The organism is Amycolatopsis bullii, assembly GCF_014654205.1.
GTDB classification, from domain to species: Bacteria; Actinomycetota; Actinomycetes; order Mycobacteriales; family Pseudonocardiaceae; genus Amycolatopsis; species Amycolatopsis plumensis.
Map to the genome: position 1 here is coordinate 1 of NZ_BNAW01000017.1, position 53,607 is coordinate 53,607.

59 protein-coding genes and 1 pseudogene (1 of these 60 only partly in view) are annotated in these 53,607 nt (G+C 71.6%); 28 read left to right on the top strand and 32 right to left on the bottom strand.

Annotated elements, in window-relative coordinates; genetic code table 11:
- The 3 genes from IE317_RS20150 to IE317_RS20160 all read left to right on the top strand — a co-directional run.
- Positions 1 to 265 (top strand): HEAT repeat domain-containing protein (locus tag IE317_RS20150; RefSeq protein ID WP_191312303.1); only part of this gene is annotated, 265 nt, incomplete at its 5' end.
- Between the two features lie 10 nt (positions 266 to 275).
- Complete coding sequence (locus IE317_RS20155; RefSeq protein WP_191312305.1) at positions 276 to 746, top strand: MarR family transcriptional regulator; 471 nt, start codon at positions 276 to 278, stop codon at positions 744 to 746.
- 29 nt (positions 747 to 775) lie between these two features.
- Positions 776 to 1,555 (top strand): class I SAM-dependent methyltransferase, encoded by a 780-nt coding sequence (locus IE317_RS20160; protein WP_191312308.1) that lies wholly within the window; start codon positions 776 to 778, stop codon positions 1,553 to 1,555.
- A gap of 1 nt (position 1,556) precedes the next feature.
- Here the strand turns inward: IE317_RS20160 and IE317_RS20165 are convergent, their stop codons facing one another.
- On the bottom strand, positions 1,557 to 2,477 hold the full coding sequence (locus IE317_RS20165; protein WP_191312309.1) for an ABC transporter substrate-binding protein: 921 nt from the start codon (positions 2,475 to 2,477) through the stop codon (positions 1,557 to 1,559).
- Between the two features lie 138 nt (positions 2,478 to 2,615).
- Between IE317_RS20165 and IE317_RS20170 the strand changes: the two genes are divergently transcribed.
- Positions 2,616 to 3,305, top strand: coding sequence for an ABC transporter permease (locus tag IE317_RS20170; protein WP_191312311.1), 690 nt, complete (start codon positions 2,616 to 2,618; stop codon positions 3,303 to 3,305).
- On the top strand, positions 3,302 to 4,012 hold the full coding sequence (locus tag IE317_RS20175; RefSeq protein WP_191312313.1) for an ABC transporter permease: 711 nt from the start codon (positions 3,302 to 3,304) through the stop codon (positions 4,010 to 4,012). Before IE317_RS20170 ends, IE317_RS20175 begins: the two co-directional genes overlap by 4 nt.
- 82 nt (positions 4,013 to 4,094) lie before the next feature.
- Here the strand turns inward: IE317_RS20175 and IE317_RS20180 are convergent, their stop codons facing one another.
- Together IE317_RS20180 and IE317_RS20185 are read right to left on the bottom strand one after the other, a co-directional pair.
- A complete protein-coding gene (locus IE317_RS20180; RefSeq protein WP_191312315.1) occupies positions 4,095 to 4,784 on the bottom strand; it encodes a M15 family metallopeptidase in 690 nt (229 codons plus the stop codon).
- Positions 4,785 to 5,152: 368 nt separating this feature from the next.
- Positions 5,153 to 5,716, bottom strand: coding sequence for a cadmium resistance transporter (locus tag IE317_RS20185; RefSeq protein ID WP_191312317.1), 564 nt, complete (start codon positions 5,714 to 5,716; stop codon positions 5,153 to 5,155).
- 60 nt (positions 5,717 to 5,776) lie between these two features.
- Here IE317_RS20185 and IE317_RS20190 point away from each other — a divergent pair, with 60 nt between their 5' ends.
- Complete coding sequence (locus IE317_RS20190) at positions 5,777 to 6,715, top strand: GNAT family N-acetyltransferase (protein ID WP_191312319.1); 939 nt, start codon at positions 5,777 to 5,779, stop codon at positions 6,713 to 6,715.
- A 220-nt stretch (positions 6,716 to 6,935) separates the two neighbouring features.
- Here the strand turns inward: IE317_RS20190 and IE317_RS20195 are convergent, their stop codons facing one another.
- From IE317_RS20195 to IE317_RS20220, 6 genes are all read right to left on the bottom strand, one after another.
- A complete protein-coding gene (locus IE317_RS20195; protein ID WP_191312322.1) occupies positions 6,936 to 8,384 on the bottom strand; it encodes an aromatic amino acid lyase in 1,449 nt (482 codons plus the stop codon).
- A complete protein-coding gene (locus IE317_RS20200; protein ID WP_191312323.1) occupies positions 8,381 to 9,388 on the bottom strand; it encodes an ornithine cyclodeaminase family protein in 1,008 nt (335 codons plus the stop codon). Before IE317_RS20200 ends, IE317_RS20195 begins: the two co-directional genes overlap by 4 nt.
- The gene (locus IE317_RS20205) at positions 9,385 to 9,927 is read right to left on the bottom strand and encodes a YbaK/EbsC family protein (protein WP_191312325.1); all 543 of its coding nucleotides are present in this window, start codon (positions 9,925 to 9,927) and stop codon (positions 9,385 to 9,387) included. The genes IE317_RS20200 and IE317_RS20205 overlap by 4 nt, the downstream gene beginning before the upstream one ends.
- Before the next feature lie 13 nt (positions 9,928 to 9,940).
- Positions 9,941 to 10,234 carry a DUF2516 family protein gene (locus IE317_RS20210; protein ID WP_013222364.1) on the bottom strand — a complete coding sequence of 98 codons (294 nt, stop codon included), beginning with the start codon at positions 10,232 to 10,234 and terminating at the stop codon, positions 9,941 to 9,943.
- 84 nt (positions 10,235 to 10,318) lie between these two features.
- Positions 10,319 to 11,008 carry a hypothetical protein gene (locus IE317_RS20215; protein WP_191312327.1) on the bottom strand — a complete coding sequence of 230 codons (690 nt, stop codon included), beginning with the start codon at positions 11,006 to 11,008 and terminating at the stop codon, positions 10,319 to 10,321.
- Positions 11,005 to 11,415 carry a helix-turn-helix domain-containing protein gene (locus tag IE317_RS20220; protein ID WP_191312562.1) on the bottom strand — a complete coding sequence of 137 codons (411 nt, stop codon included), beginning with the start codon at positions 11,413 to 11,415 and terminating at the stop codon, positions 11,005 to 11,007. The genes IE317_RS20215 and IE317_RS20220 overlap by 4 nt, the downstream gene beginning before the upstream one ends.
- A gap of 144 nt (positions 11,416 to 11,559) precedes the next feature.
- Here IE317_RS20220 and IE317_RS20225 point away from each other — a divergent pair, with 144 nt between their 5' ends.
- Positions 11,560 to 12,705, top strand: a complete 1,146-nt coding sequence (locus IE317_RS20225) for a methyltransferase domain-containing protein (protein WP_191312329.1) — start codon at positions 11,560 to 11,562, stop codon at positions 12,703 to 12,705.
- Here IE317_RS20225 and IE317_RS20230 read toward each other — a convergent pair.
- The 3 genes from IE317_RS20230 to IE317_RS20240 are packed head-to-tail and all read right to left on the bottom strand — an operon-like array spanning position 12,702 to position 14,077.
- On the bottom strand, positions 12,702 to 13,313 hold the full coding sequence (locus IE317_RS20230; RefSeq protein WP_191312331.1) for a nucleoside kinase: 612 nt from the start codon (positions 13,311 to 13,313) through the stop codon (positions 12,702 to 12,704). The two genes, IE317_RS20225 and IE317_RS20230, sit on opposite strands and share 4 nt — an antisense overlap.
- A 1-nt stretch (position 13,314) precedes the next feature.
- Positions 13,315 to 13,701, bottom strand: coding sequence for a TFIIB-type zinc ribbon-containing protein (locus IE317_RS20235; protein ID WP_191312332.1), 387 nt, complete (start codon positions 13,699 to 13,701; stop codon positions 13,315 to 13,317).
- A gap of 7 nt (positions 13,702 to 13,708) precedes the next feature.
- The gene (locus IE317_RS20240; protein ID WP_191312334.1) at positions 13,709 to 14,077 is read right to left on the bottom strand and encodes a VOC family protein; all 369 of its coding nucleotides are present in this window, start codon (positions 14,075 to 14,077) and stop codon (positions 13,709 to 13,711) included.
- Between the two features lie 83 nt (positions 14,078 to 14,160).
- On the opposite strand from IE317_RS20240, the gene IE317_RS20245 reads away from it, so the two are divergent.
- The gene (locus IE317_RS20245; protein ID WP_191312336.1) at positions 14,161 to 14,631 is read left to right on the top strand and encodes a CGNR zinc finger domain-containing protein; all 471 of its coding nucleotides are present in this window, start codon (positions 14,161 to 14,163) and stop codon (positions 14,629 to 14,631) included.
- A gap of 212 nt (positions 14,632 to 14,843) precedes the next feature.
- On the opposite strand, the gene IE317_RS20250 is transcribed toward IE317_RS20245, so the two are convergent.
- Positions 14,844 to 16,142, bottom strand: a complete 1,299-nt coding sequence (locus IE317_RS20250; RefSeq protein WP_191312338.1) for a DUF445 domain-containing protein — start codon at positions 16,140 to 16,142, stop codon at positions 14,844 to 14,846.
- Positions 16,143 to 16,171: 29 nt separating this feature from the next.
- Between IE317_RS20250 and IE317_RS20255 the strand changes: the two genes are divergently transcribed.
- Together IE317_RS20255 and IE317_RS20260 are read left to right on the top strand one after the other, a co-directional pair.
- Positions 16,172 to 17,338: a pyridoxal phosphate-dependent aminotransferase gene (locus IE317_RS20255; protein ID WP_191312340.1), complete on the top strand. Its 1,167-nt coding sequence runs from the start codon at positions 16,172 to 16,174 to the stop codon at positions 17,336 to 17,338.
- Positions 17,339 to 18,077: 739 nt separating this feature from the next.
- A complete protein-coding gene (locus IE317_RS20260; protein ID WP_229902808.1) occupies positions 18,078 to 19,442 on the top strand; it encodes a hypothetical protein in 1,365 nt (454 codons plus the stop codon).
- Positions 19,443 to 19,935: 493 nt separating this feature from the next.
- On the opposite strand, the gene yczR is transcribed toward IE317_RS20260, so the two are convergent.
- On the bottom strand, positions 19,936 to 21,384 hold the full coding sequence (gene yczR / locus IE317_RS20265) for a MocR-like transcription factor YczR (RefSeq protein WP_191312344.1): 1,449 nt from the start codon (positions 21,382 to 21,384) through the stop codon (positions 19,936 to 19,938).
- Positions 21,385 to 21,445: 61 nt separating this feature from the next.
- On the opposite strand from yczR, the gene yczE reads away from it, so the two are divergent.
- Positions 21,446 to 22,072: a membrane protein YczE gene (gene yczE, locus IE317_RS20270; RefSeq protein WP_191312347.1), complete on the top strand. Its 627-nt coding sequence runs from the start codon at positions 21,446 to 21,448 to the stop codon at positions 22,070 to 22,072.
- Here the strand turns inward: yczE and IE317_RS20275 are convergent.
- Both IE317_RS20275 and IE317_RS20280 read right to left on the bottom strand, forming a co-directional pair.
- Positions 22,069 to 22,596 (bottom strand): Clp protease N-terminal domain-containing protein, encoded by a 528-nt coding sequence (locus IE317_RS20275; RefSeq protein ID WP_191312349.1) that lies wholly within the window; start codon positions 22,594 to 22,596, stop codon positions 22,069 to 22,071. The two genes, yczE and IE317_RS20275, sit on opposite strands and share 4 nt — an antisense overlap.
- Positions 22,596 to 22,805 carry a sigma factor-like helix-turn-helix DNA-binding protein gene (locus tag IE317_RS20280; RefSeq protein ID WP_014154112.1) on the bottom strand — a complete coding sequence of 70 codons (210 nt, stop codon included), beginning with the start codon at positions 22,803 to 22,805 and terminating at the stop codon, positions 22,596 to 22,598. Before IE317_RS20280 ends, IE317_RS20275 begins: the two co-directional genes overlap by 1 nt.
- A 221-nt stretch (positions 22,806 to 23,026) precedes the next feature.
- Here IE317_RS20280 and IE317_RS20285 point away from each other — a divergent pair, with 221 nt between their 5' ends.
- Both IE317_RS20285 and IE317_RS20290 read left to right on the top strand, forming a co-directional pair.
- Positions 23,027 to 23,812 carry a protein phosphatase 2C domain-containing protein gene (locus tag IE317_RS20285; protein ID WP_191312351.1) on the top strand — a complete coding sequence of 262 codons (786 nt, stop codon included), beginning with the start codon at positions 23,027 to 23,029 and terminating at the stop codon, positions 23,810 to 23,812.
- 34 nt (positions 23,813 to 23,846) lie between these two features.
- Positions 23,847 to 24,413: pseudogene (locus IE317_RS20290) on the top strand (DUF998 domain-containing protein); the annotation flags it as partial.
- Positions 24,414 to 24,491: 78 nt separating this feature from the next.
- Here the strand turns inward: IE317_RS20290 and IE317_RS20295 are convergent.
- Both IE317_RS20295 and IE317_RS20300 read right to left on the bottom strand, forming a co-directional pair.
- Positions 24,492 to 25,520 carry a D-cysteine desulfhydrase family protein gene (locus IE317_RS20295; RefSeq protein ID WP_191312352.1) on the bottom strand — a complete coding sequence of 343 codons (1,029 nt, stop codon included), beginning with the start codon at positions 25,518 to 25,520 and terminating at the stop codon, positions 24,492 to 24,494.
- A 28-nt stretch (positions 25,521 to 25,548) separates the two neighbouring features.
- Complete coding sequence (locus IE317_RS20300) at positions 25,549 to 26,106, bottom strand: dihydrofolate reductase family protein (RefSeq protein ID WP_191312354.1); 558 nt, start codon at positions 26,104 to 26,106, stop codon at positions 25,549 to 25,551.
- 126 nt (positions 26,107 to 26,232) lie between these two features.
- Between IE317_RS20300 and IE317_RS20305 the strand changes: the two genes are divergently transcribed.
- From IE317_RS20305 to IE317_RS20315, 3 genes are read left to right on the top strand one after another with little or no spacing between them, the layout of a single operon-like run.
- On the top strand, positions 26,233 to 27,609 hold the full coding sequence (locus IE317_RS20305) for an amidase (protein ID WP_191312356.1): 1,377 nt from the start codon (positions 26,233 to 26,235) through the stop codon (positions 27,607 to 27,609).
- Complete coding sequence (locus IE317_RS20310; protein ID WP_191312358.1) at positions 27,576 to 28,151, top strand: TetR/AcrR family transcriptional regulator; 576 nt, start codon at positions 27,576 to 27,578, stop codon at positions 28,149 to 28,151. The genes IE317_RS20305 and IE317_RS20310 overlap by 34 nt, the downstream gene beginning before the upstream one ends.
- Complete coding sequence (locus tag IE317_RS20315) at positions 28,151 to 29,038, top strand: oxygenase MpaB family protein (RefSeq protein WP_191312360.1); 888 nt, start codon at positions 28,151 to 28,153, stop codon at positions 29,036 to 29,038. Before IE317_RS20310 ends, IE317_RS20315 begins: the two co-directional genes overlap by 1 nt.
- Before the next feature lie 153 nt (positions 29,039 to 29,191).
- Here IE317_RS20315 and IE317_RS20320 read toward each other — a convergent pair whose 3' ends face one another.
- Positions 29,192 to 29,743: a CGNR zinc finger domain-containing protein gene (locus IE317_RS20320; protein ID WP_191312362.1), complete on the bottom strand. Its 552-nt coding sequence runs from the start codon at positions 29,741 to 29,743 to the stop codon at positions 29,192 to 29,194.
- 72 nt (positions 29,744 to 29,815) lie between these two features.
- Between IE317_RS20320 and IE317_RS20325 the strand changes: the two genes are divergently transcribed.
- The 5 genes from IE317_RS20325 to IE317_RS20345 all read left to right on the top strand — a co-directional run bounded on the left by IE317_RS20325 (position 29,816) and on the right by IE317_RS20345 (position 34,225).
- Positions 29,816 to 30,652 carry an alpha/beta fold hydrolase gene (locus tag IE317_RS20325; RefSeq protein ID WP_373309084.1) on the top strand — a complete coding sequence of 279 codons (837 nt, stop codon included), beginning with the start codon at positions 29,816 to 29,818 and terminating at the stop codon, positions 30,650 to 30,652.
- A gap of 95 nt (positions 30,653 to 30,747) precedes the next feature.
- Positions 30,748 to 32,145: a hypothetical protein gene (locus IE317_RS20330; RefSeq protein WP_191312366.1), complete on the top strand. Its 1,398-nt coding sequence runs from the start codon at positions 30,748 to 30,750 to the stop codon at positions 32,143 to 32,145.
- Positions 32,142 to 32,534 carry a FixH family protein gene (locus IE317_RS20335; RefSeq protein WP_191312368.1) on the top strand — a complete coding sequence of 131 codons (393 nt, stop codon included), beginning with the start codon at positions 32,142 to 32,144 and terminating at the stop codon, positions 32,532 to 32,534. Before IE317_RS20330 ends, IE317_RS20335 begins: the two co-directional genes overlap by 4 nt.
- A 10-nt stretch (positions 32,535 to 32,544) precedes the next feature.
- Entirely contained in the window at positions 32,545 to 33,687 is a 1,143-nt protein-coding gene (locus tag IE317_RS20340; RefSeq protein WP_191312371.1) for a hypothetical protein, read from the top strand.
- Positions 33,680 to 34,225: a hypothetical protein gene (locus tag IE317_RS20345; RefSeq protein ID WP_191312372.1), complete on the top strand. Its 546-nt coding sequence runs from the start codon at positions 33,680 to 33,682 to the stop codon at positions 34,223 to 34,225. The genes IE317_RS20340 and IE317_RS20345 overlap by 8 nt, the downstream gene beginning before the upstream one ends.
- A gap of 143 nt (positions 34,226 to 34,368) precedes the next feature.
- On the opposite strand, the gene IE317_RS20350 is transcribed toward IE317_RS20345, so the two are convergent.
- Positions 34,369 to 34,623, bottom strand: a complete 255-nt coding sequence (locus tag IE317_RS20350) for a DUF397 domain-containing protein (RefSeq protein ID WP_043788437.1) — start codon at positions 34,621 to 34,623, stop codon at positions 34,369 to 34,371.
- Between the two features lie 421 nt (positions 34,624 to 35,044).
- Between IE317_RS20350 and IE317_RS20355 the strand changes: the two genes are divergently transcribed.
- Positions 35,045 to 35,299, top strand: a complete 255-nt coding sequence (locus IE317_RS20355) for a hypothetical protein (protein WP_191312374.1) — start codon at positions 35,045 to 35,047, stop codon at positions 35,297 to 35,299.
- 63 nt (positions 35,300 to 35,362) lie between these two features.
- Here the strand turns inward: IE317_RS20355 and IE317_RS20360 are convergent, their stop codons facing one another.
- The 4 genes from IE317_RS20360 to IE317_RS20375 all read right to left on the bottom strand — a co-directional run bounded on the left by IE317_RS20360 (position 35,363) and on the right by IE317_RS20375 (position 38,591).
- Positions 35,363 to 35,971, bottom strand: coding sequence for a class I SAM-dependent methyltransferase (locus tag IE317_RS20360; RefSeq protein WP_191312376.1), 609 nt, complete (start codon positions 35,969 to 35,971; stop codon positions 35,363 to 35,365).
- Positions 35,968 to 36,816 carry an SAM-dependent methyltransferase gene (locus IE317_RS20365; RefSeq protein WP_191312378.1) on the bottom strand — a complete coding sequence of 283 codons (849 nt, stop codon included), beginning with the start codon at positions 36,814 to 36,816 and terminating at the stop codon, positions 35,968 to 35,970. The genes IE317_RS20360 and IE317_RS20365 overlap by 4 nt, the downstream gene beginning before the upstream one ends.
- Positions 36,788 to 37,639 carry an SAM-dependent methyltransferase gene (locus tag IE317_RS20370; RefSeq protein WP_191312564.1) on the bottom strand — a complete coding sequence of 284 codons (852 nt, stop codon included), beginning with the start codon at positions 37,637 to 37,639 and terminating at the stop codon, positions 36,788 to 36,790. Before IE317_RS20370 ends, IE317_RS20365 begins: the two co-directional genes overlap by 29 nt.
- 88 nt (positions 37,640 to 37,727) lie before the next feature.
- Positions 37,728 to 38,591 carry a helix-turn-helix domain-containing protein gene (locus IE317_RS20375; protein WP_013222333.1) on the bottom strand — a complete coding sequence of 288 codons (864 nt, stop codon included), beginning with the start codon at positions 38,589 to 38,591 and terminating at the stop codon, positions 37,728 to 37,730.
- Positions 38,592 to 38,826: 235 nt separating this feature from the next.
- Between IE317_RS20375 and IE317_RS20380 the strand changes: the two genes are divergently transcribed.
- Together IE317_RS20380 and gndA are read left to right on the top strand one after the other, a co-directional pair.
- Positions 38,827 to 39,747, top strand: coding sequence for an MBL fold metallo-hydrolase (locus tag IE317_RS20380; RefSeq protein ID WP_191312380.1), 921 nt, complete (start codon positions 38,827 to 38,829; stop codon positions 39,745 to 39,747).
- A gap of 86 nt (positions 39,748 to 39,833) precedes the next feature.
- Positions 39,834 to 41,273, top strand: coding sequence for an NADP-dependent phosphogluconate dehydrogenase (gene gndA, locus IE317_RS20385; RefSeq protein ID WP_191312382.1), 1,440 nt, complete (start codon positions 39,834 to 39,836; stop codon positions 41,271 to 41,273).
- A gap of 96 nt (positions 41,274 to 41,369) precedes the next feature.
- On the opposite strand, the gene IE317_RS20390 is transcribed toward gndA, so the two are convergent.
- The 6 genes from IE317_RS20390 to IE317_RS20415 all read right to left on the bottom strand — a co-directional run bounded on the left by IE317_RS20390 (position 41,370) and on the right by IE317_RS20415 (position 46,976).
- Positions 41,370 to 42,107 (bottom strand): Clp protease N-terminal domain-containing protein, encoded by a 738-nt coding sequence (locus tag IE317_RS20390; RefSeq protein WP_191312384.1) that lies wholly within the window; start codon positions 42,105 to 42,107, stop codon positions 41,370 to 41,372.
- 53 nt (positions 42,108 to 42,160) lie between these two features.
- Positions 42,161 to 43,330, bottom strand: a complete 1,170-nt coding sequence (locus IE317_RS20395) for a 4-hydroxybenzoate 3-monooxygenase (RefSeq protein ID WP_373309081.1) — start codon at positions 43,328 to 43,330, stop codon at positions 42,161 to 42,163.
- Positions 43,330 to 44,544 (bottom strand): NAD(P)/FAD-dependent oxidoreductase, encoded by a 1,215-nt coding sequence (locus IE317_RS20400; protein ID WP_191312388.1) that lies wholly within the window; start codon positions 44,542 to 44,544, stop codon positions 43,330 to 43,332. The genes IE317_RS20395 and IE317_RS20400 overlap by 1 nt, the downstream gene beginning before the upstream one ends.
- A gap of 81 nt (positions 44,545 to 44,625) precedes the next feature.
- Positions 44,626 to 45,399 (bottom strand): IclR family transcriptional regulator, encoded by a 774-nt coding sequence (locus IE317_RS20405; RefSeq protein WP_191312390.1) that lies wholly within the window; start codon positions 45,397 to 45,399, stop codon positions 44,626 to 44,628.
- A 123-nt stretch (positions 45,400 to 45,522) separates the two neighbouring features.
- Positions 45,523 to 45,840: an NIPSNAP family protein gene (locus IE317_RS20410; RefSeq protein WP_191312392.1), complete on the bottom strand. Its 318-nt coding sequence runs from the start codon at positions 45,838 to 45,840 to the stop codon at positions 45,523 to 45,525.
- Positions 45,837 to 46,976, bottom strand: coding sequence for a 5-methyltetrahydropteroyltriglutamate--homocysteine S-methyltransferase (locus IE317_RS20415; protein WP_229902809.1), 1,140 nt, complete (start codon positions 46,974 to 46,976; stop codon positions 45,837 to 45,839). Before IE317_RS20415 ends, IE317_RS20410 begins: the two co-directional genes overlap by 4 nt.
- 131 nt (positions 46,977 to 47,107) lie before the next feature.
- Here IE317_RS20415 and IE317_RS20420 point away from each other — a divergent pair, with 131 nt between their 5' ends.
- Together IE317_RS20420 and IE317_RS20425 are read left to right on the top strand one after the other, a co-directional pair.
- On the top strand, positions 47,108 to 48,439 hold the full coding sequence (locus tag IE317_RS20420) for a nucleobase:cation symporter-2 family protein (RefSeq protein ID WP_191312394.1): 1,332 nt from the start codon (positions 47,108 to 47,110) through the stop codon (positions 48,437 to 48,439).
- 100 nt (positions 48,440 to 48,539) lie between these two features.
- Positions 48,540 to 49,745 carry an alkaline phosphatase gene (locus IE317_RS20425; protein WP_191312397.1) on the top strand — a complete coding sequence of 402 codons (1,206 nt, stop codon included), beginning with the start codon at positions 48,540 to 48,542 and terminating at the stop codon, positions 49,743 to 49,745.
- A gap of 21 nt (positions 49,746 to 49,766) precedes the next feature.
- On the opposite strand, the gene IE317_RS20430 is transcribed toward IE317_RS20425, so the two are convergent.
- A complete protein-coding gene (locus tag IE317_RS20430) occupies positions 49,767 to 50,312 on the bottom strand; it encodes a hypothetical protein (protein ID WP_191312399.1) in 546 nt (181 codons plus the stop codon).
- A 168-nt stretch (positions 50,313 to 50,480) separates the two neighbouring features.
- On the opposite strand from IE317_RS20430, the gene IE317_RS20435 reads away from it, so the two are divergent.
- Positions 50,481 to 51,209 (top strand): rhomboid-like protein, encoded by a 729-nt coding sequence (locus IE317_RS20435; protein WP_229902810.1) that lies wholly within the window; start codon positions 50,481 to 50,483, stop codon positions 51,207 to 51,209.
- 65 nt (positions 51,210 to 51,274) lie between these two features.
- Positions 51,275 to 53,596: a sensor domain-containing protein gene (locus IE317_RS20440; RefSeq protein WP_191312401.1), complete on the top strand. Its 2,322-nt coding sequence runs from the start codon at positions 51,275 to 51,277 to the stop codon at positions 53,594 to 53,596.
- On the opposite strand, the gene IE317_RS20445 is transcribed toward IE317_RS20440, so the two are convergent.
- On the bottom strand, positions 53,590 to 53,607 hold the 3' end of the coding sequence (locus IE317_RS20445; RefSeq protein WP_191312403.1) for an arylamine N-acetyltransferase family protein. Its footprint extends 774 nt past the window's final position; 18 of the gene's 792 nt are visible here — the last part of the coding sequence; its start codon lies off the right edge, out of view — the gene reads right to left on this strand; the stop codon is at positions 53,590 to 53,592. The genes IE317_RS20440 and IE317_RS20445 overlap by 7 nt on opposite strands.

Below are 53,607 nucleotides of genomic sequence, written 5' to 3' on the forward strand. Positions count from 1 at the left end.
CCTGGCGCGGCTGGCCTTCGCGTCGCTGGCGGACCCGGCCTGGCAGGTCCGCCGCGGGGCCGCGACGGCGCTGGGCGCGCTGGCCGAGCCGTCCGAGCCGCTGCTCGGAGCGCTGGAGGACGAGCACCCGAACGTCCGCCGGGCGGCGGTGCAGGCGCTGGGCAAGTGGGCTGCTCAGCCGTCGGTGGCGGCGCGGCTGCGAGCGCGGCGCGGTGACTCCGACGCCGACGTCCGCGCGTACACGAGGATGGCCCTCGGCGGTTAGGCTCGCCGGCATGAGTTCGGGAGCGCACCGCCGGTCGACCGTGGCGGTGAAGGACGCGCTGCGGGAGCTGCGCAACCAGCTCGCGCTGCTGAACCACCAGGTCAGCGCCCAGCTGGCGCTCAAGGACGTCGACCTGGAGTGCCTGGAGCTGATCGCCCGGCACGGCCCGCTCAGCCCGAGCGCGGTCGCCCGCCGGGCCGGGCTGCACCCGGCGACGATGACCGGCATCCTCGACCGGCTGCAGAAGGGCGGCTGGATCGTCCGCGAACGCGATCCCGAGGCAGCGGACCGGCGCTCGGTCGCCGTGCGGGCGGTCCGGGGCCGCAACGGGGAGCTGTTCCGGCTCTACGCCGGGATGAACACGGCGATGGACGAGCTCTGCGCGGGCTACAGCGAGGACGAGCTGGCGCTGATCGCCGGGTTCCTGCGCCGCGCGACGTCGGCGGGACAGGACGCCACCGGGGCGCTGGCAGGCGACTGAGCAGGGGTTCCTGTGCTGTACTCGGGCGCATGTGGCAGTCAGGCGACGCTTACGAGGCCTACATCGGACGGTGGAGCCGGCGGATCGCGGCGACGTTCGTCCGGCAGCTCGACGTGCCGGCGAGCCGGCGCTGGCTCGACGTCGGCTGCGGCACGGGCGCGCTGACCTCGGCGGTGCTGACCGCGGCCGACCCCGCGGAAGTCGTCGGCGTCGACCCGTCCGAGGGATTCTTGGAGACGGCTCGCGCGAGCGTCACCGATCCGCGGGTGACGTTCACCCTCGCCGACGCGCGCTCGCTGCCCTTCCCCGATGACCGCTTCGACGTGGTCGTGTCGGGCCTGGTGCTGAACTTCGTTCCCGAGCCGGCCCGCGCGGCGGCGGAGATCGCCCGGGTGACCGCGCCGGGCGGCCTGGCCGCGGCCTACTTCTGGGACCTCGCGGAGGGCATGGAGCTGATCCGCCGGTTCTGGGACGCGGCCGCGGAGTTCGACCCCGCGACCGTCGCCGAGCTGGACGAGGGCCGCAAGTTCCCGCTGTGCCGCCCGGAGCCACTGGGCCGGTTGTGGACGGACGCGGGCTTCACCTCGGTGTCCGTCGGCGAGATCAAGATCCCGACGGTGTTCGCGGACTTCGACGACTACTGGCAGCCGTTCCTCGGCGCGCAGGGCCCGGCGCCGACGTACCTGGCCACGCTGCCGGAGGCGCACCGCGACCGGATCCGCGACCTGCTGCGCAGCCGCCTGCCGGCGAACCCGGACGGCTCGATCCCGCTGACGGCCCGGGCGTGGGTCGTCAGCGGGACCGCGTAGTTCAGAGGCCGGCCTGGCCCAGCCAGTCCTTCGCGACGTCTTCGGCGCGTTCGCCGTCGGAGTCGACGCGCTTGTTGAGGTCACGCATGACGTCGGTCGTCAGCTTCGCGCTGACGGCGTTGACGGCGTTGGCGAAGTCGGCACCGCGCTCGTCGAGGACCTTCTTGTTCACCGCGGGCACGACGTTCTCGGTCGGCACGATGTTGAGGTCGTCCTTGAGCACCGTGTAGGCCGGGTCACCGGTCAGCGGGCTGACCGAGTCGACCGGGATGACCGTGACGGCCCCGGACTTGAGCTGCTGGACGCGCGGGCCGGCTTCCTGGATGGTCTGGAAGCTGATGTTGGTCAGCTTGTAGACGTCGGTGAAGCCCTTGAAGCACGGAAGGCGCTTCTCGCACTCGGGCGGACCGGCCATGACGACCTTGTCGAGCTTCTTCAGGTCGCTGATCGACGCGACGCCCTTTTCCTTGGCCAGGTCGGACTTGATGATGTAGGTGTTCTTGTCCTCGGCGGCCGCGAAGTTCAGCAGCCCGACACCGCTGGGCTCGAACAGCTTCGCCAGCTGCTCGTGCTCTTCCTGCGCGGTCTTGCCCGCATCCTTGCCGAAGCCCGTGGTGATCGCCGCACCCTGGTACTCCGGGATGAACTGCAGCTCACCGGACTTCAGCGACGGGTAGATCAGCTCCCGCGACCCGAGGTTCAGCTTCCGCGTCACCGGGTAGCCCTTGGCCTCCAGCGCCTGAGCATAGATCTCGGCGAGGATCTGGCTGTCGGTGAAGTTGAAGGACGCGACGACGATCGGCGCGCCACCCTTGCCCTGCGCAGCGGGTTTGTCACCGCTGTCGCTGCCGCCACAGGCGGCCAAACCGAGCGTCGCCGCGACGGCCACCGCCACCACCGACGCGTTCCGGAACCAGCGCACGAATCCCCACTCCCTCGTCACTCGAACAGACGCAAGGACCCTAGCCCCGGGCTCCGACAAGAATCCACATCGTGGGAGAAAGCACCCAGAATTCCCACTCCGCGGAATATTTGGGCCCGATCGGGGTAGGGTCGGCCCGTGCACGTGACGCCCCTGGCCGCCGACAGCGGGCCCCCGATCTTCCAGTGGAAGTGGGTCGACCGCAACGCCGACGCCATCGTCCAGCGGCTCGTCGAGCACATCTCGCTGACCGGCGCCGCGCTCGGCATCGGCCTGGTCGTGTCGATCGGGCTCGCCGTGCTTTCCCTGCGTTTCCGCTGGTCGTACCCGGTGATCCTCGGTACGGCGGGCGCGTTGTACGTGATCCCCAGCCTGGGCGCGTTCGCGGTCCTGGTGCCGTTCTTCGGGCTGACGTTCGTCTCGGCGATGATCCCGCTGGCGACGTACACGCTGCTCATCCTGATCCGCAACATCGTCACCGGCGTCGACCAGGTGCCGAACGAGGTCCGCGAGGCCGCGGTCGGCATGGGGTACACGCGCGGCAGGCTGCTCTGGCAGATCGAGCTGCCGCTGGCCCTGCCGGTGGTGATCGCCGGCCTGCGGGTCGCGGCGGTGACGACGATCGGCCTGGTCACTGTGACGTCGATGCTCGGCCTCGGCGGCCTGGGCTACTTCATCCGCGCGGGCATCCAGACGGCGACCCCCAACCCGACGATGATCATCGTCGGTGTGGTCCTGTCGGTGGCGTTGGCGGTGGCGGTCGATCTGGTCCTCTGGCTCAGCGAGCGCGTGCTGGCACCCTGGTCGCGGAAGGTGCGGACGCGATGAGCTTCCTCGACCAGCTGAACGCGTGGCTCGCCGACCCGAACCGCTGGAGCTGGACCGACAAGGCCGGCGTCCCGTACCGCACGCTGGAGCACCTCAGGTTTTCCCTGCTGGCGCTGGCGATCGCGGCGGTGCTGACCATCCCGGCGGCCCTGTGGCTGGCCCACTACCGCCGCGGCGCGTTCCTCGCGAGCAGCGCGGTGAACATCGGCCGCGCGATCCCGAGTTTCGGGTTGATCATCCTGTTCTGGTTCCTGGCCAGCCGCTGGGAGCTGGACACGACGTTCTGGCCGTTGCTCCTGGCCTTGGTCGCGCTGGCGATGCCCCCGTTGTTCACGAACACGTACGCGGGCGTGGTGACGTTGGAGCAGGAGACGATCGACGCGGCCCGCGGAACGGGCTACCGCGAGTGGCAGATCATGCTGCGCCTCGAGCTCCCGCTGGCGTCCCCGGTGATCCTGGCGGGCGCGCGGGTGGCGTTCCTCCAGCTGATCGCCACGGTGGCCATCGGAGCCATCGTCAACGACGGCGGCGGCCTGGGCCGGTACATAGTGGACGGCTTCGCGCTCGGAGCCCAGGGCTACGGAGCAATTTTCGCGGGCGGCCTGGCAGCGGTGGTACTGGCCCTGGCGTGCGACGGCGCCTTCGCGTTGATCACCCGCGTGGCGACACCGCGCGGCCTCGCGCTGCAGAACGCCCGCCGAGACTGAGACGTCCAGGACCGTCGCTGGATGACGGTCCTGGACGAGAGGCTCATCCCCAGGTTGGTTCGTGCACTCGGTCGGGCTTCGGTCAGGGCTTCTCGAAGTGCTGGTAGTCGATCGGGGTGTCCCAGGAGCCACCCCAGGTCCAGCCGCGCGAGGTGAACGCCCGCTCGGCGACGTCACCGGCGTGGATCATGCCGGGCAGGTGCTGGGTGCGGTCGGCGTAGGGCGCGCCGTTGGGCGGGTAGACCGCACCGCTGCCGGAGATGTAGGGGTTCTGCACGGTGTTGACGTCGATGGCCCGCCCGTAGGAGTGGTTGGACCAGGCGGTGCCGCCGGTGATCGCCCGGCAGTTGAACGCCGAGGTGTTGTTCGCCGCCATCGAAGCGTCGTCGTCGGAGTTGTACTTCTCCACGGTCTCCATCCGTTCGATGGGGAACCGCCCGAAGTAGAGATCGGCGAAAGTACGGGCGACCTCGATCGCCCGATCGGCGTTGACGACCAGTTCGCCCCGGTGCACGGCGCCGTCGAAGCCGAGGAAGGACAGGGTGACCAGCCGCAGCTGGTCAGGCCCGACCGGGCACCCCTCGTGCCAGCTGTTCCCGAGCCGCTCAGCGGAGACGGGCCTGATGACGGCGAGGTAAGGCGCAAGCCCACTCCCGACCGGAGCGGCGACTTCCACGGTTTGAGCCGGGGCAGCCGGCGCCGGCGCGGCTACGGCGCAGACCGCGGAGAGCGTGAAGGTGATGATGGCCAGAACTCTGGTTCTCAGTTTCATGATCACCACACGCGTTGGCCCCGCCGTTCGGCTGCGCCGAAGTCGGATACGCCACAACGACTCAACCTCGAGCGCCCCGGCGGAGTCCGCGCGAACCACGCCGCCAGGCCGCGCCGGGTCTGGCCGCAGCGGGCCGCAGCGCGCCAGGGCCGCGTTGAGCCGGGCCAGGCCGCCCGGGTCGCACCAGGCCGGGCCGTGCCCCGCGCCGCGATGGGCCGCGCCGCGCCGGGCCGCGCCGCGCCGGGTCGCACCAGACCGGGCGGGGCCGAGCCGAGCGCGACAGGCCGCAGCGGACCGGGCCGTGCCCAGCCGCGTCGAGCCGAGCCAGGCCGCGCGAACCGCGACAGGGCGGTCCCGGCCGCGTCGGGCTAGAACGCGCCGAGCAGGATCAGCACGCCGAGCGCGATCAGCACCACCGGCAGGACCACGTGGCCCCACCGTGCGAGGACCCGCGCGACGCCCGGCCGGGTCGCCAGGAACCGGCCCGCGGCGCACCACACCGCCACGCCCGCCAGGAACACCACCACGTACCCCACCAGGCCCGCGGGCCCGGTGGCGGCGAACGCCGGAACGTACACGCCGACGTTGTCGCCGCCGTTGGCGAAGCACACCGTCGCGATTCCGAGCACGCCGGCCGCCCGTGGTGGTTCGTCATCGTCCTGGCTCCACGCCTGCCACGCCGCGCGGATTCCCAGCAGCACCGGCAGCAGGCCCAGCCAGCGCACCGCGCCGTCCGGCAGCAGGCCGGCCCCGAGCGCTCCCGCGACCGACACCGCCAAGATCGCCGCGAAGCCGAGGAACTGCCCCGCCACGACCCTGAGCGCACCGCGGCGGCCGGCCGCCTGGCCGAAGAACACCGCCAGCAGCACCAGGTCGTCGACGTTCGTCACCGCGAACATCGCGGCCGCGCGCCCGAGCAGTCCGACGTCCACCCCCACCTCCGCGGTAAAACCGCTTGGCAAAGGCCGACGCGGCACAGCACGATTCTGCCCATGCTCGCCGACGTCACGCGCCGCGGCTACGCCGGTCCGGCCGACCTGCGAGCCATGCAGAGCCTGGCGCAGCGGATCTGGTCGAAGTCGAGTTCGCTGCACGTCGGGGATCTCGCGTGGCAGCGGTTCCAGCACGCCGGCCGGGAAGCCGAGTGGCCGACCGTGCTGTGGGAAGCGGATGGCGAAGTCGTCGCGTGGGGCTGGCTTTCGCTACCCGGTGAACTGGCGCTGCTCGTGGATCCGGCGCGCCCCGGACTCGCGTCCGAGGTGCTTGCCTGGTTCGAAGACACCGCCTCCGCAGCCGAGCTCGCTGTCACCGTGCTCGACGCCGAGAAGCATCTCGTCGCCGCTCTGGAGCATTGCGGTTACGCGCGTCGGGAGAGTTCCGTTTTCCAGTCGTATATGTCTCGCCTCCTCGTGGATGTGCCCGAGCCGGTCGTGCCCGCCGGGTTCACGCTCCGGCCGGTCGGGCCGGACGATCTGGCCCGCCGGGTCGCCGTGCACCGCGCGGTCTGGCACCCGTCGAGGGTGACCGAACCGAGCTACCGGGCCGTCATGGCCGCCTGGCCGTACCGGGGCGACCTGGACTGGGTCGTCGAGGCACCCGACGGCCGGTTCGCCGCCCAATGCCTGATCTGGCTCGACGAGCGCAATGCCGTCGGCGAGCTGGAGCCCGTCGGAACCTTGCCGGAGTTCCGCCGCACGGGGCTCGCCCGCGCGGTGTGCCTCGCCGCGCTGCGCGCGGCCCACCACGCCGGCGCTCGCGAAGCCGTCGTGTACCCGGTGATCAATCATCCGAAGTCCGCAGGTGCCCTCCCTCTGTATCGCGATCTGGGCTTCCGCCCGTATGCCCGCACCCTCACCTTCACGCGGACCCGTCGTCGTATCCCTCCTTTCCCGGGGTCCGCGTCCCCGGAGGGCGCTCGCCAACCAACGTAACGCCCCGCCCGCGCCGGCTGTCCGATTCGGCGGTCTCCGGGGGCCGGTTATCCACATGAGGGCAAGCTTGTGGACAACCCCGTGGATTTCCCTGTCGCAGCCCCGAAAACGTCGGTGCCGCGCGATAGTGTCGAGACGGGGGGCGCCCCCGCGGGCGGCGGGTTCCGGCGAAGTGAACCGGGCCGCCGGTATCCGCCAGGTACGGCGCCGAAAAGCCCCGTCAGGCAAGCGTCTCCAGGTCATCGAAGAAAGCCGCCCGGCACGCCGTGATCAGGCGCTCGACTTCGGACCCCAACGGCCGATCCTCATCCATCGGCGGCACGACCGACCGCACCCACTCATAACCCGCGCGAAGCCCCGGCGCACCGTCCCCGCCGGCCAAGTACCGGGCCTGGGAAGCCGTGATCAGCTCGCACGCCGTGATGGCGAAAAGGTGCGAAGCCGCCGCGCGCAGTTGCTCGCCCGCTGCCGGCGCAAACGCTTGCACGTCCTCCTGGCCGGCCGAGGTGTCGATCGAACCGAGGGTGGCCGGGGTCGCGAGCCGGCGCAGGGCGTGGAGTTCGCCCGCCGCTCGCTTGTGCAGCGGAACCAAACCCGCCCGCGGCCCCGGATCGGCCGTGAGCTGCGGCGGCAACCCGCTGAACCGCTCGTCCAGCAACCGGTGCGTCCGCTGCACCGAAATCTCACCCAGATGCACCAGCGCGGCCGTCACCGCGTCCATCCGCAACCCCAGGTCCACCGCGTGGTACGCGGTCCCCGGGACGAACGAACCGTCGACGAAGGATGGCGAATCGCCCGGCATCGTCTCCCAGCGCCGCCGGGTCTCGTGCAGGTCGCCGTTGACACGGGACGCGTGCGCCAGCGCCCGCGGCGCGACCCGCACCGAAAGCGGGGCCTGCACCACGCCGGGCCGCACCGGGCCGCTGCCCACGAGCCCGGCCAGCTCGTGGAGCACCGTCCGCAGGTGGTCGTCGCCGCCCGCCATGACCGGGGAAAACACCGCGCGCGGCGCGCCGAGCACGTCGATCGCCATCGCCGCGGTGAGGGTCTGCAGGTCGATGAGCTGCTGGGCCTCGGTCCAGCCCCGCGCAGCGTGCATCACCGCCAGCGGAGAACCCTGAAGCAGCGAAGCGCCCTCTTTCGGCCCGAGGACGTAAGGCGTGGCACCCCGCGCAGCGAGCGCCGAAGCGGCCGGCACTTCCACGCCGTCCTCGAGGACCGTGCCGATGCCGAGGAACGTCTGAAACGCGTGGGAGAGCGCGATGATCTCGCCGGAACTGCCGAGCCCGGAGCGCGGGACAGCGGGCGTGAAGCCGTCGTTCAAGCGGTCCACCAGGAACTGCACCAGCTCGGGGCTCACCCCCGACCACGGCCGCAGGAAGTCGCGCAGCCGGACGACGAGCAGCGCGCGGACGTCTTCGGGCGGCAGCCACGGCGGCCCGCCGACGGCCCGGCCGATCAGCAGGTTCCGCTGGTGCTCGGCCTGCTGCCGGGAATCCAGCGCCACACCCGCGAGCCGGCCCATCCCCGTGGTGACGCCGTAGACCGGATTGCCCGGCTCCGCAAGGGCCGCCAAGACCTCTTCCCGGCGCCGCGTCAGGGCTTCTACCAGCGGTTTGTCCAGAACCAACCGTTCACTGTCAGCGAACTCGCTGTCGGAGACGATCATCGGTAGGGCAGCATGGTGCCGACGCCGGAAGCCTCGGCACGGGCGAGGATCATGTTCGCCACCGCAACGTCCGTTGTGGACAGTCCGCGGTGCCAGAACAGGATTCGTTCGGCGTCGTGCTCGCGGCCTGGCTTCTTCCCGGCCACGATGTCGCCGATCTCGGCGTGGACGTTGTCCTCGGTGAGGAGACCGGCGTCGAGCTGCGGGCGCAGGGCGCCGAACCGCGGGTTGCCGGACCGCGATTCGCGCCAGTCGTCGACGACGACCTTGTCGACGTCGTCGAGCAGCGTGAGCTCGAGCGCGCTGATCGTGCCGTAGGGCACCAGGAACGTGCCCGGCCGGAGGAACTCGCGGCGCACCAGCGCCTCGGGCTCGACCAGCCGGGAGGCCTCGACCTGGATGTCCGCGCCGTCCAGGGTCTCCTCGGCCGTGGCGCAGACGCGGACGTCCTTGCCGAGCCGCTCGGACAGCCGGCGGCCGAAGTCCTCCCGTGATTCCGGGCGCTTGCTCGTCACGCGGATCTCGGCGAAGTCGAACAAGGAGTCCAGCAGCACGACGTTCCACCAGGCGGTACCGCGGGCGCCGATGTGCCCGAGCACCCGGGCGTCCGGGCGGGCCAGGTACTTCGCGCCGACGGCGGTCATCGCGCCGGTGCGGGCCTCGGTGATCATCGTGCCGTCGACGATGGCCCGCGGCATGCCGGTGTCCGGGTCGAGCAACAGGATCAACGCCATTTCCGAAGGGAGGCCCCGTTCGAAGTTGCCGACGAAGTCACCGACCACCTTCACACCGCTGACCTGCTTCGCGGACAGGTGGCCGCGGAGGATGTTGAAGTGGCCCTTGCCTCCGTTGTCCGGCACGAGGTGCGTCCGCGGCTCGAAGACGACCTGGCCGCGGCCGTGGTCGGCGAGCACGTCCTCGACCGCGCCGACAATGTCCGCGTCCGTGACGCCGAGCGCGTCGATGTCGGCACCGGTCAGGTACCGGAGCCAGACGGACGTCACCGGGCGAGGTCCTCGATGACCTCCGCGCCGGGCAGGGCGGCCAGCGCGGCGCCGGAGATCAGCAGCTTGCTGCCGCGGATCCCGCTGCCGATGACGAGCTCGGGCGCCTCGGCGACGCGGCGGTCGAGCAGGATGGGCCATTCGGCGGGCAGGCCGACCGGCGTGATGCCGCCGTACTCCATCCCGGTCAACGAGACGGCTTCGTCCATCGGCGCGAACGACGCCTTGCGGACGTCGAGGCGGCGCTTGATGACGCCGTTGACGTCGGCGCGGGTGGTCGCGAGCACGAGCGCGGCCGCGAAGCGGACTTCGCCCGCGCGCTTGCCGGCGACGACGACGCAGTTCGCGGACGCCTCGAGCGGCGAGCCGTAGGCCTCGCAGAAGGCCGCGGTGTCGGCGAGCGACGGGTCGATCTCCGCGACGCCGACGGCATCCGGGTCGGCAAGGGCGGCCAGCGCCTTGGCCACGGGCTCGGCGAGCAGATCAGTACGCGTGGGGGCGGGAACGACGGCGAGGCTCCCGGCGATGGTCCAGGTCACCCCGCCAGAGTAACTACCAGCTGGAGCCGCCGCGCTGGACCTCGATCAGCTTCGGGCGGACGTCCACGATGTAGACCAGGGCCGCGGCCATGGCGGGCACGTAGAAGATCATTCCCGGGCCCATCACGGGGAACAGCACCATGGCGAGCGTCGCGCCGCCGGTGATCAGCATCCAGATGGGCTTGGTCTTGCGGTCGGCCGCGGAATAGGCGTCGGCGCGCTGGAGCAGCGCGTGCACGAAGGCGAAGAGCCCGACCAGCGCGCTGCCCCAGTGGATGACATTGAGGATCCAGATGGCGACTAGCACAGCGACAGCTTACGGCAAACCACCCGAACGACCCCGGCCCCGCCGTCGGGCAGCCGATGGCGGGGCCGGGTGTTCACGGCGTTTTTACTTGTCGGTCTTCGGCGCGGCCGGCTTCTTCGCGGCGGCGCCGGTGGTGCCCGACGTGGTCGTGCGGCGGGCCGGGGCGGCCGTCTTCGGGGCCGTCTTGTTCGCGACGCGGCGGCTCGCCGAGCGGGTCTCGTGGGCGACGTCGTCACCCAGCTCCTCGATGGCGTCGGCAGTCTCGCCGGCGGCCTCGGTCACCTTGCGGGCGGTCTTCTCGCCGGCCGAGCGGGTGCGCTTGGTCACCTTGGCCAGCACACCGTCGACGCGCTCGCGGACCTCGGTGCTGACGACCTCGGCCTGGCCCTGCGCGGTGGTGAGGGCCTCTTCGAGCTGCTCGATGGCCTTCTTGACCTGCGGCTGCGCGGCGATCTTGTCCCACGCCTGCTCGCCCGACTCGGCCAGCTTGTTGTACAGCTTGAGCGCGGCCTCGGTGTACTCGTCGATGACCTTGCGCAGCTCGGCCGGGTCCAGCTTCTCGCGGAGGCTCTCGACGTCGGTCGGCAGCTCCTGCAGGTTCTTGCGGGCGACCTCGCCGCTCTTGGTCACGTTCTCCTTGGCCTTCGCCACGGCGTCGGTGACGGCGTGGGTGGCCAGGTTGCCGGCGCCGAGCGCGGCGAGCAGCGGGGTGCGGACCTGGTCGAGGGCGGTGGTGACGGCCTTCTTGACGTCTTCGGTCTTGGGGGTGGTCATGCTGACTCCTCGGGTTTCGCGGCTGGTGTGCTGTCGGTGGCGGGAGTGGCGGCCGGCCGTGCCGCGGCGTTCTCCCGGCGGAAGGACTCGTAGACGTCGAGCAGGACCTGTTTCTGCCGTTCGGTCAGCTCGGCGTCGGCGCGGATCGCGTCGCCCACCGGCCCGCCCGTCGGCAGGTCGAGGATCCCGGCCTGCACGTACAGCGCTTCCGCCGAAATGCGCAGGCCCTTCGCGATCTGCTGCAGGATCTCCGCGCTGGGCTTGCGCACCCCGCGCTCGATCTGGCTCAGGTACGGGTTGGACACGCCGGCGAGCTTCGACAGCTGGCGCAACGAGATCTTCGCGGTGTTGCGCTGCTGGCGGATGTACTCGCCGATGTCGGAAGCGATGTCCGCGACCTTTTCCATGGGACTGCCGGATCCTGACGTCCCACCGGTCTCCGTCATCCGGTCACCTCCTCGCGACACTTTCGACGGTACGCGCGAGTGCTAGCTATTGCAAGCACTCTGCTTGCAACCATCGGGTGTGACGCGCACCGCTACCGTGGTCCCATGACGCGCTCGGCCCGGCTGCGGCGGCGCCTCGTCGAGCACCTCCTCGACGAGGACGTCCTGCACGCGCCGGAGTGGATCGCCGCCTTCCGCGCCGTCCCCCGCCACGTCTTCCTGCCGCGGTTCTTCGTGCCGGCGGGCGGGCTGTGGGCGGCGGTCGAGCGCGGCGACCCCGGCTGGCTGGAGACCGTCTACTCGCGGGACGTGCTGGTCACGCAGCTCGACGACGACCCGGGCCGCTGGGAGCTCGCCCGGCGCACCGGTCCACTGGCGGGCACGCCGACGAGCTCGTCGAGCATGCCTTCGATCATGGCGATCATGCTCGAGGAGCTGCGGGTGCGCGACGGGCAGTGCGTGCTCGAGATCGGCACCGGCACCGGCTACAACGCCGCCCTGCTGAGCCATCGCTGCGGGGCCGCCCGCGTGTCCACTGTGGACATCGACCCGGCGCTCGTCGCGGCCGCGCGCGAACGGCTGGCCGCCGCCGGGTACCGACCCGCGTGCGCGGTGGGCGACGGCGCGCTCGGCTTCCCGGCCGGCACGCTCTTCGACCGGGTGCTGTGCACGGCTTCGGTGTCGGAGATCCCGCTCCCCTGGCTGGCGCAGACGGCGCCGGGCGGGCTGATCGTGACGACGCTGAACCGGCCGATCGGCGCCGGGCTGGTCCGGCTCGTCGCCGGCGGGGAGGGCACCGCGCAGGGCCGCGTCCTCGCGCGCGACGGCCGGTTCATGCCGCTGCGCGCGCACCGGCTGCCGGAGACGGGTCCGCTGCCGATGCCGTCGCGCGGCGACTGGGAGCAGACGCGGCTGCCGATGTCGACCGTGCTCCAGCCCCGTGAGCACTTCGAGTTCTTCGCGGGTCTGGCGTTGCCCGGCGTCCGCCCGGTGCGCGAACGCGACGACGAAGGGGCGGGCGTCGCGCTGGTCCACCCGGACGGTTCGTGGGTCCGCCACCGCAAGCGCGGCGGCGCGGACGAGGTCGCCCAGGGCGGCCCGCGAGCGCTGTGGGAGCTCGCCGAGTCCGCCTTCGTCGAGTGGTGCGAGCTGGGCAAACCCGACCGCGACCGGTTCGGGGTGACGGTGACCGGCGACCGCCAGGAGTTCTGGCTCGATTCCCCCGACGGCCGCACCTGGCCGTTGTCTTAAGGCAGCCGCGCGCGGACCCACTGCTCCACGTGGTCGGCCGTCGCCTCCCGCGCGACCTCCGTCGTGTCGAAAACGTGCACGCCCAGTTCGTCGGCGGACTTCTGGAGCCAGTCGTTGAATTCCAGCATCTCTTCGATCCGCGGCTCGTCCCACTCCCGCCACGCCGGGCGGGCCCGCAGGCGCGCGCGCAACGACTCCGGCGAGCCGACCAGCGCCAGGTAGTGGATCTCACTGAAGAACGCGCGCTCCGGCAGCGGCTCGAACTCCGGCGGCGCCACCGTGCCGCACAGAACGACCGGGCGGCCGTTCTGGTGCAGCATCGCCGCCATCCGCAGCCACACCGAGCGGAACGCACCGACCTCGTCGCGCAGGGCGCCGATCCACAGGATGTCCTGGTCCAGCACGACGACGTCGCCACCGAACCGGTCGGCCAGCAGTGGCCCGACCGTCGACTTCCCGGCTCCGCTCGGACCGGTCACCGCGAACAGCGGCAGCTTCCGGAACGGCCACTCGTGCCCGCACCGGCGGCACGTGAGGACCGCGCCCGCGACGATCGGGCGCTCGCCCAAATCGCCGCAGGCGGGGCAGATCCGCAGGTCGAGCCCCATCTCAGTCGAACAGGTTCTCGAGGAAGCTGCGCTTGCGGTGCCCGTGCCCGTACGGCCGCGGCGAATCCGAGTACCCGCGGTGCGGCCGCGGCGAGTCCGCGTAACCACCGCGGTACGCCTTGGGCGAGTCCGGGTAGCCGCCGCGGTAGGGACGCGGCGAGTCCGGGCGGCCGTAGTGCGCGGTCGGCGCCGGACCGGCCTGGTAGGGCGGCGGCTGCTGCTGCTGGCCGTAGTACGAGCTCTCCGCACCGACGATGGCCTCGAGCTCACCGCGGTCCAGGAAGATCCCGCGGCAGCCGTCGCACTGGTCGATGTGGATGCCGTTCTTGTCGACGGTCCGCATCTGGTTCTGACACTTCGGACAAATCACACCGCGAAGCCTACGCAAAAACCGGTCAGCAGGCGCACAGGCAGAACGGGTGCCCGACCGGATCGGCGTAGACGCGGAACGTCTTGGGCTGGTCGTCGAGCAGCTTCGCGCCGAGCCCCAGCACGCGCTCGTGCGCCGCCTCCAGGTCCGTGACGTTCAGGTCCAGGTGCAACTGCTGCGGGTTCTCCGCGGACGGCCAGGCCGGCGGCCGGTAGTCGGGTACCCGCTGGAACGCGATGCCCGCGCCGCCCTCGGGATTGCGCAAGGTCGCCCAGTGCCCGTCCGCGACCACTTCGGGCTCGCCCCACTCCAGCACCGCTCGGTAGAACTCGGCCAGCGCCGCCGGGTCGGGGCAGTCGAGGGCCACCACACCCAGGGTCGGTACCGCACTCATCGTCGCTCCCTTCGATCGTGAGTAACCAGTGAAGCGATTATGTGGGTTAGTACCCCCGAAGGCAACCGCCGTACACTCGGTAAGTGCACACCGACGCCTCCCTGGTGGTGGAGTTCCTCAACACGGTCAACGTCGAAGAGGGCACTGACCTGCTCGAAGATGCCGGGCAGTGGCGCGAGTGGGCGGCCGCGCACGCCTTGACGGCCAATCCCGTGGCCGAAGCGAGGGCGGCGCGGGACGCCCTGCGCGCGGCGATCGGCGACCCGCGGCTGCCGCCCGGCAGCGACGGCACGGTCAGCGTCGGCACCCGGATCTCCCTCACCGCCGACGGTCCGGCGCTCGTCGCGGACGACGTCGTCGGCGCGGTGTTCGCCGCCTGCGCGCGGCTGGTCGTGCGCGGCGACTGGATCCGGCTGAAGATCTGCCCCGCCGACACCTGCCTGTGGGCGTTCTACGACGAGTCGCGCAACCGTTCGCGCACGTGGTGCTCGATGCGCGTCTGCGGCAACCGCGAGAAGGCGCGGGGCTGGCGCGCCCGCGCTGCGGCGGGCTGACGGCCCTCATCCGAGCGGCGGACACTCGAACGGTTGTGGACAACTGGGGGACGAAGCACCACATATCCACGCCTCGGACCGCGCTGCCCCCACACGTTGTGGACAGCCGTTAGGCCATCACCGTGAAAACCTGTGGATAACCCCGGGGATAACTCAGCTTCCTGTGGACAACTGGTTTGAAGCTCCTCCAGGTGTGGTATAGATCCCGGCCGTCAGAACAGCAGCTCCGCGACGGCGTAGATGACCAGCCCGGCGAGCGCGCCCACCACCGTGCCGTTGATCCGGATGAACTGCAGGTCACGGCCCACCTGGAGCTCGATCTTGCGCGAAGTCTCCTCGGCGTCCCATCGCTCGACCGTGTCGGTGATGATCGTGGTGATCTCCCGTGAGTAGTTCTTCACGAGGTACGCCGCGGCCCCCTCGACCCAGCCGTCGGCCTTCGACCGCAGCTGGTCGTCGTCGATCAGCCGCTGCCCGAGCGAGGTGAGCCCGAGGCGGACGCGCCGGCGCAGCTCGCTGGACGGGTCTTCGGCCGCGGTCAGCAGCATCTCCTTCGCCGTGCTCCACGCCGAGCCGATCAGCCGCTGCACCTCCTCATGGTGCACGAGCTGGCCCTTCACCTGCTCGGCGCGGGCCATCACGTCGGGGTTGGTCTGCAGGTCCTGGGCGAATTCGCCGAGGAACTTGTCCAGCGCCAGCCGCATCGGGTGGTTGACGTCGGTCTTGACCGCCCACGCGAAGGACAGCACCTCGCCGTAGACCTTGTCCGCGAGCATCTCGTCGACGAACTTCGGCGACCAGCTCGGCGCCCGGTCGGACACCACGCGCAGCATCGTCGTGTGGTTGTCGCGGACCCACTCGTAGCCGCGGTCGCACATCAGGTCCACGAGCTTGTGGTGCGCGCCGTCGGCGAACACGCCCTGCAGGATCTTGCCCAGCGGCGGGCCCCACGGCTTGTCGATGATCCGGCGGGCGACGGCCTGCTCCATGATCGCCTGGACGTCCTCGTCGCGGAGCACCTTCACGGCCGCCCTCACCACCGTGGCCAGCTCCGACGTCACGCGCTCGGCGTTGTCCGGCTCCGCGAGCCACGCGCCGAGCCGCCGCGCGATCTCGACGCGCTTGAGCTTGTCGCGCACGACCTCCTCGGACAGGAAGTTCGAGCCGACGAAGTCGCCGAGGCTGTTGCCCAGCGCGTCCTTCTTGTTCGGGATGATCGCCGTGTGGGGGATCTTCAGCCCCAGCGGGTGCCGGAACAGGGCCGTGACGGCGAACCAGTCGGCCAGCGCGCCGACCATGCCGGCCTCGGCCGCGGCGCGCACGTACCCGACCCAGCCCGGCCAGCCGCTCGCCTGCGCCCAGCTGGCCAGCAGGAACACGAGCGTGGCGCCGAGCAGGAACGACAGCGCGACGAGCTTCATCTTGCGCAGCGCGCGCCGCTTTTCCTCTTCACCGGCCGCGCCGCCCGGTGGGTCGGCGGGCGTCACCTTCGCGGGGGTCAGTTGCTCCACCTCACCATTGTCCGTGAGGATGGCTGATCGTGCGCGAACCTGCTCTCGTCCCCCGGCTCCGGCCCTTCACCTCGACCGTCTTCGCCGAGATGACGGCGCTGGCCGTCCGGCACGACGCCGTCAACCTCGGCCAGGGCTTCCCGGACACCGACGGCCCGGCCGGCATGCTCGAAGCGGCGAAGAACGCCCTGTTCGGCGGGGCCAACCAGTACCCGCCGGGGCCCGGACGGCCCGAGCTGCGGGCCGCCATCGCGCGGCACCGGCGGCGGTACGGCACCGAGTACGACCCGGACACCGAGATCCTGGTCACCGCGGGCGCCACCGAGGCGATCACGGCGGCGTTGCTGGCCCTGACCGAGCCCGGTGACGAGGTGATCGTCATCGAGCCCTACTACGACTCCTACGCCGCCGCCGTCGCGATGGCGGGGGCCGAGCGCCGGGTCGTCAGCCTGGTCGAGGGCCCGGACGGCCGGTTCGGCCTCGACGTCGACGGCCTGCGCGCCGCCGTCACGCCGCGGACCCGGGCGATCCTGGTGAACTCACCGCACAACCCGACCGGGACCGTGTTCACCCGCGCCGAGCTGGAAGCGCTCGCGGCGCTGTGCGTCGAACGCGACCTCATCGCCGTCTGCGACGAGGTCTACGAGCACCTGGTCTTCGACGACGCGGAGCACATCCCGCTGGTGACGCTGCCCGGCATGCGGCCGCGGACGGTGAGCATCTCCAGTGCCGGCAAGACGTTCAACTGCACCGGCTGGAAGATCGGCTGGGTCTGCTCGACACCGGAGCTCGTCGCGGCGGTGAAGGCGGCGAAGCAGTTCATCACCTTCGTGTCGGGCGGACCGCTGCAGCCGGCCGTCGCCCACGCGCTCGACCACGAGCTGGCCTGGGTCGACGGCTTGCGCGAGTCGCTGCAGGAGAAGCGCGACCGGCTTTCGGCCGGGCTCGCGGACGCCGGGTTCACCGTCCGGCCGACGGCGGGGACCTATTTCGTCTGCGTCGACGTGCGGCCGCTCGGCTTCACCGACGCCGCCGAGCTGGCCTGGGAACTGCCCGGCCGGGTCGGGGTGGCCGCGGTGCCGGTGAAGGTCTTCACCGATCACCCGGACGAGTGGAAACACCTGCTGCGTTTCGCGTTCTGCAAGCGCAACGAGGTCATCGACGAAGCCATCACCCGATTGCGCAAACTGGTCTGATCACCGCGATCCGGCTGAGTAGACGCCGTTCCCGGCGCCGTACCGGGTGCCGCCCCGGTGCGGCCGGCGCGCCGGAGCCCGAACGGCCCGGGCCGCGCGTCCGCCACTTGCCGCTTCCGGTCGTCACTCTCCGCAATGACGACCGCTGCTCCCGCGACGGCATCGGTGGTCATGGGCGGGTCGGCGGGACGGGCTCCGCCTGGCGACCGTCCGGCGTGCCGGCCGCGCCGGGAGCCGCCGAGCCGAGGACTTCGTGATCACGGACCGCAGCCGGATCCCGGACCCGCTCGCGGAGCACAGTTTCGGTGCCGGGCAAGCGAAGCCGCGCCGGAACCCATTCGGCCCAGTGCCTGTCCCACCTCCCGGGTCGAATTCCGGTCGTGTGGCCGAAACCGCAGCGCGCGCACCGAGCGGAACCGACTCGACACAAAGCGCGTTCAGCGACACGGAAACATCAGGTCAACGCCCAAGCGTGCAAGTTGCAGAACTCGTCCGAATGGCCGTAAGAAAGCACCCGAACGGCACTGAGAGTGATCAACTCGTCGGCCGCAGTTGCGTTGCCCGGCCGGGCCGCTCGGGCCTACGGGCTGGATCGAACGCGGGAGAGATGAAAGACTCCGAGCGGTGCTAGAACGAGTGCAGCCCCGGGGGAACTGCGACCTGGCCGGAGAAAGACCCCAGCAAGAACAGGCTCGAGCGGAAATCGCGGAAGCCGCAGGCGCGGACGGTGGTGGTGGCGGTGAGCAGCACGGCGGACGCGCGCCGCGACGCTCCCGCGCGGCCTGCGCTCACCCGGGGTGAACCGGAAACCTCGTACGCGCGCGCACGCGCGCCGCGCCCGTGGACGGCCGCGCTGCAGCGGCCCGCCGCCAAGATCCTGGTCGCCGGCGGCCTGACCCTCGCGGGCTGGCTGCTCGGCGGCGCGCTGTCCGGCAGCACCGCATCGGCGGCCGAACGCCCGGTGTGCCCCGAGGCGCCCGTGGTCTCCACTGTGGACCATGCCGCGAAGCCGCTCTGGCACGCCAGGCACCGCAAGAACCACCACGAGAGCGGCGAGGGCACCTGCGCGGTGCGGCCGAAGACCGACAGCGCCGAGTCGCCGCAGGCGGACGAGCCGCAGGCGGACGAATCGTCCACCGCGGCCGAGACCACTCCGGAGACCACAAAGGACAGCCCGGCCGCTGAAGAACCGGCCACCACGCCGAGCAGCGCCACCGCCGAGCAGCCGGTCGGCACCTCCTCGGAAAGCACTTCCCCCGAAGAGCCCACGGCCACCACCAAGACCACTTCTCCGGCCGGCTCCACCGCCGAGGCACCGAAGGCCACGTCGTCCAGCGGAAACCTGCTCGGCAACCTCGTCGGCGGCACGCTCACGGCGGTCACCGGAGCGACCACAAAGGACACCGCCGCCGACTCGGCCCCCCAGGCCACTTCGTCCGGCGGTGGCCTGGTCGGCGGCCTCGTCGGCGGGCTCCTCGACGTGGTCGGCGGGACGCTTTCCACGGTCACCGACACCGTGGGCGCCGTCACCGGCACGCTCACCCACACCGTGCTCGCGCCGCTCACCCAGCCGCCCGCAGGCAACCCCGGCGCCCCCGTGCTGCTGCCGCTCGACGACCTCCTCGGCCCGGTGTTCAGCGGCGGCTCCAACTCCGGCGGCGTCGTCGCGACCGTGCCCGGTGTGACGACGGCCGTCGTCACCCAGGCTCCCGCTGCGGTGGTCTTCGAGACCGTCCCGGCCGCGGTCCCCACGACGACGGCGGCGGACGAGCAGCAGGTCACCCGGGTCGCGGTCGTGCGCCTCGTCGTCCGGCACGCGGAGTCGCTGCCGCCGGTCCACGAGCAGCCGCGCGACTCCGGCACCCGCGCCACGGGCGGCGGCAGCGACACCACGCCCGGCCTCCCCGGTGGCACCACGGCTCCGAGCGCGCCGGCTCCCACCGCGGCCCCGGGCCACGACGGCCCCGGCGGCGCCCGACACACCTTCGCCGTCCACACCGACGACGTCACCACCACGCAGCTCAAGCTGATCGGCACCAGCCGCGACCACGAAGTCGACGGCGCAGGCAGGGAAGCCGCCCTGCCGACCACCTCTCCCGACTGACCCCCGACCGGGCAGCCGGGGACAAATGCGCCCAAATCAAGGTCACCACGGTGCGCCCGCACGCCGTTGAGGCGTGACGTTTCCCCTGCTCCAGCACGGAATCCGTGGCTCTTTCACGTCTCGTGACGCCGGTAGCGCGTCCGACGTACCCCAGGGGCGAAACCATGCGACTGCACAGACTTTCCGACCGGCCGACCGCGCCCGGCCGGGTCGGATCCCGGTCCCGGCGCCGCGCTGCCCCCGCGGCGCCGGGACCCACACCGGGTGCGCTCCGGGAGCCCTTGCTCACCGCGCCGAGCGAGGACTCGCAGTACCGCGAGCGCACCTGAGCCGCCGGCTTCCCGGCACGTCGAGGGGCTGTGCCGGGAAGCCGCGGTACCCGCGAACGGGGTCACGTCCGTGAGCGGGTGTGTGGAACACGAACCGGTGCGCTGGATGCACATGAACGCCGCCCATCCCTGGGAGCAGGCTCGCATCCAGCGCACCGGTTCGTTCATGCGATGGGCGCGTCCAAGGAGGCCGGGGTGCCGCGGACGGACGCTTCGGCCGCGCTCAGCCGGCGGATCGCTTCGTCGATCCGGTCCGGCGGCAGCGAAAACGGCAGCCGGATCCAGCGCTCCAGCCCGCCGTGGACGCCGAAGCGCGAGCCCGGCGCCACCTGGACGCCGTGGCTCGCCGCCGCCACCGCCAGGCGCGAGCTCACCGGCTCCGGCATCCGGCACCACAGCGACAGGCCGCCGTCGGGCAGCGTGAACGTCCAGTCCGGCAGGTACCGGTGCACCGCGCCGGCCAGCGCGTCGCGGTAGCCGCGCAGCTCTTCGCGCCGCCGGTCCAGCAGGGTGTCGTCGGCCATCAGCTCGGTCAGCACGAGCTGCTCGAACACCGGTGATCCGAGGTCGACCGCGTAGCGCGCCGAAACCAGCCGGCCGAGCAGGTCCTCCGACGCGCGGATCCAGCCGAGCCGCAGCCCGCCCCAGTGCGTCTTCGACGCCGAGCCCACGCAGATGGCCAGGTCGCCGGCGAACGAAGCCAGCGGCGGCGGCCCGTGCCGGGGATCGCCCTCGAGGTCGAGCTCGACGAGCGTCTCGTCCACCACGACCGGTGTCCGGGCGCGAGCCAGCACGGTCCCGAGCCGGGAGCGGCCTTCGGCGTCCAGGCGCAGGCCGGTCGGGTTCTGGAAGTCGACGACCAGGTAGGCGAACCGCGGCGACGCCTGGCGCAGCGCCGCGTCGATCCCGGCGATGTCCCAGCCGCGCTCGCCGCTCGGGTCGAGGGCCACCGGCACCGGGATGGCGTGCGCCGCGCGGATCGCCTCCAGGGCGTTCGGGTACGTCGGCTGCTCCACCAGCACGCGGTCGCCGGGACCGGCGAGCATTCGCAGGACCAGGACGAACGCGTGGTGTGCGCCGTTGGTGACCATGACCTGCGCCGGCGTCGTCGGCAGCCCGCGCTCGGTGTAGCGCCGCGCGATCCGCTCGCGCAGGGCGAGCAGGCCGCTTTCCTGGTAGCCGTGGTCGCCGAGGTGGTCGGCGAGCCGGACGCGGGCCGTGTCGACCGCGGCGGCCATGCCGGGGATCGCGGGCGAAGACGCGTGGGTGAAGTCGATCGAGCCGTCGCCCGCCGGGGCGAGCGGGCCGCGGCGGCGCCGCCCGGGTGCGGCGATCCACGAGCCCGCGCCGCGGCGGCTCGCGACGAACCCGCTCTCCCGCAGCCGGTCCAGTGCCGCGCCGATCAACGTCCGGCTGGCGCCGAGCGCGTCGGCCAGCTCGCGCTCGGCGGGCAGCCGGGTGCCGAGCGGGAGCTGGCCGTCCAGCACCTGCAGCTCGATGGCCGCGGCGAGGTCGGCCGCGCCCTGCCGGGAGCCACCTTGCCGCCACGAGCCCAGCATGACGGCCAATCGTGGCCCTGAGATGCGTCCACCTAGTGGGAGACCCGGTTCCATAAGACCAATATCCCGGAATTGGCTATGGTTTACCAGTCCACTTCTCGTCGATAGTGGAGATGTGGCTCAGATCGATCTCCGGCCCGTCCGGATCACCCGTGACCCCGTCCGCCGCAGCGTCCAGTTGCTCGCGGGCCTCGCCCTCTACGGCACGAGCGTTGCCCTGCTGACCCGCGCGCACCTGGGCCTCGAGCCGTGGGGCGTGCTGGCCGAAGGCGTCATGAAGCACACCGGCCTGACGTTCGGCACGGTGACCGGCGTGATTTCGGTGGCCGTGCTGCTGCTGTGGATCCCGCTGCGCCAGCGGCCCGGGATCGGCACGGTGGCGAACGTCGTGGTCATCTCGGTGATGGTCGACGTCGTCCGCGCCTTCCTCCCGGACCAGCACGAGCTGGCGTGGCAGATCACGTTCCTGGTCGGCGGGGTCGCGCTCAACGGCTTCGCGACCGCCACCTACGTCGGCGCCCGGCTGGGCCCGGGAGCCCGCGACGGCCTGATGACCGGGCTCGCGGCGCGGACCGGCCGCTCGGTCCGGCTGGTGCGCACCGGCATCGAGGTCACCGTGGTCGCCGCCGGCTTCCTGCTCGGCGGGACCGTCGGCATCGGCACCCTGCTCTACGCACTGGCCATCGGGCCGCTGACCCAGGCGCTGCTGCCGCTGACCACGTGGCGCGAGCGGGCGGTCTAACCCGCTTTGCGCTGCTGGACCGCCCGGCGCAGCGTGAGGTAGTCCGCGCCGCGCCGGGCGAGCACGTCGTCGGTGCCGCGCTGCTGGGCCAGCGCGAGCAGGATGTGCTCCTGGCCGAGGTGCTTGTCGCCCAGCCGGGCGGCTTCCTTGAGGCTCAGCTCCAGGGTCTTCTTCGACTGCGCGGTGAAGGGGATGTGCCCGCGCTTGGCCGGGCCGAGCCGCCCGGCCAGCGCCCCTTCGCCGTGCGTCTGCTCGACGCGTTCGACGATCTGCTCGACGTCGATGCCGAACTCGGTGAGCGCCTCGGCGTCGGCGTCGCTCACGCCGCCACGGCGCCGGGTGCGGGCCAGTTCGGCCGCGATGTCGTCGGCGGACACGCCCAGCTCGGCGAGCACCGGAGCGCCGGTCTTCACCAGGCCGGCGAGCAGGTGGGCGGGCCGGATCTCCACCGAGCCGGACTGCCGCGCCACGATCTGCGCCTCGACGACCGCCATCCGGGCTTCGGCCGTGAACCTCTCGAACATCAGTGCCTCCCGTACTTCTTGTGCACGGCCTGCCGGCTGACCCCCAGCTCGGCGGCGATTTCCTGCCACGACCAGCCCTGCACCCGCGCGCTGCGGACCTGCACGGCCTCCAGTTGTTCCAGCAGCCGCCGGAGCGCGGCGACCGCGCGCAGCCCCACCCGGGGGTCGCGGTCACCGGCGCGGGCGGCCAAATCCGTCGCTTCCGTCATGGTTGTCAACCTACGTTGACATGGGTGGAGTTGTCAACTGTGGTTGACATGTCGTTGTCGGTTCCGGCTTCGGATCGGGGCAGTGGGGAGGTCTGGGTGGGGGGCGGGTTTGGGCGTCAGCGTCGCGTTCACGCCGGGGCTCTCCGGCTTACCCGGCCCCGGTCCGCCCACCCCACCCCGCTCAGCGCGAAGCCCCCGGACGGGCGACGTACAGTCGGGTGATGCCCGAGATCGCGATCGCCGAGCGGGCCGGGGTGGGCGCCGACGGCCACCCACGCCCCACCGAGGACCACGTCGTCGTGCTGGACAACGCGGTGCTCGTCCTCGACGGCGCCACTTCGTCGGATCCCTCGCAGCCCCCGGGCGGCTGGTACGCCGAACGCCTGGCCCGGCGCCTCGCCGAAGACCTCCGCGCGGCCCCGGAAGCCGACCTGACCGAGGTCCTGACCAGCGCAATCGCCGCCCTCACGGCCGAACACGCGTTGCGGCCGCAACGCTCGCCGTCGAGCACCGTCGCGGCCGTGCGGTGGCTCGAAGACCGGGTCGACGCGCTCGTGCTGGCCGACAGCCCGGTGGTCGGGTTCGGCGGCTTCGGCGTCGACGTCGTGTCGGACGACCGGCTGACCCGGCTGCGCAGGCGCGGGCTGCTCCAGACCGGCGCCGACGTCCGCCGTCGTCGCAACGCCCACGACGGCTTCTGGGTCGCCGAAGCCGATCCGGGCGCCGCCGCGCACTCGGTGCGGCGCAGCTGGCCGCGGGCCGACGTCGACGCGGTGCTGCTCGCCAGCGACGGCGTGTCCATCGGCGTCGACCAGTACGCGCTCTTCGGCTGGCGCGAGGTCCTGGCCGTCGCCCGCGCCGACGGGCCCGACGCCGTCCTGGACGCCGTCCGCACCGCCGAAAAGCAGGATCCGGACGGCGAGCGCTGGCCCCGGCCGAAGCGGCACGACGACCAGGCGCTCGTCCTCGTCGACTTCAATCAGGGGCTTAATCAGGGTCTTCCCTGATCACGGCGGTCGCGTTTCCGGCGACCCTGGACGCATGGGGACGGAAGCGGGGAAGCGGACGAGGCCGTGGCGGCTCGTCGCGGTCGCGGCGATCGGGTGGGGCCTGTTCACCGCCGTGGTGCTGCACGTGATCAGTTCGCGCAATCCGGTGTACGACACGCTGTCGAGCTACACGGTGACCGACCGCGGCGAAGGGATGCTCGCGGCGAGCGTGCTCTCGCTGGCCATCGGGTCGCTCGCCGTGCTCGGTGCGCTGCAGGTCGCCGACGTGCCGCTGTCGCGGACGACCCGGCTGCTGCTCGCGTTGTGGGCACTCGGGCTGGCCGCGGCCGCGATCTTCCCGGCCAGCTACCCCGAGGCGCCGGACCCGGTGAGCGGCGAGATCCACCTCTACGCGTGCCTGGTCGCGTTCTGCAGCTTGCCCGGCGCGGCGATCTCGCTGCTGGAGCCGCTGCGGGGCCGCCCGGAACGCGTCGCGCTGGTCCGGGCGATCCGGCTGACCGCGGGGGCGTTCGTGCTCTTCGCCCTGAGCTTCGTGTTCGTGCGGCTGAGCGAAGCCGACGTGACGCCGTTCCGCGCGATCTCCGACGCCTTCCCGATCGGCGTCACGCAGCGGCTGCTGCTGCTCGCCGACGTCGTGCTGCTGGGAACCCTGCTGTGGCTGTCGACCCGGCTGGAGTCAGCCTTCGACGGCCGCGGCGAATTCGGGCGCGTAGCCGTACAGGCCGGGCATGCCGCCGGTGTGCAGGAACACCACGTGGTCGTCCGGGGCGAAGTGGCCGGCCCATTCGACCAGCGCGGCGGCCACTTTGCCGGTGTAGACCGGATCGAGCACCACCCCCTCGGTGCGGCCGAAGAGCCGTAGGGCGTCCCAGACGGCGTCGGTCGGGATGCCGTAGCCGGGGCCGAGGGTGGAATCGCCCAGTCGCGCGTGCGTGAAGGGCGGCGGTTCGACGCCGAGGAGCTTGGCCGCGCCGCCGACGAGGTCACGGAGGTTTTCCGTGGCCTCGTCGAGCGGGTGGCTGACGCAGGCGATGCCGACGCCGAGGCCGCCGAGCAGCCCGGCGGCCAGCGTCACGCCGGCCGCGGTGCCGCCGCTCGCGTGCGGGACGACGAGGTGAGCCCGCTCCACACCGCGTTCTTCCAGCTGCTTCGCCAGTTCGTGCGTGGCGCGGACGTAACCGAGCGCGCCGAGGTCGTTGGAGCCGCCGACCGGAACGGTGAAGACCTTCCGGCCCTCCTTCTGCGCTTCGGCGACCAGGCGGTCGTAGGTGCGGCCGGTCTCCTCGCCGTCGGCGCAGACGTGCACGGTCGCGCCGAAGAGCCGGTCGAGGGGGAGGTTGCCGCCGCGTTCGTACGCCTCGCCGTCGCGCGGGACCTTGGCGGTGAGCACGAGTTCGCAGCGCAGGCCGAGCTTCGCGCACGCGGCGGCGGTCTGCCGGCCGTGGTTGGTCTGGAGCGCGCCGAACGTGATCACGGTGTCCGCGCCGGCTTCCTGGGCCGCACCCAAGTGGTACTCGAGCTTGCGGAGCTTGTTGCCGCCGGCGCCGAGCGGGTGCACGTCGTCGCGCTTCAACCAGAGGTTCCGCAGGCCGAGGGCTTCGCCGAGCCGGGGTGCCTCGTGCAGCGGGGTCGGCCAGCCACCCAGGTCGACGCGGGGGATCGCGGCCAGCGCGGCGTCGGGGAATCCGGCGAAGTCGAACGTCATCGGCCCTCCAGGCTCGGCTTTCTAACCACTATAGGGGGTTAAGCACCTGGAAGCGGAGCTCGGTGACCGGCCCGACCTCGCGCACGCCGGTCCGCCGGAGCGTGACGCCGTCGAGCTCGGGGTCGCCGAACAGCGGCAGCCCGGCACCCAGCAGCACCGGAGCGATCAGGACGTGCAGCTCGTCGGCCAGCCCGGCTCGCACGGCCTGCCGGACCACGCTCGCGCCGATCACCTTGACCGCCCGCTCCCCCGCCGCCGCCCGCGCCTGCTTGACCGCCGAAGCGATCCCGTCGGTCACGAAGGTGAAGGTGAGGTGCTCGTTCTCGGCTGGCAGCACCGCCGGCGGGGTGTGCGTGACGACGAAGATCGGGACCTGGAACTCGTAGTTGCCGGCGTACCAGTCCGGGTCCTCCGCCATGTCGAACGACCGGCGGCCGAGGACGACCGCGCCCGTCTCCCTGATCAGGCCGGTCATCCACTCGCTGCCGCTCGACGCGGCGGGGTCGGACAGCCGGGCCGTGCCGCCGTCGCGGTCGGCGACGAAGCCGTCCAGCGACATGCTCATCCTCGCGTGCACCGTGGCCATGGGTTCTCCTCACGTAGTCGTTGGCGAGGTAGACGTCCGGGCCCCCGGAAACTCATCGGTGCTGGCCGAAGACCGCCGGTATCCGGTAACGTTCGTTCGAACGAACGAGAACCTTCGGGGGCCGCCATGACCGCCACGAGCCTCGACTTCACGGGCCTCGCCGCCCAGGCCGCGCAGCTGGCCGCGGGTGAAATCACCTCCGCCGAGCTCACCGCGGCCGCGCTCGGGCGCGCCCACGCGAGCCAGGCCACGCTCAACGCCTTCCGATACCTGCGCGACGACGAAGCCCTCGCCGAGGCGGCGGACGCGGACCGGCGGCTCGCTGCCGGAGACCGCGCGCCGCTGCTCGGCGTCCCGATCGCGATCAAGGACGACGTCGACCTCACCGGCCTGCCCACTTCCTTCGGCTGCGTGGGCGAATTCCCGTGCGCGACGGCCGACGCCCCCGCCGTCGCGCTGCTGCGCGAGGCCGGAGCTGTGATCATCGGTAAGACGAACACCCCCGAGCTGGGCCAGTGGCCGTTCACCGAGGGCCCGGCCTTCGGCGTGACGCGCAACCCGTGGCACCCCGGCCACACCCCCGGGGGTTCTTCGGGCGGGAGCGCGGCCGCGGTGGCGTCGGGGGTCATCGCGGCCGCGCTCGGGTCCGACGGCGCCGGCTCGGTGCGCATCCCGGCCGCGTGGACCGGGCTGGTCGGCATCAAGACCCAGCGCGGGCGGATCCCGACCGGCGGCGAGCTGTTCCACGGCCTCACCGTGCTCGGCCCGCTGGCCCGCACGACCGAGGACGCCGCCCTGCTGCTCGACGCGGCGGCGGGCGCTCCCGGCGTGTTCCGCGCGGCGGCGGCACGCGAGCCCGGGAAGCTGCGGATCGGGCTGTCGACGCGGATCCCGTTCACCGCCACGAAGACCCGGCTCGACCCGGTCGTCGACGCCGCCGTCCGGCGGCTCGCCGAGTCCCTCGCCGGGCTGGGGCACGAGATCGTCGAGGTCGAGCCGGACTACGGGCTGATCGGGCTGACGTTCCTGCCGCGGTCGCTCACCGGGGTCCGCGACTGGACGCTGCGGGTGCCCGACCGGACCGGGCTCGACCCGCGCACGCGCAGCAACGCCGGCCACGGTCGCCTGCTGGCCGGCCCCGCGCTGCGGCTGGCCCGCGCGCTCGAGCCGGGCCTGCACCGGCGGATCGGCTCGGTGTTCGGCCGCGTCGACGTGCTGCTGACACCGACCACCGCCACTCCGCCGCCTGCCGTCGGCACGTTCGACGGGCTGTCCGGCTGGGAGACCGACCAGGCCATGATCGCCGCCTGCCCGTACGCTTGGCCGTGGAACGTGCTGGGCTGGCCGGGGGTCAACGTCCCGGCCGGGCAGACGGCGGACGGGTTGCCGCTCGGCGCGCAGCTGCTCGGCCCGTCGCACGCCGAGGAGCGGCTGATTTCGCTTGCCGCGCAACTGGAAGAGGTCGAACGGTGGCCGGAGCGGCATCCCGCGACAAGCTGGTGAGCACCCGCGAGGCCATCCTGCGCGGCGCGCTGACCGTCGTCGGCGAACACGGCGTCGGCGGGCTGACGAACCGCCGGATCGTCGCCGCGGCCGGCGTCTCGCTCGGCACGCTGACCTACCACTTCCCGAGCCAGACGGCGTTGCTGCGCGAGGCGATGCTGCTGTTCGCCGAGGAGGAGACGGCGAAGCTCGGCGCGATCGTCGACGGCTACCGGTCGGCGGGGCTTTCGGTCGAAGAGGCGGCCTCGGTGGTGGAGCACGTGATCGCGCAGCTGCCGTTCGGCGCCGACGAGCTGGGCGCGCACGAGCTGTACCTGCAAGCGGCTCGCGATCCGGAACTGCATGAAGCGTCTTCGCGCTGCTTCGCGGCGTACGACGAGCTGGCCGTGACGATCCTGGCGGCGTTGGGCGTCCCGGAGCCCGCGCGGCTGGCCGGGCCGGTGGTTGCGCTGATCGCGGGGTTGCAGCTGCGGCGGCTGGCGACGGGTGAGACGGACACGCCGGTGGCCGAGCCGTTGATGATGCTGATCCGCGGGGCTTGATGACCCGGCCGATCGTCCGCGGCACGGCGGCGTGGAAGTACTTCGGCGACTTCCGCGACGCGCTCCTGGCCGAGCAGGTGCTCGTGCTGCAGGTGGCGCACCCGGTCGTCGCGGCGGGCGTGCGTGATCATTCGGACTACACGTCGGACCCGTGGACGCGGCTGATGCGGACGGTGGCGTCGCTGTCGATCTACGTCTACGGCGGTGTCGCGGGCGCGCGGGTGGAAGCCGCGCGGCTGCGGTCGTTGCACCGGACGTTCACGGGTGTGGCGGACGGGCGCCGGTACAGCGCACTGGATCCTTCGGCGTATGCGTGGGTACACGCGACGTTGGTGAAGGCTCCGGTTGACGCGCAACGGTTCTTCGGCCGACCACTGTCCACATCGGAGCTTGCGGAGTACTACGCGCAGATGTGTGGTGTCGGGCGCCTGCTGGGCGTCCGTGAGCGCGACCTGCCGCCGGACTGGGCGGCGTTCGAGCGGTACTACGACGAGATGGTGGCGGGTTTCGGGAAGAATCCGACGATCCAGACGCTCCTCGAGACGATCCGGACGGTGGCGAAGCCGGTGAAGTGGTTCCCGGATGCGTGGTGGGAGCGGTTGCGGCGGGGGCAGATGTTGTTGGTGCGGGCCACTTTGCCGCTTTCACTGCGGGAGGCGCTGGGTTTGCCGTGGACGGAAGAGGACCAGCGGCGCTTCTCGCGGTTCGCCAGGGCCGTGCGGCTGGTGAGCACACCGATCCCGGCCGGCGCGCGGACGGCGCCCATGCGGTGGGTCGGAAAGCTCAACGTCTGGTTCCGCGCGCACCCGCGGGTGTACGACCGGCTGATCGGCGGCAACGGCCCCGGCTCCCATCCCCGCGCCCGAAGGCGGAACTCGCGCGCCTGAAAGCGGAACTCGCGTGATGGGGGGCGCATCTCACGTGACTGGGGAGCGATCTCGCGTGATTGGAAAGGCATCACTCGTGATCGGAAGGGCATCTCGCGTGATTAGAGGGGCATCTTGCGTGATTGGGGGGGGCGGCACGCGGGGGTGGGCGGGTCAGTCGCGGGCGAGGGTTCGGGCGTAGTGGGCTCGGGCCTTGGCGCGGTTGCCGCAGCGGGACATCGAGCACCACTGGCGGTTGCGGCGGGGTGAGGCGTCGCAGAAGCGCTGGCCGCAGTCGTCCGCCGCGCAGATTCGGACCTCCGCGTCGCTCGTGGCCAGGTCGATCGCGTCCGCCGCCAGCGCCGCGAACGCCGCCGCCACCGGGTCCTTCGGGGCCGGGACCTCGCGCCGCAGCACGCCGTCCACCAGCGTCAGGCGCGGCGGGGGTGCCGGGGCCGACGCCGCCGCGTTGTTGACCAGCTCGACGTCCATCTTCGACAGTTCCTCCGGCGGCAGCAGCACGCGGTCGATCGCCTCCCGCAGCGCCTTCGCCGCGAGCACGTTGCCCGCGGTCACCGGGACCGGGCCCGTCGTGAACCCCGCCAGCGAAAGCCACTCGGCCAGCGCGTCCGGGCCGGTCAGCAGCTCCACGCCCTCCTCGTGCCGGCTGCGCATCGTGTTGACGAGGTCGAGGCACGGCCGTCCGCCGTCGAAGACCCATTCCATGTCCGTCATTCTAACCCTTGAAGACAGTTAGAAGCAGCGCTACTGTCTAACCCCATGAACCGGTTAGATACCATGGCCACCGTGAACGGCATCCGCGTCCACTACCTCCGCGCCGGCGACGGCCCGCCGCTGTTCCTGCTGCACGGCTGGCCGCAGACGTCGCACTGCTGGCACAAGGTCCTGGCCCCGCTGGCCGAGACGCACACCGTGATCGCCCCCGACCTGCGCGGCTACGGCCGCACGGACAAGCCGAAAGAGGGCTACGACAAGCGCACGATGGCCGCCGACGTCGCCGCCCTCGCCGAGCACCTCGGCTTCGCGAAGGTCGCCGTCGCCGGGCACGACCGCGGCGGCCGCGTCGCCCACCGCTGGGCCCTCGACCGCCCGGACCAGGTCGAACGCCTGGCCGTGCTGGACATCGCCCCGACCCGCGCGATGTGGCAGCGCATGGACACCGGCATCGCCAAGGCGTACTGGCACTGGCTCTTCCACCTCCAGCCCGACCTGCCGGAACTCCTCGCCGGGCAGGACATCGCCGCCTACCTCGGCTACTTCTTCGAACGCTGGACCTACCAGCGCCACGCCCTCGACGCCGACGCGCAGGCCGAGTACGTCCGCGCCTTCTCCCAGCCCGGGGCCCTCAGGGCCGGCTTCGACGACTACCGCGCCTCCTTCCCCGACGACGCCGAGCTCGACGACGCCGACTTCGCCGCCGGAAAGCGCGTCACCCAGCCCCTGCTCGCCCTCTGGGGCGCGAACGGCCTGCTCGGCACCCTCCCGACGCTCGACATCTGGCGGGAGTACGCCGACGACGTCACCGGCGAAGCCCTCGCCGAGTGCGGCCACTTCCTCCCCGAGGAGCAACCCGGTGCCGTGGTCGCCCACCTGCGCAAATTCCTCGATCCCTGAGATACCCCGGGCCCAGAGTCCCCCGACCTGGGGACCGGCGTTCCCTCGCCGCCGTGACGCCCGCCACCGGTCACACCGGTTAGGTTCGTTCCACGATGGGAAGCAAATCGAAAGCCGCACTGCTGATGCTGCTGGCCGCACTGGGGATCGTGGCCGGTGGCGGCACCGCGCACGCCGACGGCGCACCGAGCGGCGCCGACGTCCAGGTCGCCCAGACGCTCGGCGCGCGCGAACTCACCGTGATCATCCGGCGCGTCGACACCACACCGTCGCCGCTGCGGGTCGACGTCGTGACGCACCAGGGCACCGCGCCCGGCACGCTCCACCTGTCCGTCGCGGCCGACGGCGTCCCGAGTTCGCGCGCGGACGTCGTCCTCGGCGCCGCACCCGCTGTGTACCCGGGAAATCTCCAAGTCGACAAACCGGGGCCGTGGGAACTCCAGCTGAGCGACGACGCCGGGCAGAACGCCACGATCCCGTTCATCGTGCCCGCCCGGGTGGTCCCGCCGTGGGAGAAGGCGACCTACGGCGGGTTCGTCGCGGCGGGCGCGTTCCTGCTCATCGCCCTGATCGTCGGCGTGCGGGCCAGGCGGACCGCGTACGCGCTCATTCCGGGCGCCGGCGTGGTCGCCGCGATCGCCGTCGCCGCCACCGGTGCGCTGCTGTCGGCGAACACTCCCCCGCCACCGGCACCCGGGAGCCGGCTGGATCCGACGTTCGACAACGTCACCGACCCGTACGCGAACGCTCGGCTGTCCACAGTGGATTACTCACGGCCGCCGGTGAACCTCGCCGTCCGCGACGAGCACAACGAGCTCGAGCTGCGCCTCACCGACGGCGCCACCGGCCGTCCGGTGGACGACCTGCTGGTCCACGACAACGCCCTCGTGCACCTGGTGCTGGTCTCGCCGTCCGGCCGGCTGAGCCACCTGCACCCGGTGCGCGTCGGCTCCGGCGACTACCGCGTCCGCCTCGCCGATCCGGAAGCGGGCACGTACGCGGTCGCCGCCGAACTCGCCCGGCGCGGTGGCGGGGTCCAGCTGGTTCGGTCCACAGTGGACGTCGACGGTACCGCTGCCCCCGCACCCGAACCACCCGGCGCCGGACCGCGGACGATCGACGGCACCCCGGTCGACCTCACCATCGGTATCGGGACGCCGACCACGATCACCGCGCACTTCCCCGCCCAGGACCTCCAGCCGTGGCTGGGCATGCTCGGCCACCTGATCATCACCGGCCCGATCACCGGTCCCGTCGGCGAAAGCGCCGCGAAGGCACCCACGTGGGCGCACGTCCACGCGATGGTCCCGCCGGTCGCGGGGCAAGTCGACCGTCCTGATGAGACGGTCGCCGCCTACGGTCCGGACGTCAGCTTCACCTACACCTTCGCCGAGCCCGGCCGGTACCGGATCTGGCTGCAGGCCGAACGCGGCTACCGGGTGCTCACCGTGCCCGCCGTGGTCGACGTCCCGACGATAGGAGCCGGCCGGTGAAACGCCCGACGATGCTGATCGCCGTTGTCGCCCTGGTCGTCGCGGCCGGTGCCGCGTGGTTGCTCTGGGGTGGCGGCGGCGCGAAACCCACGGCCCAGCAGGCGGTTTCGGGCCCGTACACCGTCCAGTTCTCCGCGGAGCAGCCCCGCGTCGGCGCCAACACGTTCGCGGTGGCGGTGACCGGGCCCGCGCCCGAAGCCGTCACGGTCGCGCCGGTCATGGCGCAGATGGGGCACGCGCTCGCGCCGGTGCCCGCCGGGCCGGACGGCCCCGGCCGCTTCCGCGCCGCGGACGTCGGGCTGCCAATGGCCGGGCAGTGGGAGATCACCGTTTCGCTGCGCGGCCCCGGCGGGCCCGCGCAGGTCGTCTTTCCCGTGTTGGTCAAGTAAAGGAGGGGGCATGGATCTCACCGCATCCGGCGTGCGCAGCACGTCGGTGACGAAACAGGCGCGAACCGGGTTGCTGCCCGCGAACGTCGTGCTCGGCGGGTCGCTGCTGTCGCTGGTCGGGCTCACCTGGGACATCCAGTGGCACGACGACGTCGGGCCGGACACGTTCTTCACGCTGCCGCACCTGTTCCTGTACGCGGGCAGCGCGGTCGTCGGGCTGGCGAGCCTCGCCGTCGTGCTGCTGACGACGGCGGCGCGGCGTGCGGGACGGCCGGTCGACCCGCGCATCGGCGGACGCGTGGTCAACGTGTTCGGCAGGACGTTCGCGGCCCCGCTGGGCTACCTGGTCTCCGGTGTCGGCGCGGCGACCTTCCTGCTGTACGGCCTGTGGGACCAGTGGTGGCACGGGCTCTACGGTTTCGACGCGGTCATCGATTCGCCGCCGCACATCGGGCTGCTGCTGTCGATCACGGTGTCGCTCATCGGTACGACCGCGGTGTTCGCCGCGGCGCGGGAGCACCGCTGGGGCCGGCTCGGCACGCTGGCGTCGCTGACCGTGCTGCTCACCTTCGGGCCGGTGCTGGCGCTGGGGTTGCAGCAGGTGCCCGACGACTACGCCGACGCCGTCGCGATCGGGACGTCGATGATGGCAGTGCTGCTGGTGGCCGTCGGCGCCGGGTTCGCCCGCCGTCCGGGCGGGGCGGTGGGCACCGCGGCGCTGGTCGCGGCCGTGCAGGCGGTGTTCTGGTGGTTCTCGCCGTGGGCGGCGCAGGCGTACGCCGACCTGGTCGGCCTGCCGCTGCGGGACGCGGTTTCCGGGGTACCGGCGATGCCGTCGCTGACGCCGATGGCGCTGCTGCCGGTGGCCGCGCTGATGGAGCTGGGCTACCTCGCCGGCCGGCGGCGCGGGTGGCGCGCGGGACGCGTTTCGGTGGTCGTCGGCGGGATCGCCGGGCTGCTGCTCGGGTTGAGCCTTCCGGTGCAGCGGACGCTGCTCTACACCGGCGCGCACCTGCCGCCGGCCTGGTACCTCATGACGACCGCGGTGCTCAGCGGTCTGCTCGGGCTGCTCGGCGGGTTCGCCGGGTGGCGGTTCGGCGGGATGCTGTGCCTGCTGACGCCCGCGAAGAAGGGGGAAACCGCTGATGCGTAAGAGCTTGCTCGCCCTGGCCGCGGTCGCCGGGCTGCTGTTCACCACGGCCGGGACGGCGAACGCCTACGAGCCGGTCAACATCGTGCACACCGAACGGGTGCAGGCCGGGCCGTACGGGCTGACCGTCGGGTTCAGCACCTGGCCGCTGAAGGCCATGCAGTCGCTGGACTTCACCTTCATCCCGGACGGCGGGATCGAGGGCAAGTCCGGCACCCTCGCCATGTCCGGCCCCGACGGCGCCCAGCGCCGGGCTCAGCCGCTGGTCCGGCACCCGCGCAAGCGCGAGGTGTGGGGACTCGACGTCCGGTCGATGCCGCGCCCGGGCGACTGGACGTTCCGCTTCACCGTCAACGGCCCCGCCGGCTCCGGCACCGGCGAGCTGCGCGCGCTGCCGGTGCTGGACCAGCCGGGGCCGCCGATGGCCTTGAGCTGGGCGATCAGCACGCTGCCGCTGATCGGGCTCGTGGTGCTCGTCGTGGTGGCCTGGCGCCGGACCCGCGGCCGGCTGCGAGGCGGTGAGCTTCCGGCAATCGGGTGAGATTCCCCTCACATCGGCCACCCAGGCGTATCCCGGCGGCCGCGAAGGCCTCCTTCACCGTAGAGAGCGGGGAAGGGGGCCTTCACCATTTGTCTTCCGCGGCGTGGTCCGGACTTCCGGTGATCATGATCACCGGACGGCGGTCAGGCGGGCAGGTCGAACTGCCCGGCCTTGACGGCGATCAGGAACGCTTCCCACTCGGCGGTGTCGAACACGAAGACCGGGCTGGTCGCGAGCTTGGTGTCCCGGACACCGATCAGGCCGTCGCGGCCCAGGTTGACCTCGACGCAGCTGCCGCCGTTGGGCTCGCTGGCGAACGACTTCTCCCAGGCGGCCTCTTCGAACAGGGTCACGGCCGTGTTCGGATCGTAATCCGCGAACGACGGATAATCCGCCATGGGTCGTACCTCCGAGGATCGATGGGCGGCGCGGTCGTGACCTGGTCGAAGGCACCCGCTCCCGGCTACTCAGTGTCTCAATGGAGCAAGTCACAGGGCCAAGCGGGTGATCAACTGGGTACGGCCTCGACATGAAGATTATTCCAGGAGTAGGATTAATCGCATCGGCCGGGGCCGCAGGCGTCGGTGAATGACTGCCTGCTCGCGGCGGGCGGTCGTCGACGCGGGCCGAAGTGCAGAAACGACGCTGAAGTGTTGCACCGGCTCAGTGTCGAAGAGACCAGAACCGAGCCAAACCACCGCAGGACCTCATGGGGGAGGAACAGCGTGATCGTCGAGGAAGCTGCGCCACCCGGCGCGCTCACCGTGACCAGGCTGGTCCGGACCGAAGCACCGCGACGAGAGCTGGGGGTGTAGACGAATGGCCGTCCGGGTGAACTCGCTCTTCCGGCGAGAGGACGAAGAACACCGTGGCCGCCGCGGCATCGGGAACGAGCTGCGGAACCGCTTCGGCTTCAGCCTGATCCAGGCACCACTGCGCAAGACCACGACCTGGGCGACGGACCAGGACCTCCCGCTGCGGCGCCACGCCGACGGGGTCCGGACCACCCGCCCGCTGGAAGCCGCGATCGACCTGACGCCGCTGATGCGCGGCCGGATCGGCTCGCGCGCCTGAACCTGTTGCACACCGCGAAAGAGCCCCGGTTTCCTGCGGAACCGGGGCTCTTGCCCTGCGGGGCTACGGTTTCCGGAGCAGCAGGCAGCCGTGCCGCATCGGCCGCTCCCCCGCGCCCGGCTCGCGGTACACCCGGCCCACCTCGGTGAGGCCCGCCGCGGCCGCGAGCCCGGCCAGTTCGTCCAGCGGCCAGCTGTAGGCCGTCGTCACCTTGTGGTCGAACGACGTCAGCGGTCCGCCGCCGGATTCGAAGCACCCCAACAGAACGTGACCACCGGACGCCGACATTCGGGCGAATTCGGCGAAGTACCCCGGCAGCTCCGCCGGCGGCGTGTGGATCAGCGAGTACCACGACAGGATCCCGGCAAGCGACGCGTCCGGCAGGTCCAGCTCCGCCATCGAGCCGACCTCGAACCGCAGGCCGGGATGGGCCGCCCGGGCGAGGGAGATCATCGCCGGGGACAGGTCGACGCCGAACGCGTCCAGCCCGAGGGAACGCAGGTGCGCGGTCAGGTGCCCGGGCCCGCAGCCGAGGTCGGCGACCGGGCCGCGCCCGCGGACGGAGTCCGCGAACGCCGTCCACACCGCGCGTTCCAGCGGGTGCTTGTCCCAGACCTCGGCGGCGAATTCCGCGTACTGGACGGCGACCGCGTCGTAGGCGGCGGCCGTCACGGCTTGCGGCCGAGGCCGCAGAGGTGGCCGACGAACGCCGGGTCGTTCGCGAGCTTCTTCGTGGCCTTGGACTCGATCTCCTCCGGGTGCCACTCCGGGAGGTAGACGATGCCCGGCTCGACCAGCTCCAGCCCTTCGAAGAACGACGTGAACTCGGCCCGGCTCCGCAGGGTCAGCGGCGTGCTGGACTTGTTGTACTGCTTCATGATCGTCTCGCGGCTGTCCGCGTCGGCCATCTCGTGCAGGTCGTCGTCGGTCAGGTGGGAGGACAGGAAGTACGAGCCGGACGGCAGGAGCGACAGGTACTTCCGGATGGTCTGGGCCACCGGCTCGTCGGCGCCGAGGAAGTAGAGGACGCCGACCATGATCAGGCCGATCGGGCGGTTCGGGTCGAGGACGCCGGTGTCGAGCGCGCGCTTCCAGATGTCGGCCGGGTCGCGCAGGTCGCCCTGCAGCACCGCGTGCCGCCCCGCGACGCCTTCCTGTTCCAGCAGGATCTGGGAGTGCGCCACGGCGACCGGCTCGTTGTCGACGTACACGCACCGGGCGTCCGGGTTGACCTCCGTCGCGACCTCGTGGACGTTGCCGACCGTCGGGACGCCGGAGCCGAGGTCGAGGAACTGGTCGATGCCGTTGCGCGCCAGGTAGCGCACGCCGCGGCCGAGGAAGTCGCGGCCGGCGCGCGCGACGGTCTTGATCATCGGGAAGGTCTTGACCGCCTGCTCCCCGAACTGCCGGTCGATGGCCCAGTTGGCGTCGCCGCCGAGGAACCAGTCGTAGATGCGGGCCGCGTTCGGCCGCTCCAGGTCCACGCCTTCAGGGGCTTCGGGGTCCTGCGTCGTCATTGCGTCCTCCAGGCTTGCGGCCGACACCGCCGACCACGCTCGCGAGGGGGACCGTGGCGGCGCCGGGCTCCGGGCGCCACTCTCCCACAGGCACGATCCCGGGCTCGACGACGTCGAAGGTACCGAAGAACGCGGCGATCTCGTCGAGGGACCGGGAAACCGCGGGCGAACTCGACCGCTCGGACAGCTTCACGAGCTTCCGGATCTGCTCCAGTTCTTCGCCTTCGACGCCGGACTCGGTCGCGTGCGAAAGCACGTACGCCGATCCGGGCGCCAAGAGCGTCCGGTAGTCGCGGATGGCTTCGCGGACGCCGGTGACGTCCGGCAGGAAGTGCAGCACCGCCACGGTCAGCAGGCAGATCGGCCGGTCCGGGTCGAGCACGCCGGTGGCCAGCGCGGCTTCCCAGACCTCGCAGGCGTCGCGGAGGTCGGCGTGCAGCACGGCGTGGCGCTCGGGGTCGCCTGCCTCCTCGAGCAGCATCCGCCCGTGCGCCACGGCCACCGGCTCGTTGTCGACGTAGACGCACCGGCTGTCGTCGGCGTAGTCGTCGGCGACCTCGTGCACGTTGCCCGCGGTCGGGATGCCGGAGCCGAGGTCGAGGAACTGCGTGATGCCTTCGGAAAGGCAGTAGCGCACGGCCCGGCCGAGGAAGTCGCGGTTGCTGCGGGCCAGCGTTTTCGCCAGCGGGAACGCCTGCACGGCCTGCTCCCCGAACTGCCGGTCGATGGCCCAGTTCGCGGTGCCGCCGAGGGCCCAGTCGTAGATGCGCGCGATGTTCGGCCGGTCGAGGTCGATGACGTCGGGGAGGAAGTCGGGGTCCACGATGTCCACTTCCGGTGGATTCAAGCGCAACAGACCGACTCTACCGAAAGTTGTTCACAGGCCGGGACGGTTCGGGCCGCCATTCGCCCTATTGGAGCTGCTGCATCTGCGCGCGGTAACCCTCCGCGAGCTCCTTGAGGAACTGCCGGGTCTCCTGGCGCTCGAGAGCGGCTCCGCGCAGCCTGTCCCACGAGTCGACGAAGATGTTGAAGTCCTTGACGTCGTCGAGGTACAGCCCGCCGGCGGAGTGCTCGATGTAGACGAAGTCCCGCGTGCGGTCCGGGAACCGCATGATCGTGAAGTCGTTGGGCACCGCGGCCAGGCGCGCGCCGAACGGCAGTACGTGCACGTACACGCGCGGGTGCTTCTCGAGGGACAGCAGGTGCTCGACCTGGTCGAGCATCACCGCGGGCGCGTACCCGCCCGGTGCCCGGCGCAGCGCGCCTTCGCTGATGATGAAGCGGTAGTAGGGCGGCTGCTGCTGCTCGAACACCGCCTTGCGGTCGAGGCGGTTGCGGACCAGCGACGTCACGTCCGTCGCGCCGGCCTCGGTGAACTGCTTGAGCATGTAGTGCTCGGACTGCAGCGGGCCCGGGATGCGCTCACCGTGCCAGGTGAGGATCTCCGCGGCCGCGGGTTCCAGGTCGGTGAAGGTGCGGAACCAGTGCGGCACCACCGAGCGGTAGCCGGACCAGTGGCCGCGCTGTCCGGCCGCGGCCCGGGCCAGGTTCATCAGCGTGTCGGCCTCTTCGCCGTTGATCCCGAACGCGTTCAGCATCGATCGCACATCCCCGAGCTTCACCCCGACGGCACCGGACTCGATCTTGTTGACCTTGCCCTGGGTGCAGCCGAGAACCTCGGCGACCTGCTGCTGTGTCATCCGCGCCGCGGTGCGGGCATGCCGGAGCTCGTTCCCGAGCTGCTTCCGGCGCGAGGTGACGGTGCTGGCCATCGCCCTGCTCTCCCGGACCACTACCAAGCGACGACGGCCACCGGCCGCCGTCGCACGCGAACTATCGAACCCACCCAGGTTAGTGCTTCACCTTGCGGATCTCGATGATGACACCGCGCAGCGTTCCAGGAAACGGCGCAGAATGCCAGTCACCTGCGGTATCACTCGCCTGGACCAGCGAAATTCCGAATTATTCGGCCAACCGGCGGAGCCCGGTCTCGGGCATAGTGACGCCGTGACCGATCGTTCCCCCTCCGCCGCCGCCGTCACCCGCCTGGCCGACCACGCGCACGGCTACGTCCAGCCGGACGGCTCCTGGTACATCAACAACTGCGGGCTGGTCGACGCCGGCGACCACACCGTGCTGATCGACACCTGCGCGACCGAGCGCCGCACGCGCGCCCTGCTCGCGGCGGTCGAGGGCGCCACCGGCCGCCCGGTGACCACGCTGGTCAACACCCACCACCACGGTGACCACACCAACGGCAACTACCTGGTCGAGGGCGCGACGGTCGTCGGCCACCGCAAGACCCGCGAGCTGATCGCCGCCGAGGGCATCCAGACCTACGAGGGTGTCTTCGTCGGCAACGACTGGGGCGAGCTGCGGCCGCGGCCGCCCGAGATCGTCTTCGACGACCGGCTCACGCTGTACGCCGGCGAGGTCGAGATCCGGCTGATCCACCCCGGCCACGCGGCCCACACGACCAACGACGTCCTGGTCTGGCTGCCCCAGCAACGCGTGCTCTACGCCGGTGACCTGGTGTTCCACGGCGGGAGCCCGTTCGCGCTGATGGGCTCGGTCGCGGGCTGGCGCAAGGCGCTGGACGTCATTCGGGAGCTCGAGCCGGAAGTGATCTTGCCCGGTCACGGCGGCCCGTGCGGGCTCGACATCGTGGACAAAGTGGACGAATACCTCGCCTTCGTCCAGCAGACCGCCGAGCGCGGGAAGGCCGCCGGGCTGTCCCCGCTGGAGGTGGCGAAGGAGACCGACTTGGGTGACTTCGCGTCACTCAGCGAGCAGGAGCGCCTGCCGGGGAACCTGCACCGGGCGTACGCCGAGCTCGACGGGGCCGAGTGGGGCGCGCAGATCGACCTCGTCGCGGCGATCACCGACATGCTCGCCTACAACAAGGGCCCCATCCGCTGCTTCTCCTGAACTAGGTGAGCTGCTCCTCCGTGCCCTCCCTTGAGGCCTCGATCGGACTAGGGTCTGAATCGAGAGAGTTCTTCGGAAGGATTCGGATGAGCAAGAAGGCGAGCATCGGGGTCACCGGCCTGGCGGTCATGGGCCGCAACCTGGCCCGCAACCTGGCCCGGCACGGGCACACGGTGGCCCTGCACAACCGGTCCGAGGAGCGGACCCGCGCGCTGGTGGAGCAGTTCGGCGACGAGGGCGACTTCATCCCGGCGTACTCCGCGCAGGAGTTCGTCGACGCGCTGGAGCGGCCCCGGCAGGTCGTGATCATGGTCAAGGCGGGCGGGCCGACGGACGCCGTCATCGAGGAGTTCGCGCCGCTGCTCGAAGAGGGCGACGTCATCATCGACGCCGGCAACGCGCACTTCGCCGACACGCGCCGCCGTGAGAAGGCGCTGCGCGAGCGGGGCCTGCACTTCGTCGGCAGCGGCGTCTCGGGCGGCGAAGAAGGCGCGCTGCACGGGCCGAGCATCATGCCCGGCGGTTCGAAGGAGTCGTACGAGTCGCTCGGCCCGCTGTTCGAGGACATCTCGGCGAAGGTCGACGGCGAGCCGTGCTGCACGCACATCGGCGCGGACGGCGCCGGCCACTTCGTCAAGATGGTGCACAACGGCATCGAGTACGCCGACATGCAGCTGATCGCGGAGTCGTTCGACCTGCTCCGGCACGCGGGTGGCTACGCACCGGCCGAGATCGCCGACGTGTTCCGCACCTGGAACACCGGGCGGCTCGACTCCTACCTGATCGAGATCACCGCCGAGGTGCTCGCGCACGTCGACCAGTCCTCCGGCAAGCCGTTCGTCGACGTCGTCGAGGACGCCGCCGAGCAGAAGGGCACCGGCCGCTGGACCGTCCAGATCGGTCTCGACCTGGGTGTGCCGATCTCGGGCATCGCCGAAGCCGTCTTCGCGCGTTCGCTGTCCGGCTCGAAGTCGCTGCGCGCGGCGGCCCGCGGCCTCGGCGGTCCTTCGGCGGCGCCGCTGTCGGGTTCGTCCCTGGAGCGCTTCGCCGACGACGTCGAGCAGGCGCTGTACGCGTCGAAGGTGGTCGCGTACGCGCAGGGCTTCAACCAGATCCAGGCGGGTGCCACCGAGTACGGCTGGGACATCGACCTCGGCAAGGTCGCCTCGATCTGGCGTGGCGGCTGCATCATCCGCGCGAAGTTCCTCAACGACATCACCGCGGCCTACGCCGACGAGCCGGAGCTGCCGACGCTGCTGACGTCGGGCGGCTTCCGCAAGGCCGTCGAGGACGCGCAGGACTCGTGGCGTTCGGTGATCTCGACGGCGGTCAAGCTCGGGATCCCGACGCCCGGCTTCTCGACGGCGCTGGCGTACTACGACGGCCTCCGCGCCGACCGCCTCCCGGCCGCCTTGGTGCAGGGCCAGCGGGACTTCTTCGGGGCCCACACCTACCGCCGGGTGGACCGCGAAGGGTCGTTCCACACGGCCTGGGCCGCCGACGGCCGCCCGGAGTCCGACGCCTGAGCCGGTGCTGCTCTGACCGGGAAGACCCCCTGGTCCCACCCGGTCAGAGCAGCGTCACCAGCAGCAGTGCGAGGAGCGCGGCGGCCAGCAGGAACCTCACTGGCCTCGCGCGGCGAGGATCTCCGCCAGCACCTCCAGGATCTTCGCCTCGGCCTTGTCCTTCTTGATTCCCAGGCCGTCGAGCACCTCGAAGCCGGTTCCCTCGCCCTGTTCGAGCAGCGCCAGGAGCAGGTGCTCGGTGCCGATGTAGTTGTGGCCGAGCCGCAGCCCTTCGCGCATGGTCAGCTCGAGGGTCTTCTTGGCCGTCCCGCTGAACGGCATGGGGTCCGGGACCGGAACGACGGCCTTGGGCAGCCGCGCCTCGGCGGCTTCGCGGACGGCGTCCAGCTGCACGCCCTGGGCCAGGATGGCCCCGGCCGCCAGCGCGGCGGGCTCGGTGAGCAGGCCCAGCACCAGGTGGACGGTGTCGATCGCCGGGCTGCCGTGCTCGACGGCGGCCTTCTGCGCCTCGACGACGACGTGCCGGGCCCGGTCGGTGTACCGGCCGTAGACGCGCTCGATCGTGCCGCTCGGGTCGCCGCCGGGATCGACCTTCGGCACAAACCGCTTCTGGGCCGCCTGCTTCGTGACGCCCATGCTGGCGCCGATCTCGGTCCAGGACGCGCCGGACCGGCGGGCCTGGTCGACGAAGTGGCCGATCAGGTGGTCGGCCACTTCGCCGAGGTGCTGGCCCACGTAGACCGCGTCGGTCAGCTGCGCGAGGGCGTCCGTTTCGTTGTTGCTCTTGATGGCGTTGATGAGGTCGTCGAGCTTGACGTTGAAGGGAAGGGTCATGCCGTCAACTGTAGGTTGACGCCCAGCCAGGCGTCAACCACGAGTTGACGATCTCAGGCGAACGGCAGTCCCACGTAGTTCTCGGCGAGGCTGGTCGCCGCCGCTCGCGACGACGTCGTGTAGCGCAATTGCGACAGCTGCAGCTGCCGCGCGAAGCCGTCCGCGTGCGGGTCGGTGTGCAGCATCGTCGTCATGAACCACGAGAAGTGCTCGGCCCGCCAAACCCGGCGCAGGCAGGTGTCCGAGTAAGCCGCGGCGAGGGATTCGTCGCCGCGCAGCAACGCTTCCAGGGCCCGCGCCAGCACCCGGACGTCGGCGATCGCGAGGTTCATGCCCTTCGCGCCGGTCGGCGGCACGATGTGTGCGGCGTCCCCGGCCAGGAACAGCCGCCCGTGCCGCAGGGGCTCGGCGACGAAGCTGCGCATCGGCGTGATGCCCTTGTCGAGGATCGGGCCTTCCCGGAGCGCGAAGTCGCCCTCCACCTCGAGCCGCGCGGTCAGCTCGGCCCAGATCCGGTCGTCGGACCAGTTCGCCAGGTTGTCGTGGGGATCGACCTGCAGATAGAGGCGGGTGATTTCCGGCGTCCGCATGCTGTGCAGCGCGAACCCGCGCTCGTGGTGGGTGTAGATCAGCTCGTGGTGCGACGGCGGCGTCCGCGCCAGGACACCGAGCCACGCGAACGGGTACTCGCGCTCGAACACCGTCAAGTTGTCCGAAATGGACGGGCGTGAGACGCCGTGGAAGCCGTCGCAGCCCGCCACGGCGTCACACTCGATGACCTGCGCGTTGCCTCCACTGTCCCGGTAAGCCACTCGCGGCCGATCAGTGTCCACATCGGACAACTGGACGTCCGAGATTTCGAACGAGATCGGGTACCCGCGGGCCTCGTGCGCGTCGATGAGGTCCTTGACGATCTCCTGCTGCCCGTAGACGGTGATCGCCTTGCCGGTCAGCTCGGTGAGGGCGATCCGGTGGTCGGCGCGGTCGAACCGCAGCGACAGCCCCTCGTGCGGCATGCCCTCGGCCGCCAGCCGCTCGCCGAGACCGAGCGACGTCAGCAGCTCGACGGTCGGCTGCTCGCAGACACCGGCCCGCACGCGCTGCCGGACGTACTCCCGGTCGCGGGCTTCCAGGACCACGCAGTCGATCCCGGCTTCGTGCAGGAGGAACGACAGCAGCAGCCCGGCCGGGCCGGCCCCGATGACCGCGACCTGCGTGCGCATCACGCCGCCCGCGACTTCAGGTGTGCCTTGAGGTCGAAGGCGCTGGCTTCGAGATCGGCGTACGCGGGCTTCGGCTCGGCGGTGAACAGGCGGCGCGCGGCGATGTGGTCGGCGGGCCGGTTCACCGACTCGACGGCGACGAGGACGTCGTCGCGGAAGGACAGCACGGAGAACTTGCCCTCGGCCGGATCACCCGCGACCACGGTCCGGTCCGCCCCCGAGAGGATGCCGGCGATCTGCAGCTTGGCGCCCGCCTGGTCGGTCCAGAACCACGGCAGGCTGGCGTACGGCTCGGCGGTGCCGGTGATCGCCGCGGCCACGCAGCGGGCCTGGTCGACGGCGTTCTGCACGGATTCCAGCCGGGTCTCGGCGCCGGCCTGCACGCACGGGAAGTTGGCGCAATCGCCGATCGCGAAGATCCGCTCGTCCGCCGTCCGCAGGTGCGCGTCGACGACGACGCCGTTGCGCACCGGCAGCCCGGCGGCCTCGGCCAGCGCGGTCTCGGGCACCACCCCGACGGCGACGACGACCAGGTCGGCGGGCAGCCGGGTGCCGTCGGAGAGCTCGACCTCGCGGACGCGCTCGTCGCCGTGCAGGGCCGCGACGCCCTGGCCGAGCAGCACGGTGTGCCCGGCGGCGCGGTGCAGCTCGGCGAAATAGGCGGAGATCTCCGGCGTCGCGACGCGGTTGAGCAGCCGGTCCTGCGCCTCGACGATCGTCACCGGGCGCCCGGCGTGGGAAGCGAACTCCAGCCCGATGAATCCCCCGCCGGCGACGACGACGTCTTCGGCCTGTTCGAGCGACGCTCGCAGCCGGTCGGCGTCGTCGCGGGTGCGCAGGGTCAGCACGCCCGGCAGGTTCGCGCCCGGTACGGGCAGCGTCCGGTTGCGGGCGCCGGTGGCCAGCACGAGGAAGTCGTAGTCCAGCTCGCGACCGTCTTCGAAGTTCGCTTTCCGCGCGGCCCGGTCGATGCTCCGGACGCGGGCTTCGACCAGCTCGATGTCCTTCTCGGCGAAGAAGTCCGCCCCGCGCAGGTGCAGCTGCTCGAGCCCGGCGGTCCCGGCCAGGTAGGCCTTGGACAGCGGCGGCCGCTGGTACGGCACGCCTGGCTCGTCCCCGACCAGCACGACCCGGCCGTCGAAGCCCCGGTCCCGCAGCGAAGCCACGGCCTGGAACCCGCTCTGACCGGCCCCGACGACGAGCACGGTGGTCATTCCTTCTCCTCACCCCATCCGGTAGGCCTCGATCTCATCCGACCACACCCGCCCTGGATCGTCGAGTCGCCGGCAGACCTGCTACTCGCGGCCGGCCGGCCGCGGCGCGCCGAGCACCCGCGAGATCCCCCGCGCGGCGGCCCGCACCGCCGGCACCAGCGTCCGCGGATCGGTCCCCTCGGCCGGGACGACCACGGAGATGGCGGCGACGACGTCGTCGGTGGCGTCGCGGACCGGCGCCGCCACGGACAGGGCGATGAGCTCGATCTGACCGTCGCTGATGGCGTAGCCGTCGCGGCGGACGTCGGCGAGGACCCGCCGCAGCTGCGCGGGCGAGCCGATCGTCTTGGGGGTGAACGTCTTGAGCGGGCCGGCCAGCACCTCCTCCTGGGTCTCGGCGGGGGCGTGCGCGAGGAGCACCTGCCCGACCCCGGTGGCGTGCGCGGGCAGCCGCCCGCCGACACGGGTCACGACGTTGACCGCACCCCGGCCGGAGATGCGCTCGACGAAGACGACCTCGGGCCCGTCGAGCACGGCGAGCTGCACGTTCTGGTGCGTGGCCTCGTAGAGGTCCTCCAGGAACGGCATCGCGCTCTCCCGCAGCTCCGCGCCGTGCGGGGCGAGCGACGCGACTTCCCACAGCCACAGGCCGACGCGGTAGCCGCCGGCTTCGTCGCGCACGAGGGCCCCGCGCCGGGTGAGCTCGCCGGCGAGCCGGTGCGTGGTCGACAACGGCAGCCCGGCGCGGCGACTGAGCTCGGACAGCGTGAGCCGCGGCCGCTCGGCGGTGAAGGCACCCAAGAGATCGAGCACCCGATCCACCACCGACGGCGGCCGCTGCGCGCTGTGTCGCATGGGGGTCAGTTTTCGCACCCGGCGGAAAACCCGCAACCCGCGGCTGAGCCGCGCGAAGGCCGCACGCGGGTGGGTGGCGCGCCTCGCCCGCCGCCCCGGACCGACCCCGGGGCGGCCCCCACCTCAGAGGTCGTCGTCGGGCAGGAGCGGGCGCATGAACGTGCGCCGGTACCGCACCACGCACCCGCTCTCGTCCCGGATCTTGTCCGCCTCGATGAAGTCCGGGTCGACGCCGAACAGCGTCCGGTAGCGCTCGTACGCCGCCAGGCTCTCGAAGCTGAACAACGCCCGGGCTTCGTCGCTCGCCCCCTCCGACGGCAGGAAGTAGCCGTGGTGGATGCCGCCTTCGCGCTGCACCAGGCGCATCCACGCCGCGGCGAAGCGCTCGAAGTCGGGCAGCTTCGCGGGGTCGATGACGTAGTCGACGACGCAGGTGATCACCGGCCGCCCCAGACGCGATCGGCCGTCGAGACGATCAGCTCCAGCTTGCGCAGCTGGTCGTCCGCGGTGAGGTCGTTGCCCTCCTCCGTCGAGGAGAACCCGCACTGCGGGGACAGGCACAGCCGGTCGATGTCGACGTACCGGGACGCCTCCTCGATCCGCCGCACCAGGACGTCCGGGTCCTCCAGCTCCGGCCGCTTGGTCGTGACCAGGCCGAGCACCACCTTCTTGTCCTTCGGCACGAACCGCAGCGGCTCGAAGCCGCCGGAGCGTTCGTCGTCGTACTCGAGGAAGAACCCGTCGACGGCGAGTTCGCCGAAGAGCGCCTCGGCGACGAACTCGTAGCTGCCTTCCGCCGCCCACGACGACCGGAAGTTGCCGCGGCACAGGTGGGTCGTCACCGTGAGGCCCTCGGGCCGCCCTGCCAAAGCCGCGTTCATCGTCGCGATGTTGCGCAGGTGCTGCCTGTCCGGATCACCGCCCATCCGCGCGACGAGCTCCCGCTGCGCCGGGTCGTTGAGGTAGGCGAGGCTCGTGTCGTCGAGCTGCAGGTACCGGCAGCCGAGGTCGGCCATCGCCGCGACCTGCGCGGAGTAGGCCGCGCTGAGGTCGGCGAAGAACTCCTCGAGGTCCGGGTAGACGGACTCGCTGACCGCGGCCCGGCCGCCGCGGTAGTAGACCATGCTCGGCGACGGGATGGTCAGCTTCGGCGTCACGCCGGGGTCCACATGGGACTGCAGGAACCGGAAGTGGTCGGCGAAGATCGGTTCGTCGAGCCGCACCTTGCCGTCGACCTGCAGCCCGGGCGGGCTGAACTCGAGGTCGCCCGCCAGGTTGTGGAACTTGACGTGCAGCCGCTGGTCGCTCTTCGAGATGCCGCCGAGCGCGTAGATGAAGTCCATGTGCCAGGACGCGCGCCGGAACTCGCCGTCGGTCGCCGAGCTCAGCCCGGCCGCCCGTTGCATCTTGATGACGTCGCGGATCGCGTCGTCCTCGACCGCGCGGAGCTGCTCCGCGCCGATCTCACCGCTTTCGTGCCGCCGTCGCGCGTCACGCAGTACCGGGGGCCGGAGCAGGCTCCCCACGTGATCGGCGCGAAACGGCGGGCCCACCTGGGAAATGCCACCCGAAGTCATGCACCGATGGTCACACATTCCCGGCCGTTGCGCCGCCCCCCGAAACATGATCATCACGCCCGGGACTTGCCACCGTCACCGGCACCGCGTTGGCTGTGACATCGACCAAGCTGTTGCCTCAGGGGGCGCTCATGACGGAATCCGCGGTCCACCCGGTCGACCGGGGCCTGCCCGCCGGGCGGCTCGCCCTGCTCGGCCTCCAGCACATGTCGATCATGTACGCCGGTTCGGTGGCGGTGCCGCTGATCGTCGGCAGCGCGCTGAAGCTCGACCCGGCGACGATCGGGCTGCTGGTCAACGCGGATCTGCTGGTCGCGGGCATCGCGACGGTCATACAGGCCGTCGGCATCGGGAAGCTGCTCGGCATCCGGCTGCCGGTGGTGGCGGGCGCGACGTTCACCGTCGTCAACCCGATGATCCTCATCGCGTCCCAGTACGGCCTGCCCGCGGTCTACGGCGCGATGCTCGCCTCCGGCGTGTTCGGGCTGCTCATCGCGCGGCCGTTCGCGAAGCTGATCCGGTTCTTCCCGCCGCTGGTCACCGGGACGCTGCTGCTGGTCATCGGCGTCTCGCTGCTCGGCCCGGGCGCGGCGATGATCGGCGGCCACGACAGCACGGCACCGGACTACGCGGCGCCGTCGCACCTCGGGCTGGCCTTCGGCGTGCTCGCGCTGCTCGTGCTGTTCACGCGGGTGCTGCGCGGGTTCGCCAACCAGATCGGGCCGCTGCTCGCGCTGGCGATCGGCCTGGTCGTGGCGATCCCGATGGGGCTGGTGCACTGGGACGGCCTGCGTGCGGCCGGCTGGTTCGGGCTGGCCTCGCCGTTCCACTTCGGCGCGCCGACGTTCCCGATCGCGGCGATCCTGTCGATGTGCGTGGTCATGCTGGTGACGTTCACCGAGTCGACCGCCGACATGATCGCCGTCGGCGAAATCACCGGGCGGCCGCCGACCGACGCCGACCTCGCGCGCGGCCTGGCCACCGACGGCGTCTCGGCCGTCCTCGGCGGGGTGATGAACTCGTTCCCCGACACAGCGTTCGCGCAGAACGTCGGCCTGGTGCGGATGACCGGCGTGCGCAGCCGCTGGGTCGTCGCGGTGACCGGCGGGATCCTGGTCTCGATGGGCCTGGTGCCGAAGATCGGCGCGTTCATCGCGGCCATCCCGGAACCGGTGATCGGCGGGGTCGCGGTCGTGATGTTCGCGATGGTCGCAGCGGTCGGTGCCCAGAACCTGCGGACGGTCGAGTTCTCCGGCAACCACAACACCTTCATCGTCGCGGTCGCCCTCGGCGTCGGCCTGCTGCCGGCGTTCGCCCCGGACATCTTCAAGCACTTCCCGGCCTGGCTCCAGACGATCTGCGGCAGCTCGATCACGGTGGCGGCGGTGCTGGCGTTCGCGCTGAACCTGCTGTTCAACCACCTCGGCCGGCGTTCGGAACCGGACCTGATCGAAACGCCTTGAGCAGCCGGTCGACGAGCACGGCCGCGGTCCCCGGCCGGACCTCGCGTTTCCCTCCATCATATGTTAGGAAAGTTTCCTAACTATTTCGACGGGAGGCGCGATGCGGTCCGGGGTACTCGTGGCGGCAGTGGTCCTGTTCGGCAGTGGAGTGACCGCCTCGGCGGCCGAGCCGGCGGCGAGCCACGCACGCAACATCATCTACATCCAGGGCGACGGCATGGGCCTCGGCCAGCGCGAGCTGGTCCGCTTGGCCACCCTCGGGCGGCACGGCGACCTCGCCATGAACCGGCTGCCGGTCACCGGGCTCGTGCACACCGATCCCGATGACCCCGAGGAGGTCGTCACCGACTCCGCCGCCGCGGCCACGGCGCTGGCGACCGGGCACAAGACCCGCAACGGCGCGGTCGGCGTCGATCCCGCCGGGCGACCCCTGCCAACCGTGCTGGAGCAGGCGAAACGCGCGGGCAAGTCGACCGGCCTGGTCACCACGGCCCAGGTCACCGGGGCGTCCCCGGCCGCGTTCGCCGCCCACGTCCCGAGCCGCGACCTCCAGAGCGACATCGCCCGCCAGTACGTCGCCGACAGCCGTCCGGACGTCCTGCTCGGCGGCGGCGAGGACTGGTGGTTCCCGAAGGGCGAGCCCGGCGCGTGGCCCGACAAGCCCGGCGAGGAAAGCCGGAGCCCGTACGGCAACCTCGTGACGCAGGCCCGGCGCAGCGGCTACACCTACGTCCGCAACGCCCAGGAGCTGCAGCGGACGCGGTCGGCGCGGATCCTCGGCCTGTTCGCCAACGAGGACATGATCGACTACGGGCCGGACGGCGTCGGGAAGTACGCGCCCAGCGTCCCCCTGGCCCAGATGGCGAAGAAGGCCCTCGACACGCTGTCGGCCAACCCGCGCGGGTTCTTCCTCTTCCTCGAAGAAGAGGGCATCGACGGCTTATCCCACGAGAACAACGCGCACGCGGTGATCGACGCGGGCCGCGCGCTCGAGGCCGCGATCACCGAGGTGCTGCGCTTCACCCGCGCGCACCCGGACACCCTGGTGATCATCGGCGGCGACCACGAAACCGGCGGGCTGAGCATCGAGAACGCCGACGGGCCGAACGAGGGTGACGAGGACGGGCCGTTCCCGGTTCCGGGCTCGAACCTGCGGTTCAAGGTGGACTGGACGACCGGCGACCACACCGGCGCCGCCACGCCGGTCACCGCGAGCGGGCCCGGGTCCGGGGCGCTCGGCCACACCCTGGACAACACCGAGGTCTACCGCGCGATGGTCCAGGCAGCACGTCTTGAAGCCAACTGAATCGCGGAGCAGCCGACCCGATCACCAGCAGATGATCCCCAGGAGGCACGAGGGCTGGGTCCGCGGCGTGGGGGTCGGGGTCGGCACGTGACCGCCGGACGGCGGCGGCGGGTTCCCCGGCGGTGTGGTGGTCGCGCCGCCCGTGGTCGCGGGAGCCGAGCCGGTCGCCGTGGCCGTCGGGGTCGCGGTTCCGGTGGCGACGCTGTCGGTGGTGGCCGGGTCGCGGCCCGGCACCTCGGTGACGGTGCCGCGGTGCTCGTTCGACGCCGTGACGACGTCGCCGCCGGTGCCGCCGCCGATCCCGCCGTCCGGCGGCGAGTCGGTCGCCTGATCGGCGCCGCCCAGCCCGGTGGTGCGCTGCGGGAACGGGATCACCTGGATCTGGTCGACCGGGGAAGCGTCCTGGCGGTCCTTGCCGCCGAAGGCGACCAGGGCGGCCGCGGCGCCGCAGCCCACGATGACGGCGAGCATCACCGCGACCACCCGCCAGCGCGACGGCCCCGGTTCCGCACGGTCGCCCCAGCCCTCGCGCACGAGCAGCTCGGCGACCGATACCTCGTCGTTCACCCGACAGACCTTCCCGAGAGGCCTTTCGGCCGACATCGTGGCCGTATTCTTACCGTAAAAAGACCCCGAACGGGTGAAGTAGCGGCAAAAATTCGTCACGTGATGCAAGATCTGACGGTGAGTGACATCCACAGCGTTTTCTAAGCTGCCGCTCGTGATACTCCCAGCATGACCACCGAAGCTCGGTCCATGCTGCTGCGAGCCGACCGGCCGATCCCCTCGATCGCCGTCGCGCGCCGCCGCGGCCCGTGGGCCGTACTCCGGTACGTCCCCAGCCCGAAGACGACGCCGTTCACCTTCGGTTACCTGGTCGTCCTGCTGGGCACCACCCTGCTGCTCAGGTTCGCCGACCCGGCGCTGACCGACCGGCTGCTCCTGCTGTCCAGCACCGACGCCCACAACCTGTGGCGGCGGCCGCTGACCTCCCTGCTGACCAGCGCGATCTGGTTGCCCGGCGAGAGCTGGCTGCCCTACGCGGTGATCTTCGCGATCGCCGTCGCGCCGCTGGAACGCCGGTTCGGCGCCCGCCACACGGCGCTGGTGTTCTTCTCCGGCCACATCGTGGCCACGCTCGTCACCGAACTGCCGGTGATGGCCTTGATCAGCGCGCGCGTGCTGCCGAGTTCGGCCGGGCACTGGCTCGACATAGGGGTCAGCTACGGCTTCTTCACCACCGCCGGCGCGCTGGTGTTCCTCCTGCCCCGCCGCGTACGCCTGGCGGCGCTGGCCGCGATGGAGGCGTTCATCGCGGTGATCTGGCTGAGCGACGACCCGGTCAGCCTCGACTCGATCGTCACGCTGCTCGGCCACGCGTTCGCCGCGCACTTCGGGCTGCTGGTGTGCGGGCCGTGGCTGCGGACGCGCATCCGCAGGCCGGGCCCGGATTCCGCCGGGTAGGCACGAGCCGGAGTCGGTGGTGTAATCGACGAGCCACACGCCGACTTCACGGGGGACGGACGCACATGGAGGCCGACTCGCTCGCCGAACTGGTCGAGCTGAGTCCGGACGCGATCTGCGTGCACGAGCACGGCGTGCTCACCTACGCCAACCGCGCGGCCCTCGAAACGCTCGCCGCGCGCTCCGCCGACGAGGTGGTCGGCCGCCGCTTCACCGACTTCGTCGCCGAGGACGCGCAGGCCGCGGTGATCGAAAAGCTCGCCCGGCTGACGAAGCCGGGGCAGGCGAGCGAGCCCGTCGAAGCGCTGATGTCCCGGGTGGACGGCAGCAAGTTCGCCGTCGAGACGGTGTTCGTGCGGCTCGGTGCGGCCAAGTACCAGGTCGTCATGCGCGACATCACGGCGAAGAAGGCGGCCGCCGACGCCCTCCGCTACCAGGCCGCGCTGGTGTCGCACGTCAGCGACGCCTTGATCGCGACCACCGGCGAAGGCGTCGTGACCAGCTGGAACCCGGCCGCCGAGGCGGTGTACGGCTGGACCGCGGCCGAAGCCGTCGGGCGGCGGGCGAGCGAGCTCGTCGGCGCGCCGCTCGACCTGCCGGCCATCCGGCGCGGCGGCGGCGTCGCGGAAGCGGTGCACCGGCGGCGGGACGGCGCTCCCCTGGCGATCCGCGTCTCGGCCGCCGAGATGAACGACGGGTACGTGCTCGTCTGCGCCGACGAAACCGCGCGGCGGCGGGCCGAGCAGAACTACCGCACGGTGGTCGCGTCCCTCGACGAAGGCGTGCTCGTGATGGGCGCCGGCGGACTGATCGAAGCGGCGAACCCGGCGGCCTGCCGGATCCTCGGCGTCGCCGAAGCCGACCTGATCGGCGTCCCGTGCCACACGCTGACGCTGTTCACCGAGTCCGGGCAGTGGATCCCGCCGGACGAGATGCCGTCGGTGCAGACCCGGCGCACCGGCGTCACGCACAACGGCCTGGTCGTCCGCCTGCGCCGGCCGGACGGCCGGGACGTCTGGGTGTCGCTGACCTCGCGGCTGCTCGACCCGGACGACCCGGCGGCGATGGCCGTGGTCACGTCGTTCACCGACATCACCGAGACCCGCGCGATCAGCGCGCAGCTCGCGCACGACGCCACGCACGACCCGCTGACCCGGCTGGCGAACCGGACCCTGGTGCTCGGCAGGCTCGACGTCCGCTCGCGGGGCGCGGTCACCGTGCTGTTCCTCGACCTGGACAAGTTCAAGGTCATCAACGACTCGCTCGGGCACTCGGTCGGCGACCAGGTGCTGCGGATCGTCGGCGAACGCCTGCGCCGCAGCTCGGGCCGCGACGACCTGGTCGGCCGGCTCGGCGGCGACGAGTTCGTCGTCGTCACCGCCGAGGTCACCGACGCAGGCGAGGTCCGCGCGCTGGCCGAGCACCTGCGGGCCGCGCTGGCCGAACCGATCGGCGTCCTCGGCAGGCAGCTGCACCTCGACGCGAGCATCGGCGTCGTGCTCGTCGGCCGCGACGACCGCCGCAGCGCCGAAGACCTGCTGCGCGACGCGGATGTCGCGATGTACCAGGCGAAAGCGCTCGGCCGCGGCCGGCACCACTTCTTCGACGTCAGCCTGCGCGAGCGGATGCAGCGGCGGCTGCGGATGGAGCAGGACCTGCGCGACGCGGTCCACGACGGGCAGCTCTGGCCCGCCTACCAGCCGGTCGTCGACCTGCGGAGCGGCGAGATGGTCGCGGTGGAGGCGCTGCTGCGGTGGACGCACCCCCGGCACGGCCCGATCTCGCCGTCGGAGTTCATCCCGCTCGCCGAGGAGAGCGACCTGATCAACGTGATCGGCAAGGAGATGCTGCGCGCGACGACCCGCGAGCTCGCCACGCGGCGGGTGCGCCAAGGTCTGGACCTCACGTTGAAGGTCAACCTCTCCACCCGCCAGCTCGACGACCCGCACCTGGTGCCCGCGGTCCAGGACGCGCTGGCGGCCACCGGGCTGCCGGCCGGGGCGCTCTGCCTGGAGGTCACCGAAAGCGCGTTGATGCGCGACCAGGAAGCGGCCGCGGAAGTGCTGGCGTCCCTGCGGTCCTTGGGTGTGCTGCTGGCCATCGACGACTTCGGCACCGGCTATTCGTCGCTCGCGCAGCTGCGCCGGCTGACGCTGGACACGCTCAAGATCGACCGGTCGTTCATCACCGGGATCGCCGAGTCACGGGACGCGGAGGCGATCGTCACGAGCATCATCGCGATGGCCCACGCGGTGGACCTGACGGTGATCGCCGAGGGCGTCGAGTGCGCGGAGCAGCTGGAACTGCTCCGCGCGCTCGGCTGCGACCAGGCGCAGGGCTACCACCTCGGCCGCCCGGTACCGGCGGCCGAGCTGTTCGGTCAGTAGACCTGCTTCAG

What these genes read in the sequence shown, in the direction of transcription:
- IE317_RS20155 (WP_191312305.1), top strand. Translation starts at nt 276, where the DNA reads ATGAGTTCGGGAGCGCACCGCCGGTCGACCGTGGCGGTGAAGGACGCG.
- IE317_RS20160 (WP_191312308.1), top strand. Translation starts at nt 776, where the DNA reads ATGTGGCAGTCAGGCGACGCTTACGAGGCCTACATCGGACGGTGGAGC.
- IE317_RS20175 (WP_191312313.1), top strand. Translation starts at nt 3,302, where the DNA reads ATGAGCTTCCTCGACCAGCTGAACGCGTGGCTCGCCGACCCGAACCGC.
- IE317_RS20180 (WP_191312315.1), bottom strand. Translation starts at nt 4,784, where the DNA reads ATGAAACTGAGAACCAGAGTTCTGGCCATCATCACCTTCACGCTCTCC.
- IE317_RS20190 (WP_191312319.1), top strand. Translation starts at nt 5,777, where the DNA reads ATGCTCGCCGACGTCACGCGCCGCGGCTACGCCGGTCCGGCCGACCTG.
- IE317_RS20195 (WP_191312322.1), bottom strand. Translation starts at nt 8,384, where the DNA reads ATGATCGTCTCCGACAGCGAGTTCGCTGACAGTGAACGGTTGGTTCTG.
- IE317_RS20215 (WP_191312327.1), bottom strand. Translation starts at nt 11,008, where the DNA reads ATGACCACCCCCAAGACCGAAGACGTCAAGAAGGCCGTCACCACCGCC.
- IE317_RS20220 (WP_191312562.1), bottom strand. Translation starts at nt 11,415, where the DNA reads ATGGAAAAGGTCGCGGACATCGCTTCCGACATCGGCGAGTACATCCGC.
- IE317_RS20225 (WP_191312329.1), top strand. Translation starts at nt 11,560, where the DNA reads ATGACGCGCTCGGCCCGGCTGCGGCGGCGCCTCGTCGAGCACCTCCTC.
- IE317_RS20230 (WP_191312331.1), bottom strand. Translation starts at nt 13,313, where the DNA reads ATGGGGCTCGACCTGCGGATCTGCCCCGCCTGCGGCGATTTGGGCGAG.
- IE317_RS20240 (WP_191312334.1), bottom strand. Translation starts at nt 14,077, where the DNA reads ATGAGTGCGGTACCGACCCTGGGTGTGGTGGCCCTCGACTGCCCCGAC.
- yczR (WP_191312344.1), bottom strand. Translation starts at nt 21,384, where the DNA reads ATGGAACCGGGTCTCCCACTAGGTGGACGCATCTCAGGGCCACGATTG.
- IE317_RS20275 (WP_191312349.1), bottom strand. Translation starts at nt 22,596, where the DNA reads ATGTTCGAGAGGTTCACGGCCGAAGCCCGGATGGCGGTCGTCGAGGCG.
- IE317_RS20280 (WP_014154112.1), bottom strand. Translation starts at nt 22,805, where the DNA reads ATGACGGAAGCGACGGATTTGGCCGCCCGCGCCGGTGACCGCGACCCC.
- IE317_RS20285 (WP_191312351.1), top strand. Translation starts at nt 23,027, where the DNA reads ATGCCCGAGATCGCGATCGCCGAGCGGGCCGGGGTGGGCGCCGACGGC.
- IE317_RS20295 (WP_191312352.1), bottom strand. Translation starts at nt 25,520, where the DNA reads ATGACGTTCGACTTCGCCGGATTCCCCGACGCCGCGCTGGCCGCGATC.
- IE317_RS20300 (WP_191312354.1), bottom strand. Translation starts at nt 26,106, where the DNA reads ATGGCCACGGTGCACGCGAGGATGAGCATGTCGCTGGACGGCTTCGTC.
- IE317_RS20305 (WP_191312356.1), top strand. Translation starts at nt 26,233, where the DNA reads ATGACCGCCACGAGCCTCGACTTCACGGGCCTCGCCGCCCAGGCCGCG.
- IE317_RS20315 (WP_191312360.1), top strand. Translation starts at nt 28,151, where the DNA reads ATGACCCGGCCGATCGTCCGCGGCACGGCGGCGTGGAAGTACTTCGGC.
- IE317_RS20320 (WP_191312362.1), bottom strand. Translation starts at nt 29,743, where the DNA reads ATGGAATGGGTCTTCGACGGCGGACGGCCGTGCCTCGACCTCGTCAAC.
- IE317_RS20325 (WP_373309084.1), top strand. Translation starts at nt 29,816, where the DNA reads ATGGCCACCGTGAACGGCATCCGCGTCCACTACCTCCGCGCCGGCGAC.
- IE317_RS20330 (WP_191312366.1), top strand. Translation starts at nt 30,748, where the DNA reads ATGGGAAGCAAATCGAAAGCCGCACTGCTGATGCTGCTGGCCGCACTG.
- IE317_RS20340 (WP_191312371.1), top strand. Translation starts at nt 32,545, where the DNA reads ATGGATCTCACCGCATCCGGCGTGCGCAGCACGTCGGTGACGAAACAG.
- IE317_RS20345 (WP_191312372.1), top strand. Translation starts at nt 33,680, where the DNA reads ATGCGTAAGAGCTTGCTCGCCCTGGCCGCGGTCGCCGGGCTGCTGTTC.
- IE317_RS20350 (WP_043788437.1), bottom strand. Translation starts at nt 34,623, where the DNA reads ATGGCGGATTATCCGTCGTTCGCGGATTACGATCCGAACACGGCCGTG.
- IE317_RS20355 (WP_191312374.1), top strand. Translation starts at nt 35,045, where the DNA reads ATGGCCGTCCGGGTGAACTCGCTCTTCCGGCGAGAGGACGAAGAACAC.
- IE317_RS20365 (WP_191312378.1), bottom strand. Translation starts at nt 36,816, where the DNA reads ATGACGACGCAGGACCCCGAAGCCCCTGAAGGCGTGGACCTGGAGCGG.
- IE317_RS20375 (WP_013222333.1), bottom strand. Translation starts at nt 38,591, where the DNA reads ATGGCCAGCACCGTCACCTCGCGCCGGAAGCAGCTCGGGAACGAGCTC.
- gndA (WP_191312382.1), top strand. Translation starts at nt 39,834, where the DNA reads ATGAGCAAGAAGGCGAGCATCGGGGTCACCGGCCTGGCGGTCATGGGC.
- IE317_RS20390 (WP_191312384.1), bottom strand. Translation starts at nt 42,107, where the DNA reads ATGACCCTTCCCTTCAACGTCAAGCTCGACGACCTCATCAACGCCATC.
- IE317_RS20395 (WP_373309081.1), bottom strand. Translation starts at nt 43,330, where the DNA reads ATGCGCACGCAGGTCGCGGTCATCGGGGCCGGCCCGGCCGGGCTGCTG.
- IE317_RS20400 (WP_191312388.1), bottom strand. Translation starts at nt 44,544, where the DNA reads ATGACCACCGTGCTCGTCGTCGGGGCCGGTCAGAGCGGGTTCCAGGCC.
- IE317_RS20405 (WP_191312390.1), bottom strand. Translation starts at nt 45,399, where the DNA reads ATGCGACACAGCGCGCAGCGGCCGCCGTCGGTGGTGGATCGGGTGCTC.
- IE317_RS20415 (WP_229902809.1), bottom strand. Translation starts at nt 46,976, where the DNA reads ATGACTTCGGGTGGCATTTCCCAGGTGGGCCCGCCGTTTCGCGCCGAT.
- IE317_RS20420 (WP_191312394.1), top strand. Translation starts at nt 47,108, where the DNA reads ATGACGGAATCCGCGGTCCACCCGGTCGACCGGGGCCTGCCCGCCGGG.
- IE317_RS20425 (WP_191312397.1), top strand. Translation starts at nt 48,540, where the DNA reads ATGCGGTCCGGGGTACTCGTGGCGGCAGTGGTCCTGTTCGGCAGTGGA.
- IE317_RS20435 (WP_229902810.1), top strand. Translation starts at nt 50,481, where the DNA reads ATGACCACCGAAGCTCGGTCCATGCTGCTGCGAGCCGACCGGCCGATC.
- IE317_RS20440 (WP_191312401.1), top strand. Translation starts at nt 51,275, where the DNA reads ATGGAGGCCGACTCGCTCGCCGAACTGGTCGAGCTGAGTCCGGACGCG.